We start from the raw sequence: 57,671 nt of genomic DNA, 5'->3' as shown, positions 1-57,671 counted from the left end.
GCCGCGGCCAAACGCGCGGCCGGTCGCCTTGTCCTGCCCGTCGCCGGCCGGATCAGCCGGCGGGAAGATGCTGTCGTAGATGGCGCGTGCCTCCTGAATGAGGCGCGCGCGCTCGCGCTCGGACTTCGAGACAAATCGAATAACTTCGCCCATGGCGGCTCCGAATCTCAGTTGGCCAATCCGCCATCAGATGATGACGATCATTCCATCCGAATGTATGGCGCCGTCTTCGGCTTTGAAGCGGCGCGGCCGATCACGAAGGAATAAAAAACGCGTGAGCACGTCCCGCATCTCCAGCGCCTTCAATGCGCTGGGTTGAGAAACCGCTCACCACTTCATATTCGTTGCAAGACTCGACGAGCCAAACGAGCGAACTCGTGTCGATTCAGCCTTGCTGTCATCAACTAGGACAGTCTCGCGAAGCAAATGCTGTTGGATCGAATATGTTTCACGTCGCTCGGCAGGCAAGTTTTTGGAACCATCCCGAAGTTCGGCGATCCGGTGCCGCAAGCGTTCACGCCGCCGGCGCGCGTTCCTTGCGTCCCGGCACCGCCGCAAGCAGCTCGCGCGTATAGGCATGCTCGGGCGCGGCGAAGAGCTGCGCGGTCTGCTTCAGCTCGACGATGGCGCCGCGCTGCATCACCGCGATGCGGTCGCAGATCTGGGCGGCGACGCGCAAGTCGTGGGTGATGAACAGCATCGAGAGGCCGAGGCGTTCCTTGAGGTCTTCGAGCAGCCTCAACACCTGCGCCTGTACGGAGACGTCGAGCGCGGAGACGGCTTCATCCGCGACGATGATCTCGGGCTCTAGCGCCAGCGCGCGCGCAATGCCGATGCGCTGGCGCTGGCCGCCCGAGAATTCATGCGGATAGCGTTCGAGTGCGCCGGCATCCAGGCCCACCATCCTGAGGAGATCGCGGGCGCGGTCGATGGCGACCTTCGGATCAAGGCCGGCCGCGATCGGGCCGTCGGCGATGATGTGGCCGATCTTGCGCCGCGGATTGAGCGAGGCGAATGGATCCTGGAAGATCATCTGGATGCGATGGCGCTCGGCGCGCAGCGCCTTGCCCGAAAGTGAGGTGAGATCGGTCTCGCCGATTCGCACCGTGCCGCGGTCGGCCTCGATCAGCCGCATCACCAGCCGCGCCACCGACGATTTTCCGGAGCCGGATTCGCCGACGAGGCCGAGCGTCTCGCCCTTGAGGATGCTGAAATTGACCGCGCGCGCCGCATCGACGCGGCGGTCTTCGCGAAACCAGCCGCTTGATGTCACATAGGTCTTGTCCAGCCCGATCACCTCGACCGCCCTGGCCTGATCGTCCAGCGGTGCGCGCGCCGGCGGATCCATCGACGGCACGGCTGCGAGCAGCGCCTTGGTATAGTCGTGCTGCGGCTCGTTGAAGACGGTCGCGGCCGGGCCTTCCTCGACGACCTTGCCATGGCGGAGCACCACGACCTGGTCGGCGATGTCGGCGACCACGCCGAAATCGTGGGTGATGAACATCACCGCCATGTTGCGGTTGCGCTGGAGGTTGCGGATCAGCTTGAGGATCTGCGCCTGCGTGGTGACGTCGAGCGCGGTGGTCGGCTCGTCCGCGACCAGCACCGCCGGCTCGAGTGCCAGCGCCATCGCGATCATGGCGCGCTGGCGCTGGCCGCCGGAAAGCTGGTGCGGATAGGCGCGCACGATGCGCTCGGGGTCGGGCAGGCCGACCTCGCGCGCCAGCGCCAGCGCTCTCGCGCGCCGGTCCTTCGGCGTCAGCAGGCCGTGCGCCTCGAACATCTCCGCCATCTGGTCGCCGATCCGCATCAACGGATTGAGCGCGGTCATCGGCTCCTGAAAAATCATCGCCAGCCTGCGGCCGCGCAGATCGCGCCAGCCGTCGTCATCGAGCTTGAGCAGGTCGCGGCCTTCAAACTGGATCTCGCCGGAGGCGATAGACACCGTGTCAGGCAACAGGCCCATCAGCGCATGCGCGCACATCGATTTGCCGGAGCCGGATTCGCCGACCACGCAGACGATCTTGCCGGGCCGCAGCTCCAGCGAGACGCCGTCGACGGCGAAAGCACGCTCGGCGCCTTTGGGCAGCGCGATCCGCAAGTTTTTGATGGAGACGGCGGGTGGGGCGGTCATCGTCAGCGTCCCTCCCGCGACAGGCGCGGATTGAGCGCGTCGTTGAGGCCTTCGCCGATCAGGTTCAGTCCGAGCACGGAGATCAGGATCGCGACGCCGGGAAACACGGTGATCCACCAGGCCTGGCGGATCACGGTGCGGCCGGCGCCGACCATGTAGCCCCAGGAGATCAGATTGGGATCGCCGAGGCCGAGGAAGGACAGCGAGGATTCCAGGAGGATCGCGGTCGCCACCATCAGCGAGGCCAGCACGATCACCGGCGACAGCGCGTTGGGCAGGATCTCGCGCAGGATGATCCAGCTGTTGCTCTGTCCGGTGACCACGGCGGCCTGGACATATTCGCGCGTGCGCAGCGACAGCACCTCGCCGCGCACGAGCCGGGCCACCGGCGGCCAGCTCACCAGCGCGATCGAGGCCACGATCGAATAGATCGAGGGCTGCAGGATCGCGACCAGCACGATCGCAAGCGCGAAGCTCGGAATGGTCTGGAAGAACTCGGTGAAGCGCATCAGAGCGTCGTCGACCTTGCCGCCGAAATAGCCGGCCATGGCGCCGATCGGTACGCCGACGACCAGCGCCACCAGCGTGGAGACGAGGCCCACCAGCAGCGACACCCGCGCGCCAAAGATCATGCCGGCGAACACGTCGCGGCCGAGCGCATCAGTGCCGAGCGGCACGGTCGACAGGGTGAACGGCGGCAGGAACGGCCGCTGCACCATGCGCCAGGGCGAGTTCGGGAACAGCATCGGCCCGAACAATGCGACCGAGATCGCGAGCAGAAGGATGATGAGCCCGATGACCCCGCTCGGACTCTTCAACATCGATTTCCAGAACTGTTTCATGCGGCGAATTCGATGCGTGGGTCGACCAGGCGGTAGACCAGGTCGGTGATCAGGTTGAAGACCAGCACCATGGCGGAGCAGATCACGAAGACGCCGAGCAGCAGATTGTAGTCGCGCTGGAGCAGGGCGTCGTACATCAGGCGCCCGATGCCGGGCCAGGCGAACACGGTCTCGGTGATGACGGCACCGCCGATCAGCGTGCCGGAATGGACGCCGGCCAGCGTCACCACCGGCAGCAGCGCGTTGCGCAGCACGTGGCGGCGCTGGATCACGGCGTCGGAGAGGCCTTTCGCGCGCGCGGTCTTGACGAAGTCGAGCCGCTTCACCTCCAGCATCGAAGCGCGCGTCATGCGGGTGTAGGTCGCCATGAAGAACAGGCCGAGCGTCATCGCCGGCATGATCAGGTGCTTTGCGACGTCGACCGCATGGGCGAGGCCGGTGAGGTTGGCACCGACCGTCTCGTAACCAAAGCTCGGCAGCCAATCCATGGTGACCGAGAACAGCAGGATGCCCATCAGCGCCACCCAGAAAAGCGGCATGGCGTAGAAGATCAGCGCGAACACGGTAATGGCCGTGTCGAGGAAGGTTCCGGCAAAGCGCGCGGCGAAGGTGCCGAACAGGATGCCGAGCGCGAGCGAGATCGCGAATGCCGTCAGCGTCAACAGCAGCGTCGCCGGCAGCCGTTCCCCGATCAGCTTTGCGACCGGCGCCTGCTGGCGGAAGGAGAAGCCGAGGTCGAGGGTCACGACGCCCTTGACGTAGATGAAGAGCTGTTCCGGCAGCGGCTTGTCGAGGCCGAACTTTTCCCGGAGCTGCTTGACGAAGACCTGATCGCTGGCGCCGGCCTCGCCCGCCATCACGACCGCGGGATCGCCGGGCGCGAGTCGGATCAGGAAGAAATTGAGGACGACGATCGCAAGCAGGACGATCACGCCCTTGAGGACACGCTGAGCAACGAAGGAGAGCATCTAGATGGCGATCAGATCGGGTTGAACGCAGCGACAATCACGGTGCGCTCCCTCTCCCGCTTGCGGAAGAGGGCAGGGGAGAGGGTGTTTCCGCAGAGAGGACGCCGAGAGGAGAAAGCCCTCTCCCGCCGCGCTCTGCGAACGCGTCGACCTCCCCCGCAAGCGGGGGAGGTGCAGCGAGATTGCGGCTCGATCGGAGGTCATGTAGCGAGAGCCTTAGCAGAAAGGTCAGGCCGTCACTACTTGTCGAGCCATGCATCCTTGAAGCCGTCATTGACGCCGATCGCCGTGGTGATCAGGTTCTTGACCTTGCAGCGGGTGATGGTCGGGAATTGCAGCTCGAGCATCCAGGCCACCGGCACGTCCTCGACCAGGATCTTCTGCGCCTTCTCGTAGATCTCCTTGCGCTTGGAGTCGGGGGTCGCGACCGCGCCGTCGGCAAACAGCTTGTCGATCTCCGGGTTGGAATAACCCTCGACGTTGTTGAAGACCTGTCCCTTCACGATATTGCTGGAGATGTAATTGCGGCCGACCCCGAGCGCTGGATCGCCATACTGGTAGAGATAGGTGAAGGCGATGTCATAGTCCCAGTCGCCGATCTTCTGGTTGCCGCCGGCAACGTCGGTGGCGATCGTCTCGATGGTCATGCCGACGTCCTGGAGGTTCTGCTTCACGGCTTCACCCCAGCGTTGCCAGGTCTCGCCATAGGCGAGCGGCAGCATCCGGATCTTCTCGCCCTTGTAGCCGGCTTCCTTCAGCAGCGCCTTGGCCTTGGCCGGATCGTAAGGGTACTTCGGCACGTCGGCGGTGTAGTACTTGATGGTCGAGGCGGACGGGCCGGTGGCGACCTTGCCGAGCCCGTTCCAGATCACGTCCTTGGCGAAGTCGCGGTCGATCGCATACATGATCGCCTGCCGCACCCGCTTGTCGGCGAGCGGGCCCTGGCGGTTGTTGAGCCACAACCAGGACAGCGGCGAGAAGAACTCCCAGCCGGCGCCGGTGACGCAAGTGTCCTTCAGCTTGGACAGCCGCGGCACGTCGAAATTCTCAACCGAGCCGCCGGGCAGCACGTCGACCTTGCCGGTCTCAAACGCCACCGAACGCGCCGCGGCGTCGGGAATGATCTGCCAGTAGATCTCGTCCAGATAGGGCTTGCCCTTCTCGTGGTAGTTCGGGTTCTTGACCAGGCGGATAAACGAGCCCTTCTGCCACTCCTTGAACATGAACGGGCCGGTGCCGATCGGCGCATTGTTGTAAGCGTTGGTCTTCCAGTCGGTGCCTTCATAAAGATGTTTCGGCACCATCGGCATCGAGCCGACCTCGAAGATGCCGAGGAACGGGCCGAACGGCTGTTTCAGCGTGAAGACCACCGTATGGTCGTCCGGTGCCTCGATCTTGTCGACCTGTGCCAGGTTGGTGCGGGCGCGCGCGTGGGTCTGCTTCAGCATCTCGATGGAGAACAACACGTCCGCGGCGGTGAAGGGCTTGCCGTCGTGCCAGGTCACGCCCTTCCTGAGCTTGAAAGTATAGGTTTTGGCGTCCTCGCTGACGCTCCAGCTCTCGGCGAGCTCCGGCTGCGGTTCGAGCTTGGGGTTGTAGCGCAAGAGGCCCTCGAAGACGTTGCCCGACACCATCTGGGTCGGGCCGTTCTGGACGATCGCGAGCATCAGGCCGGGCGGCTCGGGCTGGATCACGGCGTTGACCACGCCCCCCGTTTTCGGCTCTTGCGCCAGTGCCGGGGCCGCAAGCCCGCAAGCGAGGAGGAGGCCAAGCAACACTCGTTTTGGCATGTCGTATCTTTCTCATGCGAGACCAGCCGTACACGCTTCGCAGGCGTCTTCGCGCGCAAAGCTACGGCCGGCTCATCCCAGTCCCCATCCGGGTACCGAGGCTCACACAGTCTCGTTCGGCGCCGCAAGATGAAAGTCTCGACAGGGTCAGCACAAAAAATGTACAGCGCGTCCTGTTTTGATGGATCGGCCTTTTATTGCCGGGGAGCCGTGATGTCGGCCGTTGGCCGACATGGCCGGTGGACTAGCGACACAGCGTCGCGGGAGGGCGGTCAGACCCCCTGCGCCACTCGGAATACACCGGACCGCCGCGCAAGCGGACGTAGCGACGGCATGGCGATCGCCTAGCGCAACCCCGCGCGCCGGAATCCCTCCAGATAGTGCTCGCAATCGGCCTCATTGGCCCATGGCAGCTGCGTCGCGATCCAGTGCAGCGAGATGTCCGGCTGGGTGCGGCGGAGCTCGGCCAGCGCCGTCTCCGCAAGCATGTCGTCGCCCGTCATGCCGGCGGAGACCGCGAGCACGCGGTAGGCGCCGGTGAGATCGCCGCGATGGCGGATCGCCTCGCGCGCGGGCGCGATGGCCTCGCTATATTGGCGTTCGGTGAAGCGCGCATAGCCGGCGATGCCCTGATAGATCGCCAGCGACGGATCGCGCGGTGACAGCCGGATCGCCCTTTGGGCGGCCTCGAACGACTCCTTCGGCCGTCCGGCATAGGACAGCGCCAGCGCGTAATAGCCTTGCGCCAGCGAGAAGTTCGGATTGAGCGCGAGCGCCTGCTCGAACTCGGACAGCGCGTCCGCAAGCCTGCGTGTCGAGAAGCAGACGCTACCGAGCGCGACGTGGGCCCAGGCATCCTCATGGTCGCAGCGTACCGCGGCCAGTGCGGCGGCTTCCGCCACTGGGGCCACCGCGGCGAGCTCGGCCCAGCCGAGATGCACGCCGACCATGTGGTTTGCCGCCAGCACCGACAGCGCCCGGCCGTAGTTCGGATCAATCCCGATCGCGCGTTCGAGCAGCGTCGTTGCGGCCGCGTGATCGCGCCTCGTCACCCGCCAATAATGCGACAATGCCCGCATCAACAGATCCCATGCGTCCAGGCTCGCAGGCCCCTTGCCGCGGGCGCGAAAACTCTCGGCCGCATGAATCTGCGGTTCGATCGCCGCGGCAATCGCGTTGGTGATCTCGTCCTGGACGGCGAAGACGTCGACCAGCTCGCGATCGTAGCGCTCGGCCCAGAGATGGCTGCCGGACGAAGCATCGTTGAGCTGCGCGGTGATGCGCACCCGGTTGTCCGCCTTGCGCACGCTGCCTTCGACGACGTAGCGGACGCCGAGCTCCTCGGCGATCTGCCTGATGTGGACCGCCCGTCCCTTATAGGTGAAGGACGAGTTGCGGGCGATCACCATGAACCAGCGTTGTTTCGACAGCGCGGTCAGGATGTCTTCGCTGATCCCGTCGGCGAAATAATCCTGTGCAGGATCGCCGCTCATGTTCTCGAAGGCGAGCACGGCGACCGCCCGACGGTCCGCGCGCGGGAGAGCGGGCCCGGCTTCGACTGGTGCGACCGAAATTGCCATCTCTTCCCGGACTTCGCCGACGAAGCGAAAGCCCTTGCGCGGGATGGTCTTGATCAGCCGCTGTGTCGCGCCGTCGTCACCAAGCGCCTTGCGCGCGGCATTGATCCGGCTGTTCAGCGCGAAATCCGAGATGATCCGGTCGCTCCAGATCTGGCTGATCAGGTCATCCTTGCTGACCACACGCGCGCGTTGCGCGACGAGAAACAGCAGGAGATCGAACACTTGCGGCTGCAACGGCACGGGGACCCCGCCGCAGGTGAGTTCCCGCAGGTCGCCGTCAAGCACGTTGTTTTCAAAGCGAAATCGCACGTTTTCGTCGTCTCAAGCAAAAATCAAAGTCGTCTCAGGCGAAAATCAATCGTCCGCGAAAGTCGCGAGCCCGTCCGCGATGCATGGTGCAAAGACCAAACAGTGTCGATGCCTCGGCACAACGGAGCGTTTCATGACCCAACTTGATCATCAGGTTCATTCCATCGGCCCGGAGGTTGCGGGCTCACGCATTTTCAAGGTCGTCGCCTTTCTGTACGGAATTGCGGCATATCTCGTGTTTTTCGTCACCATTCTCTATGCCATCGGCTTCGTCATGGGGGTCATGGTGCCCAAGACCATCGATTCGGGAACCGAGACTTCGACGGCCGAAGCCGTCATCGTCAATCTGCTCCTGATGTCGTTGTTCGCGGTCCAGCACAGCGTGATGGCGCGCCAGCAGTTCAAGGCCTGGTGGACCCAGTTCGTCCCCAAACCGGTCGAGCGAAGCACGTACGTGCTGCTGGCGAGCCTGTCACTGCTTCTCCTGTTCTGGCAGTGGCGTCCGCTGCCCTCCGTCATATGGAACGTCGAGACTCCGGATCTGGCCGTGACACTGGTCACGCTGTCCTTCGCCGGCTGGGTGCTGGTGTTCACCTCGACCTTCATCATCAACCATTTCGAATTGTTCGGATTGCATCAGGTGACCAACCATCTGGTCGGGAAGGAGATGACGCCGCCGCGCTTCAAGACGCCGCTGCTCTACAATTTCGTCCGCCATCCGATCTATCTCGGTTTCATCATTGCGTTCTGGGCGGCGCCGACCATGACCGCGGGCCATCTGCTGTTCGCGGCCGTCACCACGCTCTACATCTTCGTCGGCATCGCGCTGGAGGAGCACGACCTCGTCGCTCTCTTCGGTGACGAGTACCGGCAGTACAAACAACGGGTGTCGATGCTTATTCCCTGGCGCAGATCAGTATAGTCTCGTCCTCGTCCCGTGCGTCCACCGAACGGAGGACGCGCGGGACGCCGACGCGCGATAACGATTCTTCCATCAACCGGAGACGATAAAAATGAAACATGTCGGAAACTGCTTCTGTGGCGCGGTGACGATCGAAGTCACGGGCGCACCGGAGGCGATGGGCTATTGCCATTGCCGCTCCTGCCGCTCCTGGTCGGGCGGCCCCGTCAACGCCTTCAGCCTGTGGAAGCCTGATTCCGTGCGCGTGACGAAAGGCGCGGAGAATGTCGAGACGTTTGCCAAGACGCCGCTCAGCGAGCGCAAATTCTGCAGGAAGTGCGGCGGCCATCTCATGACCAACCATCCGCCGCTCAGCCTGGTCGACGTCTTCACCGCCACCATCCCGACGCTCGCATTCGCGCCCGGCGTTCACGTCAACTATGCCGAGACCGTGCTGCCGATGCGCGACGGCCTGCCGAAGCTGAAGGATTTCCCGGCCGAGTTCGGCGGCAGCGGCGAGATGGTGCAGGAGTAGCGGCGCGTTCGGGAGGGCGGCAGAGCGCCGCCCTCTCTGCCTTCTCACAAGGAAGAAGGACTAGCCGCCGCGCGATTCGACGACCTTGCGGCAGGAGTCCGAGAGCTTCGACTTGTTCTCGCGCAGGCAGGCATTCATCTGCGGCGGCTTGCCGATATGTTCGGCGCAGAATTTGCCGGCATCGCCGCGGCAGGCCATTTGCTCCTGGACCGATGGACCGGATTGCGCGGCAGCGGGCAGGGCGGCAGCCGCGAGCAGCAGCGCGGCAAGAACCGAAATCTTCATGAAGCACCTCTTTGGAATCTGCGTTGGTCCCGACCGGGATCAATCGGGCCGGACCATCTCGCGAAGTCCTGGCGCGGGTCCATGCCATGTTCATGGCACCGGCCAGACCTTGCGGCCGCGGTACCCCCATCTTCATGGCATGTATCCGCGCGCCGTCTTTTGCCATTCAGGCTGCACCTCGGCTGCGAGACCCGGTGATTGCATCGGGACGCCGAACGGAAGCAGGAGAGCGAAGGATGTCGAAGAGAGCTGGAGCGCTGAGCGCAGGGCTGACGGTCATGTCACTGACGGTCATGGCGCTGGCCGGCGCGGCGATGGTGTCGCTGGGCACGAGCCCGGCGCAGGCGGTGGTCTATTGCAAGACGGTCGGCGTGCCCAAGGGCTGCGTGGTGCGGCCGACTGCGGTGGTGGTGGGAGCCCCGGTCGCACGGGCGGCGGTCGCAACCCCGGGCGTCGGCGCGCCCGGTGTCGGCGTCCGCGCGGGAACGCCGATGAATCGCGGCGGTCCGGTCAATCGCGTCGGCGTGCGCTGATATTTCCGTTCGATTGAATTGATTGCATCGCTTCGGGCCCAGGGCGCCGTGCGGACGAACCCCCCGTCCTCCGCCGGCAAATCACCCGGCCCGTTCCCTCTCTCCGCGCGTCCCACACGTCCGGAGAGGGGGCTTTTCAGCCCGCGGCCGCGTCGCTGTCGGGAAAGCGCTGCGGCAATTGCAGCCGCACGCGCGTCCCGGAGGCATCGGAGTTCAGATCGAGCACCGCGCCGCAGCGCGCGGCGCGGCTTCTCATGTTGCGCAGGCCGCGCGCGGTCTGGCCGTTGCGTCCAGCCTCGCCGTTGCCGCTCACCGCAAAGCCATGGCCGTCGTCGGTCACGCTGATCACGCCGTACGGCCCTTGGGTTCCGTCGAGCGTGTCGATGGTGACCGCGATGCGGCGGGCCTCGGCGTGCTTCACCGCGTTGGTCACGGCCTCGTCGAGGATGCGCACGATCTGGATGACGTGCCATGGCCTGAGCTCGGGATGCAGCGGCAGGCCCTGCGGCGTCGCCACGCGCCAGTCGAGCGTGATGTCGTGCGGCCGCAATTGCGCGCTGGCGCGCTCGCGCCAGGAGCCGAGGGCGAGCATCAGGTCGCCGCCGATGTCGTCCATGGAATCGATGACGAGACGCAGATCCTTCAGCGCGGCACGCGCGGCATCGGTGATGGTCGCGCCCTCATGGCCGCGCTCGGACAGCGCGACGATGCTGACGAGCTGGCCGCCGAGGCCGTCATGCAGGTCACGCATCAGGCGCGTGCGCTCGTTGGCGAGCGCGGCGGCGCGCGCGCGCTCCTCCTCGCTGGCAAAGCTCGCCTTCAGCCGCTCCTCGGCCTCGCGCACGCGCGTCACGAGCTGGCCGGCAAAGCTGTCGACCTGGTTCAGCGCGCGGGCAAAGCGCCAGGTCAGCCCGGCGCCGATCGCGACCAGCATCGCCGAATAGGACAGGCGCGAGACGAAGATGCGATCGTTGCTCACGATCTCGAGCACGTTAAGCATGTCCTGGACCCAGCAGACCAGCACGATGGTCACCGCGCAGCCGATCGTGAAGCTCGCGGCATCCTGCCGGCGGACCACCGCAGTCGTCGTGATGCAGGCCATCAGGACCAGGCAGAGCCCGACGGTGGGAATGCCGAGCACCAGAAAAAGGATGCGCGGCAGCGGCGGGCCCCCGATCAGCCCGACCACGAACACGACGATTCCAGGCACGAACAGCAGCGTGGCGTAGCGCGGCCAGCGCCAGCCGAAGAAGAGCACGGCGAAGACGACGATCAGCGCGCTCTCGATCGGCGCGGACGCCAGCAGCACGGCGGCGAGCCGCGACGTGGCGGCCGGCGGCACCGGAGGCGGCGCGAACGCCTGCACCACGCCGAGCACCATCGCCGCCGCCAGCACGCCGTAGACCGGCTCATGACGCCGCATCAGCCACATGATCGCGAGGATGACGGCCAGGATCGACTGCCAGGCCGAGAACACCACCGGCAGCGTGACGAACAGCAGCGTGCGCGTCTCATAGGCCGGACGCAAGGCGACATCCGGCCCGACATACACCGTGTCGAGAAAGCCTTTCAACGGTCCCCACACGAACAGCCGCACCGTGATGTCGTTGCTGCCTTCGCGCAGCAGCGAGGCGGGGATGGCTGCGATCTGCGGCGTGTTGCGGTCGGGCCGGTTGGCATTGGCATCGCGCCGGGAGTCGAGCACGACGACGCCGTCGACGGCGACCTCCACCGCGTTGCTGAAGCGCGGCAGGTAGACCGACCATCCCGACGCCGCTTCGCCGCGACGGAACGTGAAGGCGCCGGTGTAGAGCGGCGGATCGGCCAGCGAATAGCGCGAAGCTGTGAAATCCGGCAGCGTCACCGGACGCGTCACGCCGTCCTCCCGCAGCGAAAACCCGCTCAACGCAAAATCGTCGGGATCGCTCGGCTGCAGCAGCCGCAGCCCGAGGACGGTGGCGATCACGATCAGGGCCTGCAGCAGCAGATAGGGCACGAGGCGCGAGGCGATCAGCCGGCGCCGCGGGCGCGCGGGTGCCTTTATAGCTGTCTTGGCCGCAATCTCGCTCACAGCTTGATCAGGCCCTGCTGCACCGCCTCGAACACGGCTTCGCTGCGCGTGTGCACTTCGAGCTTGCGATAGATGTTCTTGATATGGCCGGGCACGGTCTGCTTGGACAGGCCGAGATGGCTGGCGATCTCGGCATAGCTGAAGCCTTTGGCGATGCCCCAGAGGATGTCGATCTCGCGCGGGGTTAGCCTGGCCGTGTTGAGCGCGGGGCCGGGCGGCGGCTCTGCCGAATTTGGCGCGGCAACTTGCGTTCTGCGCACGATGAAGCGGGCGATCGAGGCCGAGATCGGCGAATGGCCGGCGACAAGATCGCGCACGGTGGTGGCGATGTCGGTGGGGAAGGCATCCTTGAGCAGGTAACCGGTGGCGCCGACCGTGATCGCGGAGATCACGCTTTCCTCGTCCCCGAGTGCCGAGATCACCATGATCTCGGTGTCGGGAAAGCGCTGCCTCATCTCGCGGATCAGCTCGACGCCGTGGCCGTCGGGCAGCCGCAGATCGGTCAGCAGCACGCGCGGCGCGCCGCCGGCAAGCGCGGAACGGGCTTCACCGAGCGTGCCGGCGCTGCGCACCTCGTAGCCGGCCTTGACCAGCGCATCCTGGAGCCGCCAGCAGGTCGGCGCGTCGTCCTCGACGAGGAGGATGGTGATGGCTTCACCCGTCTCGCCCTGTTCGGTCATGATCATGGTCCCGCGACCCGCGTGTCCCCCGCGGCGCACGGGCAAGTCTAGCCGCAGTGCGGATGCGGTGACACCCATAATCATGGGGGCAACAGGTCTTTCGTAGCGCGCCGGATCGCGCCGGGTCGCGCTATTTGCTCGCAGGCGAGGATACCGGCTTGTCCGGTGCCGGCAGCCGCTGCACCGTAATCCGCGCCCTGCCACTGTTGTTCTTGTAGTACTGATCGTTCGGTCCAAAAAAGGCGGCAATATGCGATGGCAAAAGCCATCCGAGGAAGCCCGGGTAGATCTGCACGGCATCATTGACGTAGAAGAACAGCTCGCCGGAGTCGGGCGCCACGAATTCGGCGACCATTCCGTTTGCCAGCTTCTGCGCGTCCCAGACCTTGCGGGCCGTTTCGTTTTTTGGAAGCGCGTCGAATGTGCTCATCCTGGCCACGTCGTCCTTCAGCGCCTTCAGCTTCTCCGCGTCGGCTGGATCCGACAGCTCCGTCGCATCTTCGAGATGCACGGGATATCTGTTCTTCGACTTGTCATTGTCCTTTTCCGCGGGGAGGGTCGGATTCATACGGCGGGGCAGCTCATCGGCGGATATCGCGTTCACGGCTTGCAGCGGTTGATCGTTCAAGCCCTTCTCGCCGACGCGCACCAGCGGCTGAAACCAGTTTGCGCCGAACAGCCGCCGAAGCGGCAAGGCGAAGTAGTGATGCGTTTCGTAGGTCTGGAAGCCGTTGACACCGGTCATGATCGTGCGGTCGAACCAGGGGTCTTCCACGTCGATCCAGACCCGGTACTTGCGGTCCTTCTCGACCGCGAGCCTGCTCGCCCAGCAGAACTGATCGACCTTGAATAGCTCGGCGGCCTGCACGGCGTCGTCATCTACAGGTCTTGCCGGTGCGATATTGGCGCGCACCCCTGCGCCCGTTGCCTTTTCCCTGTCCGCCTTCGTTTCCGGGCTCTCGCAGACCTGTCCCGTCGCAACGCGCCAGGTGAAGAAGCTGCTGGAGCCAATCAGAAGGCCCAAGCCATAGATCGCGATGATGGAGACGAGCGGAAAGACGATCTTGGCGAACGGGAAGTGTATCCAGCCGGCCTTTTTCTGCATGAAGCTGCCGAATCGGATCAAAAAGTTCAGTCTGCTGAGATTCTTCGCGCTTGCCTTGCGATCCGGCCGGTACCATGCGAGCCGCGCGCGTTCCTGAATGCCGTCGCGCAGCAGGGAGTTCACATTCCAGATGCCCCGCGTCAGCAGCACGACGAGCAAGGTCAATGAGGGATAGTAGAGCGCGATGTCGAGCCATGGTCCGGCATAGGACGGCAACACGTTCTTGAGCATGTTGGCGATCGGCCCGATCACGGCGCCGAGGCCCCAGTCGATGTCGGTGATGATCCGCAGCACGAGGGTATCGCGCAGGCCGTTATCCACCGACAGGTCCACGATCTTGTGCGCGATCCACGGCCAGGCGACGATCACGCCCGCCATGACGAGGAGTGAGAAATAGGCGATGCGCCGCCACCACACGGCGCCGTGAGCGAGATTGACCATCTCGGCGTTGGGCGCTGCCATCGCGGTGAAGGCGCCGGCTTCCCCCTTGCTTACCGGGCCCTTCGTCTTTTCGCGATAGGCGTCCTGCATCGCCTTGTGCGTGCCGCCGTCGGTGAGTTCCCGGATGCTCCCGTCCGGCATCCGCACGCGTGCGTTGGCAGGGAGCATGATCGGCGCGTAGTCATCGCAGCCGAACAGCATTCGCTCGACCACGGCGAAGTGCACCACAGGCGGGCCGCCATTCTCCTCACCACCGAGGATCGGACGAGGATCGTATCGGTACAGCACCGCCGCGCCGCTGCGTGAATCATGGCGTGGTCCGATCGCCGACTGATAGGCCTGGAAATGCTCGATTGATCCGTCCTGGAAGCGGAGCTGCCCTCCCAACTGCTCGATCATCCAGACCAGCGGGACGAAGGACAGGGTGGATTCCGGATAACCGCCGCCGATATCGGAATGCACGCCGGCGAACCACACCTCGTTGACGATCTGGCGCGTCTCTTTCAGCTTTCGCTGGTCGATGCGCAAGGGGTGGAAGCTGGTGCGCTCGTCATCGAGAGCCAGCGCGTGGCAGGCGCGTTTCACCGCGCGTGAGAGCTCGTGGTTACGGAATGAGATCGGCCAGATCGACCAGTCGATCGCCGCGCGCAGTTCCTCGATCGGGACGCCGAACGCCTCGACCGTGTCGAATAACCCGAGAAATTCGATCTTGACGTTCGTCCGGCCGGCCATGGCCTTGCAGACCGTGCCATAGGAGCGGTGCCTGAAGACGAAATGATAGACGAGGAGCAGCAGGTCGCGAATCCAGCGTGCAATCCAGATCGTTGGAAGGCTCCAATAGCCGACCGACGCCTTGCGGTATGCCCGCCACGCCGCCATGGCATTGCGCTCCATCTCGGCATGCGAGACCGGTTCGCCCTCGATCTCCGCCGGCACAAGTCCCTGGCTCGCGATCAGCGCCGCCAGCGTGCGCGCGGTGAACGCGCCGCGGCTGAAGCCGAAGATGTAGATCTCGTCGCCGGGCCGCCAGTTCCAGCACAGGAAGCGGTAGAGCTTGCGGACGTTGGAAGGCACGCCCAAACCAGTGGCGCCGTCGAGCGCGGCGAGCGGGGCCCAGCCGGCCGTGCCGACGCCCTTGATGTAGTACGCGATCTGATCCGGCTGGGTGTGGTCGAGCGCCTCATAGAGGCGCCAGACGCTGGATTCCTGGCTGGTGAAGGCATTGCCGGTGCCGTCGGCGAACAGCACCAGCTTGCGTTTCGACGGAACGGCGTCCGCACCGCCGCCGGCGTTCGAAGCGCTGGGAATGCGTTCCGGCCCGGGAGACTCGGTGTTTTGCCCGACATCATGATGCGTCATGAGCCCCTCCGGCAATTCGACCGCGAAAGCGTCAGGCCCAAACCGGGCAGCACTTTCCGGAATCTATCAATGGTTGCGTCATAAAATGCGGGTGTATTCTGCACACAATCCCGTTGAGGTAGCAAGCGGGATCATGCCGCCTCGTCCGGATGATGTGTTGGGTCACATGCGGGCGTCGCGGCCGTGTTCGACATAGGGTCTGTTCGTACCCCGCAAGCCGACGTCAGGACGCAGAAAAAGAGCGGCAGCTAAGGCCAAATCCAGACACAAGCTCGGCTTGACCCCCATCCGATTAATTCAGTGTGAATAGACCCAGCGCGGCGCGAACATCGCGCAAAGTGGCATCAGTTATCTCCCGCGCTCGCGCAGTGCCATGTTTAACGACTTGCAGCACATAGCCGGGATCACGAGCGAGTGCGCGGCGACGGTCTCGGATTGGCGCGAGAAGTGCCTGCAGCACGTCATCCAGACGTTTCTTGACAATGCTGTCGCCCAGACCGCCGCGGATATAGCGTGCCGTCAAGTCCTCAACCGTGATGCGATCTTCATCGAACGCATCCAAGTAAGTAAAGACCACGTTGCCTTCGACGCAACCCGGATCGGACGCCTTTAGATGGTTTGGATCGGTGAACATGCGCCGGACAGCCTCGCGTATTTCATCGGCCGTTGCTGATAGCTGAATAGTATTGCCCTGCGACTTGCTCATTTTGGCTTTGCCGTCGATGCCGGGAAGACGTCCGACCCGAGGAATAAGCGCGTGGGCCTCTGGCAACACGTCAACACCCGCTTGGCGATTGATGCGGCGAACGACCTCATTGGTTTGCTCAATCAATGGAGCTTGATCCTCTCCAACAGGGACAATCGTCGCTTTGAAGCCGGTTATGTCTGCGGCCTGGGCGACGGGATAGCAGAGAAACCCCGCAGGAATATCTCTGCCGAAACCTCGCGCCTGAATTTCGTCCTTGATGGTTGGGTTGCGCTCAAGCCGCGCCACCGTGACAAAGTTCATGTACAGCAGGGTCAAATCGGCCAATGCCGGAAGATGCGATTGAAGACAGATCGTGCTCTGGTTCGGGTCGATGCCGACAGCGAGGTAGTCTGTCGCGATCTCAATGACATTGTCACGCACGCGACCGGGATTGTGCGCGTTGTCAGTGAGTGCCTGGGTATCCGCCAGCAGCAGGTACTGCCGATGCGTTGTCTGTAGGGCGACGCGGTTCTTCAACGAACCGACGTAGTGCCCAAGGTGCAACGGTCCGGTTGTCCTGTCGCCGGTCAAGATAACAGGGAGGATGGCTGACGAATCTTGCATCGCGGTTCTCCAGATTAGGAGCCGCCGTTCAATCAGACTTTTGATGAAAGCAACCTCGCAAGCCGATGAACGGCGGCGACGGTTGGGTGAATGACAAAGCCGTGCCGCTCCTAAGTGGAGCGCCACCACAAGTTCGCGAGCGTGATCACGACGACAGTCATGCGGCCGATAATGACGAAACTTCCGAGGAAAGCAAGCCGACTTGATATCTCAAACGGGTCAAGAGCCGCCGGTCACGATCGCCCGGAGTGACTTCTGCATCGTCTTTGCGGACCCGACGTCCTCGGAGTGCACGCCTCGCCGGCTTCACGAAAGATCAACCCGCGGCGGCGGATAGCGCCGGGCCAGCATTGACAACGTCAGACGCCGTTCGTCTTCCGGCAGCTCCAGATAGGCCAGCACGAGCGGCCGCTTCCAGTCGCCGACGCCGAAATCCATCGCCGCCCATTTCTGCGGCTCCGGGCCTTCGAGGCCCCGCACCCAGACGAAATAGCGGGGGAGGTCGTCGCTGTCGGCTTCTGTCGTGCGTCTCCTGGCCATCAAAGCTGTCCGCTGCATCACATCGGTTGCCACAGGATATAGGTATTGGCGCGGGGAAGTCGAATGCGTGGCAACGGTGCGGGAGCCCTCTCGATAGTTCGACACTCGAACAGCAGGTGCCACGTGGCTCCTGGGGCTCCGCGCCGTCACGGCAGTCGGACGCGCGATCTCACCTCCTCGTCATGCGAGGAGCTCATGCGACGAAGCAATCCAGACTATCTCCGGGGATGCATTCCTGGATTGCTTCGCTGCGCTCGCAATGACGACGTGGATACACGCGGGCCAGAATGAAGCTATTGAATGAAGCTATTGTCGGTTCGTGATTCCCAAAAATTCTTCTTGACCGAAATTCGGAAATGTCGTATAGGATCGTCATCCCGGCCCAAGGATAAGGGGCGTTTCGCGATCGTCACGATACGCGGGCGGGGTGGCAGTGGACGTGGGCGCATCGGCGCGCGGCAATTGCAGGGCGGGCTTGCCCGTGAGCAGTTGACTGGCGCGCACACGACCGGTGCGGTCCGCGTACGGCAAAAGCGTGTCGTCCTGACGCCCGGGGTCTGTGCGTCAAGGCTTGCGGTGATGTAGCTGCCCGACCGGGCGTGCGCATCAGCCATCTGCAAGGCGACGGGGGCAATAGTGCATCGCTCCCCGGGGAGAGCACGCCATAAGCCGTCAAACCACTGCGCAGGGAAAGGCCGGGATGTCCAGGCTGCCCTGTATGCCGCTGTGCATTTGTTTTCGCGCAATTTGCGCGCAGCGGACCGCGGGTGCCAGCCGGCGCCCGGCCTTCCCTGCGCCCTTTCCCTGGGAAGGGGCGTCAAGAGAAGCACAGGACTCGGGCGTCATGCGCCGCGAGGCCATAGAAGCGTGTCTTGCTATTTGAAAATTGAGTTGCGCGCGCGTCGTGCCGATCAGCGCCACAACTCGCAGGTCGCCACGCGGTTGATGTCAGTGAGACGGCGGGCGGCGTCGCCGTGCAGATCGAGGCTTTCGACCAGCGTCAGCAGGCGATGATAGGCGCCGTCGGCGACCTCGACCGGCAGCGGAGCCTCGTCAAAGGCCTCGACATAGCTGCCGACGACGTCGCTGAGCAGGCGGCACAGGCCGCGCTGGGCGGGATCGTGCTGGCCAAGCGTCTCGAGCTTTTGCTGAAAGGTCCGGAAGGTCCGCAAACCGTGGTGCTGTTGCGAAAGCCACGTGTGCAGGTCGTTCATATGAGCTCCTTCGAGTGACGGAAGAAGCTACCGGTTTATACGGGGGGGATGGGCGGATGGCTAGGGGAGGGGGAGCGGAGTGCGTTGAGACAGTCCGTCTTCGCCAAGAGGCTCCGCCGGGCACGCTTCGCCTTTCGGCTTCGCCGACCCGCTTCGTCCTTCGGGCCCGAAGCGTGGCGCGCCACTCCGAGCAAAACCGTGAACTCATATGTCATTGAATGTATTTACGATTTCTCATGACGCCGACGACCCGGCGATCGTAGGGCTTTTGGCCACGACTCTGCGCGCCTTGGCCGCTCGGAGTGGTAAGATCAGGTGCCGAGGACAGATTTCGCGGCGCCGGATCGCGGTCACGATAACGGCGCTCGAATCGATGAACTCCAGAAGCAAGCTGATGATCGCGATTGCGACCGGGCGATGCGAGAAATGGAGAGCGTTATGGAAGCGTGGCGTGACGACAAAGCCCGGTCGACCCTGATTCGCGATGCAGCGGGAAGCGTGCAGCTAGGCAACACGCCCCGGACTTTTGCCGAACTCCTGTTCGGTCACACCAATAGCGAGGATCTCGCCAATTACGACGCCGCTTCGCTGGCCTTTCTGGCCGAGCAGGCCTGGGAACATGTACAGCGGCGCACGGCAGGTCGCGCCGATATCCGCATCGTCAATCCGATCATGCCGGATGGCCGCGAGATCTCCGTGCTCGAAATTCTCAACGACAACATGCCCTTCCTGTTCGATTCCACGCTGGCAGAGCTCGCCGAGCAGGGCATCGAGGTCACCCTGGTCGCTCATCCGATCATCGCGGTGGAGCGCGACGAGCAAGGCAAGCTGATGCGCTTCCATGGCGAAGCCCTGCCGGAGGGAGCAAGGGGTGAGCGCGAAAGCCTCATCCATCTCCACATCACCCGCATAGACGTCGACGCCGACCGCCAAAAGCTGGTCGATGGGTTGACCATGACCTTGAATGACGCACGCGCCTGCGTCACCGACTGGAAGCCCATGCGTGCCCGCATCGAGGAAGCGATCAAGATCTTCTCGACCAATCCGCCGCCGCTGCCGATCGACGAGATCGCCGAAGCCAGCCAGTTCCTGCATTGGCTGTGCTTGGACAATTTCACCTTTCTGGGAGTACGCGAATATCGCTTTTCGCCCGACAGCGATGCCTCAGACGACATCACGACCGGTGAGGGCCTCGGCATCCTGCGTGATCCCGAAGTGAAGGTCCTGCGCCGCGGTCACGAAATGGTGGTGATGACGTCGGAAATACGCGAGTTCATGCGGGAGCCGAGCCTCCTCATCGTCATCAAGGCCAACGTCTCCAGCCGCGTTCATCGCCGCATCCGGATGGATTATGTGGGCATCAAGCTCTATACCCCTGACGGCCGGCTCGAAGGGGAATTGCGCCTCGTCGGCCTGTTCACGTCCGGCGCCTATACCCGCTCGGTCAAGCAAATCCCTTATGCCCGCCACAAGGTGGCGCAGGTGCTGCAGCGCGCCGGCTTCGACCCGAACAGCCACTCAGGCAAGGCGCTGACGCATATTCTCGAAGATTATCCGCGCGACGATCTGTTCCAGATCGACGTCGACACGCTCTACAATTTCGTCATGGAAATCCTGATCCTCTATGAGCGCCCCCGTGTCCGGGCGCTGGCACGCGTGGACAAGTTCGACCGCTTCGTCTCCATTCTCTGCTTCATTCCGCGCGACAAATACGACACCGACGTGCGCACGCGCGTCGGCGCCTTCCTCTCGCAAGTCTACAAGGGGATTCTGTCGGCCTCCTACGCGTCCTTCCCGGAAGGATCACTGGCGCGCGTCCACTACATCATCGGGCGATATGAAGGTAAGACCCCGGTGGTCGAGCGCGAGACACTCGAAGCCGGAATCAGCGCCATTGCCGAGACCTGGGGCGACAAGTTGAAGGTCGCGCTCGCTGCGTCCGTCGACGGCATGCGGGCGCGCATGCTCGCAAGCCGCTATGCCCAGGCCTTTTCCGGCGGCTACACCGAGATATTCAGCGCCGAACAGGCGATCGCCGACATCACCACCATCGAAAAGCTAACCTCAGCCCGACCGGTGACGATTTCGGTTTACCGTCTCGAGGGGAGCGACGATCCCAGACGATTCGGCCTGAAGGTTTTCTCGGATGCCGCACCGCTGTCGCTATCCTATCGCGTGCCGGTGATTGAACATCACGGCTTGAACGTGGTCAACGAACGCACTTATCAGGTCGTGCCGCGCACCAGGCAGGCGCCGGTATGGCTCCACGATATGACGATCGAGACCAGCGACGGCAAGCCGATCGCAATCAGTCAGGAATTCAACCGTCGTCTGGAAGCCTCGATCATGGCGGTGGTCCGCGACCGCGCCGAATCCGACGGGTTCAACGCACTGATCCTGCGCACAGCCCTGAGCTGGCGGGAAGTATCGACGATCCGCGCGCTGTCGCGCTACCTCCATCAGATCCGCGCTCCGTTCACCCAGGACTATATGTGGGAGACCCTGCGCAAGAACGCCGCGATTACCGCCAACATCGTCGCCCTGTTCCAGGGCCGCCTCGATCCGCGCCTTGGACTCACGACGGCGGAGCGCTCGGCGCGCGAGATGGCCCTCGCCACCGAAATCGAGGAGCAGCTCAAATCCGTCGCCTCGCTCGATGAAGACCGCATTCTGCGCCGCTTCACCAATCTGGTGCAGGCAACCATCCGTACCAATCTGTGGCAGGTCGGTCAGGATGGGCATCCGCATCCGGTGATCTCCTTCAAGTTCGACGCGCGCAAGATCGAGGCGCTGCCGGCTCCGCGACCACTATACGAGATCTTCGTCTACTCTCCCCGCGTCGAAGGCATTCATCTGCGCTTCGGCAAGGTCGCGCGTGGTGGTCTGCGCTGGTCCGACCGGCCGCAGGATTTCCGTACCGAGATCCTGGGCCTCGTGAAGGCACAACAGGTGAAGAACGCCGTGATCGTGCCGGTCGGGGCGAAGGGCGGCTTCGTGCCCAAGCGCCTGCCGTCGCCATCGAGTCGCGACCACTTCATGGCAGAAGGCACCGAAGCCTATCGCATCTTCGTTCGTACACTGCTCGAACTCACCGACAATCTTGACGGCGACGACATCGTGCCGCCCGACTCGACCGTGCGGCACGACGCCGACGACCCCTACCTGGTTGTCGCCGCCGACAAGGGTACCGCCACCTTCTCCGATATCGCCAATGCGATCTCGATCGAGAAGCACCATTGGCTCGGCGATGCCTTCGCCTCCGGCGGCAGCCAGGGCTATGATCACAAGAAAATGGGGATCACGGCTCGAGGCGCGTGGGAGGCGGTCAAGCGTCACTTCCGCGAGCTTGGCACCGACATCCAGACCAAGCCGTTCACGGCTGCCGGCGTCGGCGACATGTCGGGCGATGTCTTCGGCAATGGCATGCTGCTCTCGCCGGCGACGAGGCTCGTCGCGGCGTTCGATCACCGCGACATCTTCATCGATCCTTCGCCCGATCCTACGGTCAGCCTCGCCGAACGCAAGCGCCTGTTCGACCTGCCACGATCGAGCTGGCAGGACTACGACAAGTCGCTGATCTCGCAAGGCGGCGGCGTGTTCTCGCGCTCGCTCAAGGCGATCCCGCTTGCACCGGAAGTGCGCACGCTGCTTGATCTCGACAAGCCGCAGGCCACGCCTTTCGAGGTGATGACTGCGATCCTGAAGGCTCGCGTGGACCTGCTGTGGTTTGGCGGCATCGGCACGTATATTCGCTCGTCCTCGGAAAGCGATGATCAGGCCGGCGACCGCGCCAATGATCCGATCCGCATCGCGGGCGCCGATGTCCGCGCCCGGGTGATCGGCGAAGGCGCCAATCTCGGCGTCACCCAGCGCGGCCGTATCGAGGCGGCACAGAAGGGCGTAAAGCTCAACACCGACGCCATCGACAATTCGGCCGGCGTGAACACGTCCGACGTCGAGGTCAACATCAAGATCGCGCTGGCGCGTCCCGAGCGCGAGGGACGGCTCAGCCCTGGCGACCGCAACAGCCTGCTCGCCGCGATGACCGACGAGGTCGGCGCACTGGTGCTGCGCAACAATTATCTTCAGACGCTGGCGCTCTCGCTGGTTGAACGGAAGGGCGTGGCCGAGATCGGCTTCCTTGCCCGCCTGATGCAATCGCTCGAGCGGCGCGGCCTGCTCAGCCGCGCCGTGGAGTTCTTGCCCGACGATGCGGCGATCACTGAGCGCACGAGACGCAGCCAGCTCCTGACGCGGCCCGAGCTTGCCGTGTTGCTCGCGTACGCCAAGCTGACGCTCTACGACGACCTGCTCGCGACTGGCGTACCTGACGATCCCTATCTCGCCCGCGAACTGTCGCAGTATTTTCCGCGCCAGATGCAGGAGAAATTCCCGACAGCGGTGCAATCGCATCGGCTCCGGCGGGAGATCATCGCCACCAGTCTCGCCAATGCCGTGATCAACCGGGGCGGCCCGGCCTGTGTCGTGCGTCTGACCGACGAGACCGATGCCGATATCGCCACCATCGTGATGGCCTTCGTGGCGGTGGATGAATCCTACGGCCTCAAGCGGCTCAATGCCGCGATCGATGCACTCGACACCCGCATCGACGGGCAATTGCAGCTCGGCCTCTATGCGTCGCTTCAGGATCTCCTGCTCTCACGCATGGTCTGGTATGTGCGCAATGCTGATCTCAAGGCCGGTCTGGACGCCGTGATCGCGCGCTTTGGTCCCGGAATCCGGGAGGTCGCCGCCGGACTCGACAAGACCCTGCCGCAGGACTTGCAGGCTGGGCGCACCAGGCGGCGGCAGGATCTGATCGACGCCGGCGTCCCGGCAGACCTTGCCTCAGAGCTCGCCGATCTCGACGCGCTCCTCTCCGCACCCGATATCGTCACCATCTCGGAGCGCACCGGCCGGGCCATCGGTGACGCCGCCACGACCTTCTTCGCCGCCGAGGCCGATTTCAGACTCGACCGCATCATCGCCGCCGCGCGCAGCGTGCCGGTCAACGATAATTACGAACGTCTCGCCATCGATCGTGCCGTTGACCAGATCGCGGCCGCGGAAAGAGCGCTGGTCGCCAACATGCTGGCAAACGGCGAATCCGGTCAACAGGCCGCCAGCGACTGGCTTGCGGCTCATCCTGAGGCGACCCGCGTCCGCCGCTCGGTCGAGGAGATAGCGGCCAGCGGCCTGACGCTCGCCAAGCTGACGGTGGCAGCCAATTTGCTGGGAGACCTTGTCAAGGCCTGAGGCGCGACGGAAGGGACTGCGAGGCCGGTCTGGCGCAGGAGGAGCCGGCCTGATCTGATGGTGCACTCATATATAATTGAAATTACTATATAAATTCAAGTCGCGTGGGAGCATCGGCGACCAACGTCGTCCCAACGGTTTCCGCCGAGTTTATGATGGGCACGGCTTAGCGACCCGCACCACGGCAGCGCTGAGCTGCCTGGCACCAGAACTAAGCAGGGTTGGAGACCAGACTTGAGATTGGCCCATGCCCGGAGGGCGGCCGTTGGCCGGCCGCATCGATTGGGATAATGATCATTGCCGGTCGCCTTGGCTTCTTCGGCGACCACGCCCATCTCGCCAAATCCCCCATGCTTCGCAGCCTTTCTGGCACAACTGCTGGTTTACCGTGGGTAAGCTTTGTGCCATGAACGATGTCACCGCTCGAACGAACGCCTGATGCCTTGACCGAGAGACGCCTCGCTCAGACAAAGACTCGAGAAAGTCCGCCACGCACCGATGTCGGGACGATCATCCTTCATTGGGCGATCGCGATCGCGTTCGTCATATGCCTCGTTACCGGCATACGCATCGCAGCAGACGCGCTGCACGCCCCCTTCTCGAAATGGCTCGCTCCGGTCCTGCCGCAGGGCGAGATCTTTTCCTGGCATTTCCTCGCGGGGCTCGCCGTCTTCTTCTGCGGGTCGGCCTACGTCGCCTACCTCGCGCGCAGCGGCCTCGTCGAGCGCAACAGCCCCAAGAAGACGCGGATCCTCGCGATGCGCGCCCCGGCTCGCCTCAAGTGGGGGGCCGTCAACGTCTTCCTGCACTGGTTCGTCTATGCGCTCGTGATCTTCCTCACGGGGACGGGCGTCATGATGTATCTCGGCTATGGCGGCTGGTGGGCTTATCTCCACTCGACCGCCGCCTTCATCGCGCTCGTCTATATCTTCGCGCATGTCGCGGCGCATTATCTCTATGGCGGTTGGCAGCAGATTCTCCGCGTGTTTCGGCCGACGCCGCTCGCGATCACGAAGGCCGTGCGGCCGAGGCCTCTTCTCGTTGCGGCTGCAATCGGGATAGCAGTCGCCTGCGGCGTTGCCGGGCTCGACTGGGCGACGCGCGATACGCTCGTCATCGCGCGGGTGAGCGCCGCGCCCAAGCTCGACGGCGCCATGGGAGATCCCGCCTGGTCTCGCGCGCTCCCCGTCTTCATTCGCACGCAGCAAGGTGCCAATCTCGGCGGATCGGGCGAATCGCTCGTGGAGGTGCGCGCCCTGCACGACGGGCAGAAAATCTATTTTGCCTTCCGCTGGGAGGATCGGACGCGCTCCCTCCGCCGCATTCCGATCATCAAGCAAGAGGATGGCTGGCACGCCCTCGACGAGCGTGCGGGTCTGCAGGACGCCTCCGACTTCTACGAGGATAAACTGGCGGTCATTTTCTCGGATAATCCATCGCTCGGCGGCGCAGGCGCGACGGATCTCGGCGCCAACCCGCTGCCCGGCAAACCGATGCCAATCAACGGCCGGGGTTTCCACTTCACGACGGATGGCAGCTACATAGACATGTGGCAGTGGAAGGCGTCGCGCGGGGGCATGCTCGGGCGCGTCGACAGCCAATATATCGGCCCGCCCTACGCCCCGACCCTGGACGAGCAGAATTACCATGCCCGCTATCAGGGCGGCTATTGGAACAAGCCTGGCCGTTCTCTTTATTCGTATAACTTCAAGTTCATCCACCGGGACGACAAAGGACCCGTCACGGTTCTGCGGCTGCCCAAGGACTTGAAGGCGCAAGTCGCAGCCCTCGGCAAATTCGATCTTGATCCCAACAGCAGCGACGACGAGAACGGCCGCTGGTACATGTTCGACTGGGAGAGCGAACCCTACACGCCAGAGGCCGACGCGAGGATTCCCGTTGGCACGATCCTGCCCGGCGTGATTATTGCCGGCGACAACGAAGGAGAGCGAGCCAATGTCTCGGGGGTTTCAAAATGGAGCAACGGACATTGGACGCTCGAGCTGACGCGCAACATGAAAAGCGATGGCAGATATGACAAAGCCTTCGTGCCAGGCAAAGATCTCTACATGTGGGTCGCTGTCTTCGACCATGCACAGACGCGGCATGCGAGCCATAACCGTCCGGTGCGTGTCGTGTCGCAGAAATAGGCGTCTCATGACGGGCGACGGGCTCGACCGGAGACGACTACGGTGCGGGTCTGCTGAAGCATGGCTTCGCCTCACCTCTGGCTCGGTGAGCAGTGGCCTGCTCGCCGACATTCGCAGCGCCTAGAGGCCTCGCGATGAAGAGGCATTGTCGGCTCGTCATCAACGGCAAGCTCGTCGAAGCCCGCGCCGGCGAAAGCCTGATCGATGCGGCGCTCGGCGGCTCGATTCTCGTTCCGCACGACTGCAGATCGGGACAATGTCAGAGCTGCCGGGTGACGGTCGTTTCGGGCTCGGTCGATGACGGCGGCTCGGGCCATGGCCGCACTGTGCTCGCCTGCCAGGCAGCGGTGGCAGGCGATGCCGAGATCGAATTCGAAGAATTGCCGCTACCGGCGAAGCGGGCGGGCGCCGTCACCGAGATCAACCAGCTCTCGTCGGAGATCGCCGAAGTCGTGCTGACGACCTCAGCGCCACTCGAGTTTCGGCCGGGACAATATGTGCGCGTCAAGTTTTCCGGCTATCCTGCGCGCGAGTTCAGCCCGACCTTCAGGCTCGATGGTTCCTTCAAGCAAGTCGAACTCGTCTTCCACATCCGGTGCCTGCCTGACGGCACCGTGTCGGGGCAGCTCGGCAAAGCCATCAAGCGAGGCCATGCGGCGCATGTGCAAGGCCCGTTCGGACAAGCCTATCTGCGACCGGGCGAGGGGCCGCTGGTGCTGGTCGCCGGCGGCGCAGGCTGGGCCCCGATCTGGGCGCTCGCCCGTTCGGCGCGCTCGACCCAGCGCAACCGCGAGATGGCGGTCGTCGCCGGCAGCCGGGATGTCGATAATCTCTATATGCTTCCCTCGTTGCAGTGGCTGATCGACGACGGTGTCCGCGACGTCATTGCGACGACGGAGCTCGGGTCTACCCTGCCGATCAGGCCCGGGCGCCCATCGCACTACCTGCCCCTGCTTGGGCTGGAGGATACGGTCTACGTCGCCGGCCCCGTTGGCCTCGTCGAGATCGTGAAGAACAAGGCGCGCTCGGCCAATGCGCAATGCTACGCCGATCCTTTCCTGCCGAGCTCTCAAACCCCATCGCTGATGGACAAAGTCACCCGTCTATGGCGAAGCCGGGAGCAGCCTCATCGCCCCGGTCTGTGAGCCGATGCCGAGTTCAGCAGCGCCGACGGCCGCCGAGCCCCGGCGCCTCACGGCTTGACGGGCAGACTACCGAGGCTGGTGATGACGTCGGCTGCCTTCTGCGCATCGGCAAAGCGTAGAAAGGCCAGGGCGTCCGGATCCTGCAACGTTTTTAAATAGATCAGCGCCAGCACCGCGCTCGAGGGGTAATCCGCGTCCGTCGGGTAGTGGCCGTCCACGCGAAGCACCGTGAGCCCCTGTTCCAACGGCCGCGAGAATGGCCCGAAGCCGATCGCGCCCTGAACTTCGCGAACCGTCTCGATCGCTTCCTGTGTGGTCGTCGCCATCTTCGATTTCTCGGTGATCTCGAGATCTTGCCAGCCGGGCATGCTGGCACGTAGCACGGTGAGAGTGCTGTCCTGGTCCTCGCGCCGGACGACGCGGATGCGCATATCGGCGCCGCCCAGCTCCTTCCAATTCGCAAGGCGGCCCGAATAGATCGCAACGAGCTGAGCGCTTGTGACGGCACTTACTCCGCAGCCGGGATGGACGATGAAAGCTGAGGGCAGGCGGGCGATCGCCTTGTAGACGATGCCGGAAGCCGCTTCGGCGTCGGTCAGGCGGCGGGCGACGCGCCCTAAGATCGCCTTACCAGACCCCACGGCCGCGATGCCTCCGCCAGAACCGATGCTCGGCGGGACGTCAACCTGTGCCGCTCCTTCCTGCTGCATGAAGCTCGCGGCGATGGCGCGCAGGACATCGATGCCGTCTCCGGTCCCGACGATGTCGAGCTTGCGTGTTTCGGCGCCAGAGGCATTCACCACCGCAAGGCAAAGGCCCAAAAGGGCTGCCATTATCCTCGAAAATGCCATTGCAGACCCCTTCGAACCACGAGGTGCATAATTTGGCAAAGAAACCTAAACCTTCTGTTGTCGCAACGCCGTGCCTTTTGGAATCATCGGTGTGGCGAACAGAAAGTGAAAGCACACAATCTGATGGTTTCGAAAAACCAATTGGTAATTAACTAGCCACAAATAGACGGCAAATTGACGATTTAGAGGGTTTCACTCGCCTAAATTCGGCGCCTGGAAGACAAGTCAGTGGGGGCCTCAGTGAGCGACATTGATCGGTCCCCGCAAGTTCAGGGTGCTGGCAGGTGGTGGCGACTGACACCGATATGGCGAAGGCATCGAGGGCGCCGCCCCGCTGGCGTCGTTGGGCCGTTCCGTCCGGGGTCCCAGGTTTCCCCTCGTCTATTGCCATGCGCCTTGTTGCCGTCGTGCTCGCGACCGGCGTGCTCGGGCTCGGCCTCATCGGTGGCTTGACGGCGCTACGCCTGCAGCAGCAACTGAGGCAGCAGGCTGCGGCACTGGGCGAACTCTCAGAGGACCAGCTCGCTCATCGCCTCGACGGCGAGGCGCAGTTGGCGCGAGCGCGAATCGAGGTCCTCGGCGCGGAAACCGCATCACGCCTGCGTCAGATCACTCAGCGCGCCGATATCGCCAAGGCGGTCGCCTCGAACAACGATGTGACGATCCGCGAGCTGCTCAGCATCGTTGCTTCGACCTCCGGCTTCGAAAGGCTGATCGCCTTCGACGAAACCGGCCGCGTGATCGGCGCCAACACGCCCCTCGACCTCCTCGCTCTGAACGGGGCGATCGAGGGGACCGACCTCTCTGTCAATCTCAGGGCGATCCTCAAGGACAATAGCCGCTCGCACCCGCGGGGTGAGGAAGGCACCTATGAGCTCAAATTGGGTGAATTGTCAGCGCTTCGCCTGCCGGAGCGCCGCACTATAGCGCACACCGCAATCGAGCCCGTGTTCGACGCCTTCGGCGACCTCATCGGCGCGCTTGTCGCCATCCGACCGCTCGGGCGCACGGAGCGGACGCTCGAGAACTTCACTTCGCTAGCTAATGCCGGCGTGGTTATTATCATGGGTGACAACGAGATCGTGTCTTCCGCGGGGCCTGAACGGGTGAAATTCAGCACCGCGGGGGCGCGTTTGGGCGGGCTGCAGCGCTCGGATGACGGCAACTATGTCGCGCGCTGTGTCCAATATGAAGCCACGCTCAAGGTGTGTACGTTCGCGAGCGCATCGCTCGTGACGACGACACGCGATCAGATGTTCCAGATCGGCGCCGCCCATACCCGTTCGCTGATGTGGCAGTTCCTGGCATCCGCGGCGCTGGCGCTCGGTGCCTTGGTTATCGCGTTGTTGGCCGCCGTAAGGCACCTCACGAAAGGACTTTCGGAACTCGCCAAGACCGCCCAGGAAATCGCGGGAGGCAATCTCGACGTTCCGTTCCGCGCAACGGGCATCGGCGAGGTTCGCGGCCTCGGCCTCGCATTCGAGCGAATGCTGACGCATTTGCGGGCAAGCACGCGAAGAATTCGTCAGCTCGCTTTCTACGATACGGTGAGCCGCATTCCCAATCGGGAGAAGATGCGCGTCGATGCGCCGGCGCTCATCGACGCTGAAGAAGGCGGAGCGCTGTTCTTCCTCGACCTCGATGGCTTCAAATCCATCAACGACACTTTCGGGCACAAGGCTGGCGACGAGCTGCTCAAGATGGTGGCCGAGCGCTTGAGCAATTTGCTGACGTCCAACCTCGCTGCCGGCAAAAGTCTGCTCGCCCGGGTCGGGGGAGACGAGTTCGTCGCCATCATCGCCGGGGTGAAGACGGTCGAGGCCGCGAGCCTCTGTGCCCGCGAGATGATCGAGACGCTGCAGGTTTCCTTCAAGCTCCAGAGCAACCATGCGACCATCGGCGCCAGCATCGGCGTTGCGATCTGGCCCACCCACGGCACAACCTATGACGATCTCCTGATCCGCGCCGACCTTGCGATGTACGTCGCGAAGAGCTCGGGACGCAATACCCACGCATTCTTCACTCCGGATCTCGCAGAGGTCGCGCGTGCCCGGCATGCGCTAGAAACCGATCTCGCCTTGGCGATCCGCAATGAAGAGCTCGTCGTCCATTACCAACCCAAGGTGTCCTGCGTGGATGGCCGCATCGTAGGGGTGGAGGCGCTGGCGCGCTGGCATCATCCGAAGGAGGGCAACATTCCTCCTCAGCGCTTCATCAAGATCGCGGAAGAGATCGGCCTCATCATGGAGATCGACCGCTTTGTGCTCAGGCGCGCGCTCGCCGAAATCGGGGGCTTGATCCGGGCCGGCTCAAACCTCGTGCTTGCCGTAAATGTCGCAGCGACGGAAATCGAGGACCCGCTGTTCATCAAGGATATCGTCACGACCGTTCGCAAGGCCGACTTCCCGCCGCCACACCTCGAGATCGAGATCACAGAGTCGGTCGCGATGCGCAATCCTGATGTCGTGCGCGAGAGGATAAGCCTGCTCAGGCAATTGGGCATACGCTTCGCAATGGATGATTTCGGAGCCGGCTACTCGAATCTTTCGACGATGGCGAGGCTCCCCTTCGACGCCGTGAAGCTCGATCGCACGCTCGTCGCGGGTGTCGCGCAAGACCGCGAGAAGCAGACGATCCTTCGCCTGGCGCTCGGACTTGCGGACGAATTGGGGTTCGAAACGGTCGTAGAGGGCATCGAAACCGCCGAAGACCTTCGGTTCGCGGCCGAAAACGGCGCGACCATGGCGCAAGGTTATATTTTCTCTCCGCCGGTATCGCTCGAAGAGTTCATCGTCCTGCTCCAGCCGAGCCTTTTGGCTTCGGCGGTCGAAGTGGCGCCAAGGCGACACGGAGTGGAGCGGCAGGCTGCTATCCGCTGAGGCGTCAGCGACGACAGCGTCGAAGATGCCGATCAGGGACCGAATAGGCCCTATGGAAGCTCTGCAATGGCTCGCGGTTTTGCACTGAATGGTGGGAAATGGTGCGCCATTCCGGATAAAATTGCGAACTGCTATATCATTGAAATATCGATATGATCTCTAGTGTTGGTCAGGCGGTGACGCATGCGCTTACCCAGAGCACCGGCGTCTCCGATCGGCCCTTTCCAAATCCTGCACGTGCGCAAGCGAGACGCATCCGAACCGGAACGCGGCCGGATTCCCCGTGAACGGTCGTGTGTCAGCCGAACTTGTAGGGAAGCAGGCGTTCGCCAAAAGGTTCGCCTCGCCAGATCAATTGCAGGCCCGCGACGATCTCCGCCCCGTAGACGGCGTAGGGAATTTCAATCGACTTCAACCAGGGTGCGACCCACTGGTTAAGAGGCGTGCCGTCGATGCTGACCAGATCGCAATCGCCGGGAATTTTCAGGCCGTGTTCAAGCGCGCGCCGGTTCACCCCGTAGGCGATTTGGTCGCTGACACAGAGAATGGCGTCCGGCGTGTCGCTGCCGCCGAAAATTCGCGCGCCGGCCTCATAGCCGACCTGAAGATGCGATCGTCCTTCCCCGTCGGCCCGGATGATCGCCTCGTCGGACCATCCACGCTCCCGCAGCCCGGCCAGGAAGCCGGACACACGGTCCCGCGATGCGGACGAACCCAGCCGCGGAAAAACAACGGCCGGGGCTCGCCGCCCGAGATCTGCGAAATAGTCGGCGACGCGAGCACCCGCTGCGCGATCATCGATTCCGACGAACGGGCCACTGCCGGTCGGATTGCGGCGAGTCACGAACACCGCCGGGGCGCCCGACGCGGAAAGTTCGCTCAACCCGGGGCTCGGCACCGCCGCGACGAGGACATAGCCGCGCACCATCTGGGCCCGCATCGCGTGGAGATACTCGTCCTGAAGTTCGGGGCGGTCGTGCGTGTCGCAGAGGATCATCACGTAACCGGCCTCGCGTAGCGCCGCCTCGGTGGAACTTGCAATGGTCGCCATCGCCGGATTGTCGAGATTGGCGGCGATCATCGCCACAAGCTGACTTTGACCACGCTGGAGCGCCCGTCCCACCCGATTTGGCCGGTAACCTACCGCCTCAATCGCGTCGAGCACCCGCGCCACCGTGGCGGGGGAGGCGCGGCGCATCTCGCCGTTGACGATCCGCGATACGGTTGAAACCGAAACGCCGGCGCGGGCTGCAACCGTGGCAAGTGAGACGTCTTCCCGCATCGGCCTCCACGGGGTCTGATCCGATTGTCTTTTCATAGTCATCCGGAATGTCTGCTGTCGAGGTTCCTCCGCGACCACCCACGGGAGAGTTTGAAGGAAGATTGACAAATTGGCAAACGTTTGCCAAAGGTGATTTCACCCCTCAATGGGGGGCGCTCATCGACCCGCCTGTCGGTCTGCGTGCGCCCAAACGTGTGAGTAAGGCATCCGGCCTGAACGGATGCCGATGTCGAAGGAAACGCCTGCGCTGGGGATCCGTCTGAGAACGGACCCGTGCGCCTATCCCGCGAGGACCCCGTATCGGGGCCAACCGGCGGAGGAGATACGACCATGCGTGTCGCTACGTCCGTTATAACGTCTTTTCTGCTGTCCCTGCTGGCCGCCACCGTGTTCGGCGGGCCAGTCGCTGCCGAGACCACGACGCTGCGAATGACCTGGTACTCGGACGGCAACGAGGGCGAGGTGATGGCTGACCTACTCAAGCGATTCCACGCGCAGAACAAGGACATCGAAATCGTCCTCGATCAGGTGCCGTACAAGGCGGTCAACGAGACCTTGCCGGTGCAGCTGGCCTCCGGCCAGGGCCCCGATATGGCGCGTATCGTCGACATGGGCGGTCTGTCGCGCTTCGCACTCGATATGCGTCCTTTTCTTAAGGATCCCACCTACTGGGAGACGAACTTCGGTCCTTTCCTCGAATGGATGCGCCCGGCTGGCGATACCAAGGCAATTCCGGGCTTCATGACGCAGCTCACCGTAACCGGCCCCTTCGTCAACAAGACCCTGTTCGAGCAGGCCGGCGTCGCGATGCCGGGCGAGCAGTCGACCTGGGAGGATTGGGCGAAGGCGGTGAAGCAGGTTGCAGACAAGGTCCAGGCGCCGTTCCCGCTCGCACTCGACCGCTCGGGCCACCGATTCTATGCGCTCGCCGTATCGCAAGGCACCCAGGTCTTCGGCGCGAACGGCGAACCTGATGTCGTCGACGACGGGTTCAAACGCGCGGCGCAGCTCGTCTACGACTGGCATAAGTCCGGCGTGATGTCGAAGGAGCTGTGGGGCTCGGTCTCGGGTACCGCCTATCGCGGCGCCAACGACGAATTCAAGAACGCGCAGGTCGTGATGTATCTGTCCGGATCGTGGCAGATCAGCCAGTTCGCCAAGACCATCGGTGACGCCTTCGACTGGGTGGCGGTGCCCAATCCTTGCGGGCCGGGCGGGTGCAGCAGCATGCCGGGCGGCGCCGGTCTCGTGGCCTTCAAGACGACCCAGCATCCCAAGGAAGTCGCGCGGGTGATGGAATATCTCGCGAGCGAACCGGTGCTGGCGGAGTTCTACTCGCGCTCGCTCTTCGTGCCCGGCCACCTTGGGCTCGCGAAGAAGGGCATCGACTACCCGACGGCTGGCCCGGATGCTGCTGCCGCGCTGAAGGTCTTCACCGTGAGCGCCGCCCAGATTTCCCCGATCGCTTATCGAACCCAAGGCTACGGCAACAGCCGGATCGTCCTGAACGCCGTCATCAGCCGGCTCGGGCAGGCGGTCTCCGGCGAGACGACGCTCGAGGACGCCTACAAGCGCATCACGGCCGACGTCGCGCAACAGATCTCCGAGCGCAACAAGAAGTGACGCGAACTGGTTCATCGGCCGGAGGATCACTGCCATGCCGGACATTCCGTCCGCCATTCGACCGGAGCGCGGCATAGCAATTGGCGCGTTCTCACGGCTTGGGCAATCCGCTGTCCTGCCGGTTGGCGTCGCGTTGCGGCTGCTCGATCCGCCGATGCGCTGGATCCAGCGCATGATCGGCGCGAGGCAGATGGCCTACGTGTTCCTGCTGCCTAACTTCGTCTTCTTTGGCCTGTTCGTGTTCCTGCCGATCGGTATCAACATCGTGTTCTCGGTGACCGGCGGCACGGCCCTGTTTCCCTCGCAGCGCCCCTATGTCGGCGGCGACCAGTTCGCCTATCTGTTCGACTGCGGCTCCTATCTCGATCCGGCGAGTTGCCGCGAGGACCATTTCTGGCGCGGCGTCGCCAATACCGCGAAGTTCATCGTATTCCAGGTGACGGCGATGGTGCTGATTTCGCTCGTCACGGCGCTCGTCCTCAACATGAAGATCCGCGGTCGCGGCTTTTTCCGCGCGGTATATTTCTTCCCCGTCCTGCTGTCGCCCGTGGTCGTCGCGCTGATCTGGAAATGGATCCTGCAGCGCGACGGGCTCCTCAACGCCGCCATCACCACGCTCGGTGGGCAGAAGATCCTGTTCTTCGTCGATCCGAGCTGGGCGATGTTCTGGGCGGTGTTCGTCTCGGTGTGGGCGCATATGGGGTTCTATACCCTGATCCTGCTCGCCGGCCTGCAAGCGATCCCGGCCGACCTCTACGAGGCGGCGGAGATGGACGCGACGCCGCGCTGGCGCGTGCTGATACGCATCACGCTGCCGCTGCTATGGCCGAACATGATCGTCGTGATCGTGCTCGCGCTGATCAAGGGAGCGCAGACCTTCGACGAGGTCTTCGTGCTGACCGGCGGCGGTCCCGGCACCGCGACGCTGATGGTCGTCCAATACATCTATGAGACCGCGTTCTCCAGCCAGGTGCAGAATTTCGGCCTCGCCGCCGCCGCCTCCGTCGTGCTCGGCGTCGTCCTTTTCGTCCTGACACTCCTGCAATTCGCCGCCGCGCGGCGCAAAGAGGTCTGATATGGCAACCATGCGCCTTTCAAGCCTGCTTGGTCAGCGTCGCAACGGGCAAGGGCGGCCGCTGCACTGGACCGACGTCGCGGCCTACGTCTATCTCGCGTTCGGTGTCGTCCTGATGTTCGGGCCGGTGCTGTGGCTCGTGCTGTCATCGTTCAAGACCCAGAGCGCATTATTGGAATTTCCTCCATCGCTGCTGCCATTCGCACAGGTCGAGGTGACGGTACCAGATCAGCCACAGAAGCTGCCGCTGTTCCGCGTGACGCTTCCCGACGGCACGACACGCGAACTGGCGCAGATCCGGCGCGTCGGGCTCATGGCCCAGATGGTCGATCCCGCCGATCCCTCGCAACAGTTCCGCGTCGCGATCGACAAGCGCGGGCCGGTGCGCCGCATAGCGCTTGCGACCGAGAATTACAGCGAGCCGCTGCAGCGCTTCGCCTTCCTGCGCTTCCTGTCCAATTCGGTATTCGTGACCGTTGTCGCGACGCTGATCACGCTGCTGATCAATTCCATGGCCTCCTACGGGCTCGCCATCTACCAGTTCCCCGGCAAGCAGGCGGCGACGCTGGCGGTGATCGGAACGCTGATGATCCCGATGACCATCATCCTCGTGCCGGTCTATCTGGTGGTGACCGAACTCGGCCTCACCAACTCGCTGTGGGCTGTGATCCTGCCGGGTGCCGCGACGCCGACGGGCGTGTTCCTGCTCCGGCAGTACATGCTGACCTTGCCAAAGGATCTGATCGAGGCCGCGCGCATGGACAAGGCGTCCGAGTGGCAGATCTATTGGCGCATCGTCATGCCGCTGACCCTGCCGGCGCTGGCGGTTCTGGCGATTTTCTCGATCATGTGGCGCTGGAACGAATTCCTGTGGCCCCTCGCGGTGCTGACCAAGACCGAGGTCTACACGCTGCAGATCGCACTCAATGCGTTCCAGGGCGAACTCCAGACCCAGTGGCATTACCTGCTTGCGATGACAGTCGTGACGCTCATTCCCGTCGCGCTCGTCTTTGTCTTCCTCCAGCGCTTCATCACGACGGGCATCGGCTCGACGGGCATGAAGTGATCGATCGAGGCTATCGACCATGGCTGAACTGAAACTCGCGGGCGCACGCAAATCCTTCGGCACCATCGACGTGCTACACGACATCGATCTCGTCGTGAAGGATGGCGAATTCGTCGTCTTCGTCGGGCCGTCCGGTTGCGGAAAGTCGACGCTGCTGCGCGTCATCGCCGGCCTCGAAAACGTAACCAGCGGCGAGGTCCATATCGACGGGGAGCGCGTCACCCATCTGCCGGCCTCCGAGCGCGGGCTCGCCATGGTATTCCAGTCCTATGCGCTTTATCCGCACATGAGCGTGCGCAAGAACATGGCCTTCGCGCTCGAGAACATGGGGCTGAAGCCTGCGGCGATCGAGGAGCGGGTGGAGCGCGCCGCCGCCATGCTGCGGCTCACGGACTATCTCGACCGCAAACCCAAGGCGCTCTCCGGCGGACAGCGCCAGCGCGTCGCCATCGGCCGGGCCATCGTGCGCGATCCGAAGATCTTTCTGTTCGATGAGCCGTTGTCGAACCTCGACGCGGAGTTGCGCGTCGCGACGCGCAAGGAACTTGCCGCGCTGCATGCCAAGCTGGGCGGCACGATGATCTATGTCACCCACGATCAGGTCGAAGCCATGACGCTTGCCGACCGAATCGTGGTGCTAAAATCTGGCCGGATCGAGCAGATCGGCACACCCCTCGAACTCTACAATCACCCTTCGAATACCTTTGTTGCCGGCTTCATCGGTTCACCCCGGATGAACTTCCTGCCGGCTGTGGTGATTTCCGACGACGGTATGCTCCGCCTCACGGTCGGCGAACGTGAAGTCGCGTTACCCCGTGCGGCTTCCGGTCTCGCGGCCGGCGCGGCCGTGACGATCGGCATCCGCCCCGAGCATATCGACGTCGCGCCCGACACGGGCATGCTCACAGCAACTGTCGACCTCGTCGAGCGGCTTGGCGGTGAGACATTCATCTATGCCTCGGCGCCCGGCCTGCCGCAGATCACGCTGCGACAGGATGGCCAGTCACAGTTCTATCGCGGCGATGCGGTCGCGATCCGCTTCGCCGCCGGCCACCTGCACATTTTCGATGCAACCGGCGCATCCCTCGCCCGGCCCTGATCGACCCGGAGCCTGATTCATGAAAGCCCTGACCCATGGCCGCTTCCGCGGCCTCGACGGCCACGCCGCGCTGTTCGACCTCGCGACCGGACCGGCGGCGGCTCCGCTCGCGACGCTACGCGTCGCGATTCTGGAGAGCGACATCGGCCGCGTCACCTTGCGCCGGCAGGATGGCTATCGCCTCGACCGCGGCTGGGCGATCGCGCCTGATCGCACCGAGCCGCCGTTCGAGGGACGGTCGCGCGACGATGTCTCGGGCTTTGCCAATCCGAAGCCTTCGGTGTCGGAGGAGAGTTCCATCGTCACGATCGCGGCCGGTGGTCTCAGCGCACGGGTAGCGCTCGATCCGTTTGGCATCGCCTGGTACCGCGACGGCGAGCACCAGCCATTCCTGCGTGACCGCCCGACCCAGGCCTATTTGCTGTCGCGCAAGACAGGCGCTTTGCTGCACGCGATGGAACGGCACGAAGGCGAACGCCATTACGGCCTCGGCGACAAGGCCGGTCCGCTCGACCGCACCGGCCGGCGCTTCGCCATCGATGCCGTCGACCCCTGCGGCTACGATGCCGAGCTGTCCGACCCGCTCTACAAGATGCTGCCGTTCTTCATCGTCGACGGCGCGCGCGGCGCGCACGGCGTCTTCTACGATAATCTCGCCCTCGGCTCGGTCGACCTCGGTTGCACGCTCGACAACTACCACAACCTGTTCCGCAGCTATCGCGCCGAGGACGGCGACCTCGACTATTACGTGCTCGCCGGCCCGACGGTATCGGAGGTGACGCGTCGTTTTTCCTGGCTGACCGGCGGACAGGCCTTTGCGCCGCGCTGGACGCTCGGCTTCGCGATGACGACGATGACCATCGCCGACGCACCGGATGCGGACGCGCGGATCACCGCCTTCATCGAGGATTGCCGACGCCACGGCATTCGCTGCGACAGCTTTCATTTCGGCTCGGGCTACACCTCGATCGGCGACCGTCGCTACGTTTTCAACTGGAATCGCGACAAGTTTCCGGATCCGGCCGCGACCATGGCGCGGCTCAAAGCCGCCGGCATGCAGCCGGTCACCAACATCAAGCCCTGCCTGCTCGACGATCATCCGCGGCTTGATCAAGCAAGGGCCAATGGCATCCTGGTCGCCGACGGCGAGACCGGCGAGCCGGCGGTGGCGCAATTCTGGGACGGTCTCGGCTTCCACATCGACTTCACCAATCCGGAAGGACGGCGGTGGTGGGCGGACGGCATCCGCGACGCGCTGCTCGCCTATGGTGTGACGTCGGTCTGGAGCGACAACAACGAATTCGAGATCTGGGACGAAGACGCGGTGTGCGACGGTGACGGCCGTCCGTATCCGCAGGCGCTGGCCCGTCCGGCGCAGGCGCTGTTGATGCACAAGCTTGCCTACGAGACCCAGGCGGCGCAGGCACCGGACAAGCGTCCCTACACGATCACGCGTGCCGGCAGCGCGGGCATCGCCCGTTACGGCCAGACCTGGAGCGGCGACAACGAAACGTCCTGGAAGACGTTGCGCTACAACCTGACCCAGGGCCTCAACATGAGCCTGTCGGGCCTCTACAACATCGGCCATGACGTCGGTGGTTTCCATGGCCCGTCACCGGGTCCGGAACTGCTGTGCCGCTTCGTCGAGTTCTGCGCGCTGTGGCCGCGCATGGTGATGAATTCCTGGAAGACGAGCGGCATCGTCAATACGCCCTGGATGCATGAAAGCGTGCTTCCCGAGGTGCGATCCGTCCTGAAGCTTCGCCACAGCCTCGTGCCCTATCTTTATACCCAGATGTGGCGCGCGGCGCTGGACGACGTGCCGGCGGTGCGCCCGCTGTTGTGGGATTTCGCCTCCGACGGACTCGCAGCAACCGTCGAAGACGCTTTCATGCTTGGTCCCGATCTCCTCGTCGCTCCGGTGCTCGAGGAAGGCGCGACGATGCGAAAAGTCTATCTGCCCGCCCATCGCGGCGGCTGGTACGACTGGTATGACGGGACGCCCTACGAGGGCGGTCGGACCATCATCGTCGCTGCACCTCTGGGCCGGCTGCCCGTCTTCGCACGCGCGGGCGCGATCGTTCCGATCGAAGACGAGAAGGGGCTGACGGCGATCGTGTTCGGGGCGCCCGATCATGGCAGCTCCGGACTTATCTATCTCGACGATGGAGAGACTGCGGATTGGCGCAAGGCAGGCAGGACAATCGAATTCCGCCTGCGCGCCGACAATATCGGCTTCGTTCTCGACATCAGTGGAGGAGAGCTCGCGGCACCACTCCGCGTCCGCGGCGTGGGGGTGTCGAATCTGCGTCTTGCCGACACGACAAAGTGAGCCGCACCGCCGTCAGGGTCGGTCTCGATCGCACCAGGCGCTCAACGCATCGAGCTCGAACAGCGCCCGCCGCCTTAAAGGATTTAGAGATTTGATGTGAATGGTGCCCCTGGCCGGAATCGAACCAGCACTCCTTGCGGAACTCGATTTTGAGTCGAGCGCGTCTACCAGTTCCGCCACAGGGGCCCTCGGTCGGCCCTTGAGGGGAGCGTCGCGAAGCCGGCGGACTATAGCCATGGACAAAGCGGGGTCAACCCGCGCCAAAGTGATCCCGGCCGTTCTCGACAGCCGCATGCACCGGCGTTAGGGCTTAAGGGCGCGACCCACCGGAAAGAGGCTGCCGTGACGACCCAGAGTGCCGCGATACCTGCGTTGAAGCCGGCTGCCGGCGGCGCCGCGCTGACCGCCTCGCTGCTCGTCACGCTGATCGCGGCCGCGACCATCGCGGGCGCCTGGTTCTTCCAGCTGGTGCTGGAGATCCTGCCCTGTCCGCTCTGCCTGGAGCAGCGCTACGCCTACTACCTCGCGATTCCGCTCGGTGCGCTCACGGCGGTTGCGGCTCGAAATGCCGCGCCGCGGCCGCTGCTGCTGGCGGGGCTCGCGATCCTCGCGCTGGCGACGCTCGCCAATGCCGGTCTCGGCGCCTACCATTCCGGCGTCGAATGGGGGTTCTGGAAGGGGCCGACCGATTGCAGCGGCCCCGTCGTCAACCTCGGCAACGCCGGCGATCTTTTCTCGAAGCTCGACACCGTGAAGGTGGTGCGCTGCGACGAGGTGCAGTGGCGCTTCCTCGGCCTCTCGCTCGCCGGCTACAATGTGCTGATCTCGCTCGTGATGGCCGCGATTGCCGCGTGGGGCTTCGCAGGGACCGTGAAGCGTGCGTAGCTGCCGTAGGGTGGGCAAAAGCGCGCTCTTCGCGCGCTGTGCCCACCACCTGTAACGATTGAGAGAGATCGTGGGCACGGCGCAAGTGCGCCTTTGCCCACCCTACGAGAGCGTTCTGCTAGTCATCCACATCGTCCTGCGTGCGTCCGAACAGATGCACGATGCCCGGCGTCGCGATGGTCACGAACACGAAACGCGACAGATGGTGGGCGCCGACGAAGATCGGGTCGATGTGCAGCGTCAGCGCCAGTGCCAGCATGGCGTCCATCGCGCCCGGCGCGAAGGCGACGACGACGTCGGAGAATTTCACCTGCGTGGTGAGCGCGACGATGCCGACGAAGATGGCGGAGACGGCGATCGCCACGGTAAACGAGCCCAGTGCCGCGTTGATGTGGCCGGCGAGCGTCTTGATCCGCATCCGCGCGAAACGGCTGCCGATCAGCGCGCCGATCCCGACCAGCGCCACGCCGCGCCCCCAGTCCGGCAGGCCGCCCTCGATCCAGCCGGCGCCATGCAGCACGCTGGAGGCGATCATGGCGCCGAACATCCAGCTCGCGGGAAACTTGATCAGCCGCAGGAGCAGCGCCATCGCCAGCGAGGCCGCGGCCAGCTCGACGAGGTCGAGCGGCGAGGCGATCGTTGCGGTCGTCAGCGATGGCGCCGCGGAGGGCGCTACGCCTGCTATCGCCAGCACCATCGGCAGCGCCGCGGTGAGGATGATGACGCGCATGGTCTGCACCACCGCGATGCCCGGCAGGTCGGCGCCGCGCTCGACCGCCAGAATCGTGATCTGCGACAGCGCGCCGGGGCTGCCGGCCAGGAAGGCCGAGGTGCGGTCCCAGCCATGGACGCGCTGGAGGTAATAGCTGGAGCCGAAGGTCGAGCAGAAGGTCGCGAGCGCAAGCAGGCCGATGGTGAGGGGATAGGCACTGACCTGCTGCAGCAGATGGCGCGAGACCACCGAGCCCAGCGAAATGCCGAGCAGCACCAGCACGGTCTGCGTCAGGAGCGGCGGCAGCGACAATTGGCGGCCGGCGATGGCGGCGATGGCGACCGCGATCATCGAGCCCGAGATCAGCCCGCCGGGAAGGCCGGCGAAGAGAAACACCAGGCCGCCGGCGGTGCCAATGACGAGCGTCTCCGCCGTGCTCAAGAGCTTGGCACGGCTCGGCCATTCGAACGACAGGGAGGTGGAGATTGGCTTCACGCCGCCTTATCGCAAATCAGCGAGAAGCGCACAATTGCAGGCTCGTCATGCCGCAATGCGTGCGCCTCTCCCTGATGCTCGTGGAGGATCGCTTACTTCTTGTCGGCGGCAGGGGTGGCGGGCGCCGCGGTGCCGGCCCTCGCTTCCCTCTTGCACTCGCGGCGGAATTTCTTGCGCTCCTTGCCCTTCAATCCCTTGGCGTCGGCCTGCTTGGAGCATTCGAGCGATTCCGCCGAGCGCTCCTTCGGCGCCTTCCTCTCGGCAATGGCGGCTGCATCGGGCTTGGTCGCCGGCGCGGCAGTCTGCGCGAAGGCGGCGCCGCTGGCGAACAGGGAGGCGAGGGCGACGGCGGCAAGGCGGGACGTGAAGGTCATGTGTTGCACTCTGCTTGCGAGAATTGCGAAGGGAGGGACCGTCGGCTCGCGTTGCTGAACGCGACATGAATGATGAGAACGACGCGATCACTATATTTTGCCGGCGCAATGCATCGCATCCTTGTCGCAAGCGGCCGGCACGCTAGGATAGCAATGTTCGTTTCACGTCCGTCGAGGAAGACCAAGGAGGAGACCTAGGGATGACCATTCAATCAAGATGGCTGTGCGCGATTGCGTTGTCGGGATTTGCGGCGTTGGCAGCGTCGGTGCCAGCGCAGGCGCTGACGCCGCAGGAGTGCAGCGCGAAATACCAGGCGGCCAAGAAGGACGGCTCGCTCGGCACCATGAAGTGGAATGACTTCCGCAAGGCCCAGTGCGGCGCGGATGCAACGCCCGCCGCTGCGCCGACGGCGGCCGCGCCCGCAGCTCCCGCCGAGCCGAAACAGCCAAAGAAGGAGGCGGCCCCCGCCGCCGCGCCGGCCTTGCCGGCTGGCCCCGCCATCTATCCGAACGCGGTCGATCCGAAATACGCCAAGGAGCCCGCCGGCAAGGCGCGGATGCACACCTGCGTCGACCAGTACAACGCCAACAAGACCACCAACGGCAATGGTGGCTTGAAGTGGATCCAGAAGGGCGGCGGCTATTACAGCGAATGCACCAAGAAGCTGAAGGGCGCTGCCTGAGCTTCGTATCGACGCGAAGGCCGGAGCAGCGCTCCGGCCTTTTCGCCTAATCGAGCAGCTTTTCGGCCGATTTCGCCACCAGCTGCGCCCGCTTGCGCGGGCCGCGCTCGACGAACAAGAGGCTCTGGCCGAAGATGAAGCAGTAGAACAGGAAGGCCCGCGCGTCGGCCTCCTCGGCCGCAAGGCCGGTCGCGCGATAGAGTTCGGCGACGTGCTTGAGCCGTGCGGCGTCCACGCCCGCCACCGCCGCCGCCGCGTTCTCGTCCGAGCGGGCCCATTGCCGGATCGCGAGCTCGATCGCCATGGCTTCCGGATTGAGCCGCTCCGAATAGAGCTGGATCACCGCCTTCAGCCGTTCGCGGGGCTCTTGACCATCGAGGCGCGTCTGCTGCGCGATCGACGCCGCGCGCCCCTCGCGCCAGTGTTGCAGCATGGCGTCGAGCAGCGCAGCACGGTCGGCGAAGCGGCGGTAGAAGCCGCCCTTGGTGACGCCGAGGCTCTTGGCGAGCACCTCGACCCTGACCCCCTCGACCCCCGAGCGGGCGAGCTCGGCAAACGCCGCCTCGACCCAGACATCGCCCTTGCCGTCGCTCATGAAGAAAGCCTCGCCGATTCTTGATACGGTGCCGTATTGCTAGCGCGACGGCGCCCTGATACGCTACCGTATCAAGAAGCCACCAAAGGGCAGAACAGGGCAGGAGGAATTGCGATGGAGCAGGAGGCGACCTATCGCGGCACGGTCTATCCGTGGCAATGCGATCATGTCGGCCACATGAACATCATGTGGTATGTCGGCAAGTTCGACGAGGCCAATTGGAATCTGTTCGCCCGCCTGGGGCTGACGCCGAGTTACTTGCGCAGTTCCGGCCGCGGCATGGCGGCGGTGCAGCAGAACATCACCTACAGGCGCGAGCTGCTCGCCGGCGACATCGTCGAGATCCGCAGTCATCTGCTCGAGATCAGCGACAAGTCGATCCGCTTCCGGCACGACATGAGGAACGCCGAGACCGGCGAGATCGCGGCGACCTGCGAGATTACCGCTGTGCACATGGATCGTGGGCTGCGGAAGTCGGCGCCGTTCGCGGATGCCATCCGCGAAATTGCATTGCGGCAGCTTGCCGAGCCGGTCGAGGTGTAAGCCATGGCCGCATTCGAGCCGAAGAATCCGGGCTATCGCGCGGCGGCCATCGCCATGTTCGAAGCCCAGCCGGCGATGCGCACGCTCGGCATCGTGATCGTCCGCCTCGCGCCGGGCGAGGTCGAGCTGGCGATGCTGCATTCGCCGGCCTTCACGCAACAGAACGGCTTTGTCCATGCCGGCATCATTACGGCAGGCCTGGACAATGCCTGCGGTGTCGCCGCCTTCACTCTGATGCCACCCGAGGCTGGCATCCTCACCGTCGAGTTCAAGACCACGCTGCTTGCGCCCGCCCGCGGCGAACGCTTCGTCTTCAAGGCCGAGGTGGTCAAGCCCGGCCGCACGCTGACGTTCTGCGAGGCCAGGGCCTTTGCCGAGCACGAGGGCAAGACCACGCTGATCGCCACCATGACCGGAACACTGATGGCGATGCTGCCCCGCGCCTAGCACGCGATGACATCGTGCCCGCGACACTCTATATGAGCCGTAACAATTCCCGGTCCCGAGCCGTATTCGGGGAGATGGGACCGAAACGGGACGAGATATGGCTGGATCTGGGAAAAAGGGCCTGGTGCCGACGCGGCGTGCGGCGCTCACGCTGATCGGGGCGGGCGCCCTCGCGGCGGGCCGCATCACCTCGGCGCGGGCAGCTGCCGATGATGGCGAGGTGCTGACCGAAGCCAAGGTGCTGCGCGATCCCGACACGCCCGTCGCCGGCAATCCCAACGGCAACGTCACCATCGTCGAATGGTCCGACTACAATTGCCCCTATTGCCGCAAGCTCGAGCCCGAGCTGCGCCAGGTCGTCCAGGACGACGGCAAGGTGCGGCTGGTGATGAAGGACTGGCCGATCCTCGGACCGGTCTCGGTCACGGCGGCGCGAAGCGCACTCGCGGCGAAATTCCAGGACAAGTACCATCCGGCCCATGACGCCCTGATCGGCGTCAGCTCGCGCCTGACCGAGCCGCGCATCAACGAGCTACTCGCGGCCGCCGGCGTCGACATGGATCGCCTGAAACGCGATCTTGCCGACCATGGCAGCGACATCGATGCCTTGCTCAAGCGCAACAACGAGCAGGCCGAAGCCTTCGGTTTCAGTGGCACCCCATCCTTCATCGTCGGCAAGTACCGCGTGCCCGGCGTGCTCAGCATGACCGAGTTCGAGCAGGTCATCGCCGATGCCCGCAAGGCCAAGATGAACTGACGCGCTGCGCTGATCCTAGCCAGCACAAAGGCGCCGCCGCGGATCCGCGGCGGCGCCTTGTTCATGATAGCCGCGTCGTTACTTCGACGAGATCCGGACCCAGTCCTTATGCGCGCGATCGCGCAGCGCATCCCAGTCCGCCTTCGCCACGTCCCAGTTCACGATGGTGCGATTGGTGATCGCCACCTCGCGATTGGCGACCGATGACGTCTGCATGGAATCATAAACGTAGACGCCGCTCGCAAGCAGCAGCGCGCCCAGGATCATTCCGAAAAAAGTCTTCATGGCGAACCTCCGGTGACCGGCAATAACGTCGGTCCGGACTGATGGTTCCGTGGCCATGCGGCGCATCCAAGGAGAGGTTGTTCACTCTCCATTCAGCCACGCCAGCAGCTCCGCGTTGATCTCGCGCGGATAGGTGTGGCTGAGGTCGTCGATCTCGCGATAAGCGACATCAGCGCCGGCCGCTGCGAGCGCTGCCTGCGTCTGCCGCGCGGTCTGCACCGGAAACATCCAGTCGAGCTTGCCGTGGGTGATGAAGACAGGCAGCCGCTGCAGGCGCGTGGCGTCGGCCATCTCCGCCATCAGCGGATGAAAGGTTGCTGACACCGGCGCCAGATGGGTGAAGGGCGAGGCGCCGTCGAGCCCGCTCACGTAACAGAAGGTGCCGCCGTCGCTCATGCCGGTCAGCAGCATGCGCGAGGCATCGATGCTCCAGCGGCTGCGCACGGTGTCGAGGATGCGCATGAGATTGGGCGTATCGGCATCATCGCCCATCAGCGCCCAGGTCGGGCCGGTCGCGGTCGGCGCCACCAGGATCGTGCCAAGGCTGCGGGCGTCGCGCACCCAGCTCCACAGAAAGCCGCGTCCGTTGCCACTGCCGCCATGCAGCGCCATCACCAGCGGCATGGCGCGATCGGGCGTGTAATATTCCGGCACATAGACCGAGAAGCCGCCGCGGCTGCCGGGTTCGTTGTGATCGTGGAAGATGCCGGTATTTTCGCTCGCTCCGACTTCGAACCGCGACAACAGGTCGGCATTTTCGCGATTGGCGGCGTTGAGAAAGAAGCTGCTCACTGGCGGAAATTGCAGCGCCAGCGGATAGAGCGCCTCCTGCGCGCGCGGCAGGTGGCGCAGCGCGCGGAAGACCGCGACGAGATCGCCATTGCCGCGCTCGACCTCGCGGATGCCGGCAAAGGCGGCGAGCGTCTCGTCGCAGGCGCGATCCAGTCGCTCGCGCAAGCCGGCGAACTGGTCCGGCCAATCCCCGATCGCAGTGCGTGCCGTCCGCAGTGCCTCCTCCGGCGTGCCGATCGCGTTCATGACGGAAGCAAAGGCCGGCGGATGCAGATGCCGGGCGAAAAATCCGAGCGCTTCCAGCGCATTGAGCAGCGGCGGGAGCACGGCCACGATGTCGTCCACAACGGCCTCGGTCATTGCGGATCCCTTCGGCGTGGATTCAATGCAGCTTCGGCGCCTTCAGGAGCTTGAAGCGGTCGGTCGAGGTCACCGTGACGTCGAAGGTGACGCCTTGGTGATGCACGGTCAGCGGTACGTCGACGCCGGCGGCGCCGAGCGACCACATCTTCTTGTAGAAGGCGGTCTGGCTCGTGACCTTGTCGCCGTCGACGGCGAGGATGATGTCGTCGGTCTTGAGCTCGGCGCGGGCCGCCGGACCGTTGGCGGAGATCCCGATCACCACGATGCGGTTGTCGATCTCGGTCGAGTAGAGCCCGAGCCATGGCCGCGCCGGCTTGTTGACGCGACCGAACTTGCGCAGATCGTCAAGGATCGGCTTCAACAGGTCGATCGGCACGACCATGTTGACGTGCTCGGCCTTGCCATCGCGTTCGCGCTCGAGCTGAAGCGAGCCGATGCCGATCAACTCGCCGCGCTCGTTGAGCAGCGCGGTGCCGCCCCAGTTCGGATGCGCGGGATAGGTGAAGACGGCTTCGTCCAGCAGATATTCCCAGTAACCGGCGAACTCCTGCTTGGCCACGATCTGGCTCGCGACCGAGCGCGTGCGGCCGCCGGCGCCGCCGACCACGACGCGGTCGCCGATCCGGGTTGCCGCCGACGAGCCGAGCGGCAGCGGCTCGACGTCGAGCTGGCCGAGCGCCTGCACCAGCCCGAACCCGGTCTCGGAATCGAAGCCGAGCGCATGACCCTCCACCACGCGTCCGTCGGCGCGGTGCAGCCAGACCGACTCTGCCTCAGTGATGAGATAACCGATCGTGAGCACCAGGCCGTCATCGATCACGACGCCGTTGCCGGCGCGTTCGGTGCCCAGCGTCTCGGCGCTGAAGGCGTCCGGCGGGATGATGGCGTGCAGGCCGACGACGGATGCGAGCGCGCGGTCGAGATCGAAACCGTAGTCGCCCGCACGCGGCTGATTGGCCGGCGGCACTCTCCATTCGGTCAGGGCGGGCATGGAGTTCTCCTGGTCTTTCTCTTGGCGCTTTGACCTGTCTCTAGCGCGAGAAGCGCCGAGTGAAATCAGAGACAATCTATGCCGCAAACGCCCCTCTTTAAAGACTGCCATGCGTGCACCGGCCGCGAAATGCAGAAATTCTGGAGCGGCCGCGCCTTGCAGGCCTCGGCGTTCGCCCGAAAAGACATTGTCGGTCACATGTGGCAGGCGTATCGTTCACCATCTGTGGAACAAGCCATGAGCGATGATAAGAATTTCGATCGATTGACTCTGGAAAATGCGCTGACCGAGCTTGGCCGCCGGGCCTTCGCCGCAGGCCGCACCGTCGAAATCGTGATCTACGGCGGATCGGCACTCCTGTTGACCATGAACCGGCAGATCAACACCGGGGACGTCGATGCGGTGTTTGAAGGAAACAAGGATTTCATCAAAAAGCTGGCGGCCGAGATAGCTGAGGAGTTCGGCTGGGATGAAAACTGGTTGAACGACGGAGTGAAAGGGTGGCTGAGCAAAAGAGACGCCGATCCGGACGTGAAGGCTCTATTCAAGACCTACCCTACAGAGGACCAGCCGGGCCTCCGTGTCTACACTGCAAGGCCGGAATATCTATTTGCCATGAAGTGTCGGGCGATGCGTGTCGGCGGTGTCGAAACGAACTCGGACATTGACGACATCAAGCTCCTCGCCCGTGCCATAGGCATCAAGAACAGCCAGGACGCACTCACGTTGGTCGAAAAATTCTATCCGCAGAATATGCTTCAACCCAAGACCCGGTTGGGGCTCGAGGAGATTTTTTCAAACCTCGAAGCCGCGCCCGAAACTGATCACGTGCCTTTGTCGAGCCAACCATGAGCCTGTTTGGCAAGAAGCCCGCAACGCTGAGTGACGTGATTCGCCGTGTACGAGCTGGCGAGCAGAAATTCGACCCGTCGCTCCGCGAATTTCTCGATTGGTTTTACATGAACCCGCACGCGCGTCAGCAGGCCATCGAAGAACGGCCCGATTCCACCGACGCTGTGCACGACGCCTACGTGGCAGCAGTGGCGGAGCACCTTGCGCGCGTGTACGGATTACAGATACCGGAATGGACCGAGGTTCACGGCAATGGGCTTCGGGAGCCTTTCTTTGCAGGCGGCCTACAATCCTTGAAGGGGGTGCTGGTCGCCGAGAGCCCGACCGCCTTCCGGCGACGCCTCTTGTTCGTGAGCAAAGACGCGCTGTCGAGGCCGAGAATGTAATCGTGCCGTGGTTCGTGCGGCCAGTCGCCTTGGGCCGTGCCGTGAGACCCTGCCGAGCCGCATGGCTGGTGTCCTTGCCGCTGCTAGGCGCGGTGCGGCGAAACTGCTAACCATTGCCGCTTCGTTTGACCAAGGGATCACGGATCGAAGCATGGATAACCGCAGCGACATCTGGCGTGGCGTCGACACGATCAAGGCGCGTTTCATCGACCTCAGCGACAAGGTCTGGGGCATGCCCGAGGTGTGCTACACCGAGGCGCGGTCTGCCGCCGAGCATCTCGCCGAGCTGCGTCATCAGGGTTTCCGCATCACGGAGAACGTCGCCGGCATTCCGACCGCGGTGATGGGCGAGTGGGGCGAGGGCGGTCCGGTCATCGCCTTCATGGGGGAATATGACGCGCTGCCCGGGCTCAGCCAGGAAGCGGGTGTCGCCGAGCATCGTCCGGTGGAGTCCGGCGGGCACGGCCACGGCTGCGGTCACAATCTGCTCGGTTCCGCGGCGCTGCTCGCCGCGACCGCGATGAAGGACTGGCTCGCCGAAAACAAGGTGCCCGGTCGCGTGCGCTATTATGGCTGCCCGGCCGAAGAAGGCGGCGCGGCAAAGGCCTTCATGGTGCGCTCCGGTGCATTCGGAGACGCCGACATCGCCATCACCTGGCATCCGCACAGCTTCTGGGAGGTCGCGGTGACGCCGTCGCTCGCCAACACGCGCGCGGACTTCATCTTCACCGGCCGCACCTCGCATGCGGCGGCCTCGCCGCATCTCGGCCGTTCCGCACTCGATGCGGTGGAATTGATGAATGTCGGCGTGAACTACATGCGTGAGCACATGCCGAGCGACGCGCGCGTGCATTATGCGCTGCTCGACACCGGCGGCATCGCCCCCAACGTGGTCCAGGCCCATGCGCGGGTGCGCTATTCGATCCGCGCCCGGGATCTTCCCGGCATGAACGAACTGGTCGGACGCGTGAGCAAGATCGCCGAGGGCGCGGCGCTGATGACCGAGACCAAGGTGGAGATGAAGATCATTTCCGCGGTCTCCAACATCCTGCCGAACGCGCCGCTGGAGCAGGCGCTGCACCGGGTCATGGAAGAGCTCGGACCGCCGCATTTCGACGACGCGGACAAGAGCTTTGCCGGCCAGATCCGCGCGACGTTGAGCGACAAGGACATCGCGTCCGTCTACTACGCGATCGGCATGGAGCCGACCGATCGGCCGCTGGCCGACTTCCTGGTGCCGCTCGATGCCAAGCGCAACCCGCTGGTCGGCTCGACCGACGTCGGCGACGTCAGCTGGGTGGTGCCGACCGTGCAGGTTCACGCCCCCACGGTTGCAATCGGCACGCCCTTCCACACCTGGCAGGTGGTGGCGCAGGGCAAGAGCCCGCATGCGCACAAGGCCATGGTGCAGGCCGCCAAGGCGATGGCCGGTCTCGGCATCAAGGCGCTGACGGATCCGGAACTGATCAAGGCCGCCAAGGCCGACCTGAAAAAGCGGACGGCCAAGACACCCTATATCTGTCCGCTGCCGGATCATGTTGAGCCGCCGCTCGACATGTCCGTGGCGTAGAATATCGCCTCGATACTTCGTCTGATCCGGCGAACAAATTTTCCGCACTGCAGCGCGCAATCCAGCATGTTTTGATGCTGGATTGCCGAACAGATGGGCTGACGGAACGCAGTTTTGCCCAACGGACAGCCAGAAGACCGTTTGCATACACACGGTCCCAGTTGACGCGCCCCCCATTCGGTGTGCCATCTACTGCCAGCCAATTGGGCGGCCATCTGCCACGGCCGTCCTCATCACTATGGGAACCAGACGGGGACAACCATGCTGGATAAAGAACTGCGTTCGATGATCGGCCAGGTGAAGGACGGGCGGATGGATCGCCGCGCCTTCATCAAGCGCATGGCCGCAGTCGGTCTCACCGCTCCCCTCGCCAACCAGATCCTCGCGCTTGGCGGCGTCGCCATGGCGCAGAGCCCCGCGGTCTATAAGCCAACTCAGCGCGGGGGCGGCGGCCCTCTCAAGCTGCTGTGGTGGCAGGGGCCGACGCTGCTCAATCCACATTTCGCCACCGGCACCAAGGACCAGGACGGATCGCGCCTGTTCTACGAGCCGCTCGCAAGCTGGGACGCCGACGGCAATCTCAACCCGATTCTCGCCGCAGAGATTCCCTCGGTTGCAAACGGCGGTCTCGCCGCCGATGCCAAATCGGTGGTCTGGAAAATCAAGCCGGGCGTGAAGTGGCACGACGGCAAGCCGCTCACCGCCGACGACTTCGTGTTCACCTGGCAATATGCCAGCGATCCCGCCACCGCCGCCGTCAGCATCAGCACCTATGGTGACATCACGGTCGAGAAGGTGAGCGATCTTTCGATTCGCATCCTGTTCAAGACGCCCACGCCATTCTGGGCAAATGCCTTCGTCGGTGCCTATGGCTGCGTTCTCCCGAAGCATTTGTTCGCGGACTACAAGGGTTCGAAGTCCCGCGAGGCGCCGAACAATCTGGCCCCGGTGGGTACCGGCCCCTACAAATTCGTGGAGTTCAAGCCGGGCGATCTGGTCCGCGGCCAGCTCAATCCCGACTACCATATGCCCAACCGGCCGTATTTCGACACGATCGAGATGAAGGGCGGCGGCGATGCCGTCTCCGCGGCGCGGGCGGTGATCCAGACCGGCGAATTCGATTTCGCCTGGAACATGCAGGTCGAAGACGACGTGCTGCTGCGTCTGGAGAAGGGCGGCAAGGGCAAGACGGTCTACGCCACCGGTGGCGACATCGAGTTCATTGCGATCAACTTCACCGATCCCAACACCGAGGTCGATGGCGAACGGTCCTCGATGAAGACCAAGCATCCGATCTTCTCCGATCCGAACGTGCGCAAGGCGCTGTCCCTGCTGGTCGATCGTGAGTCCGTCAAGAAGGCGATTTACGGGCGCGCCGGCCGCACCACCGCCAACTACCTCAACGGCCCCGAGAAGTTCGTCTCCAAGAACACCTCGTGGGAGTTCAGCGTCGAGAAGGCGTCGAAGATGCTCGACGACGCCGGCTGGAAGGTCGGCGCGGACGGCATTCGCGAGAAGGACGGCAAGAAGCTGAAGCTGCTGTACCAGACCTCGACCAACGGTCCGCGCCAGAAGACCCAGGCGATCGTCAAGCAGGCCTGCCAGAAGGCCGGCATCGACGTCGAGCTGAAGTCGGTCGTGGCCTCGGTGTTCTTCTCGTCGGACGTCGCCAACCCCGATACCTACCCCAAGTTCTATGCTGACATCGAGGAATTCCAGATCCCGATGACGCAGCCGGATCCGGCCTTGCACATGCGCCGCTACATCTCCGCCAACGTCGCCACCAAGGAGAACAAGTGGCAGGGCCAGAATTTCCCGCGCTATGTCAACAAGGACTATGATGCCGCCATTGCGGCGGCCGAGACCGAGACCGATCCGGTCAAGCGCGCCGCGCTCTACATCAAGTGCAACGATCTGCTTTGGACGGACACCGTGTTCATTCCGGTGATGCATCGCCTGCTGGTGGATGCCTCCTCCAACACGTTGCGGCCGGCGCTCTCGGGCTGGGCCAATCGGACCGACAACATCCAGGACTGGTACCGAGAGGCGTGAGGGACGGCCGCTAAGAGGATCCTTCCCTGATGAGTCAGTATGTCCTGCGTCGCTTGCTGATCGCGATTCCGAGCCTGCTCGGCATCTCGGCAGTGCTGTTCTTCGTGCTGGCGCTGGCTCCCGGCGACCCGTTCTCCGAACTGGCGACCAATCCGAACGTGCCGGCCGAAGTGCAAGCTGCACTTCGGGCCAAATTCGGCCTGGATGATCCGATCTATCTTCGTTACCTGCACTGGCTGTCGGCCATGGTGCACGGCGACTGGGGTTTTTCGTTCGTCAGCCGGATGAACGTCGATACGCTCATCCTCCAGCGCCTTCCGACCACACTCTACGTGATCGGCTCGGCGCAGATTCTGGCGCTGCTGGTCGCAATTCCCGTCGGCGTCTATGCGGCGACCAAGCCTTATTCGGTGTTCGACCAGGTTGCCAACACGCTTGCCTTCGTCGGCTTCTCGCTGCCGACCTTCTTCACCGGCATCCTGTTCATCCTGATCTTCTCGGTCACGCTCGATTGGCTGCCCTTCGTCTACTCGGCGGACATCAACGCAACGGGCATCCGCTGGTTGCTGGAGATGATCCGGCAGGCGATCATGCCGGTCGCGGTGCTCGGCCTGTTTCAGGCGGCGTCCATGACCCGCTTCGTGCGCTCGGCGATGCTTGACGTGATCCGGCTCGACTATGTCACCACGGCGCGGGCGAAGGGCCTCGGCCAGGCCAAAGTCATCGTCAAGCACGTCATGCGCAACGCCATGATCCCGGTCGTCACGCTGATCGCGCTGCAGATGCCCGCGGTGTTCGGCGGCGCCATCGTCACCGAGCAGATCTTCCGCATCCCCGGCATCGGCTCGCTGCTGATCTCCTCCATTCTTTCCAACGACACGCCGGTGGTGATGGCCGTCACCTTCGTCTTCGCGTGCCTCGTCGTGCTGTTCAATCTCATCGCGGACGTGCTGTATGGCTGGCTTGACCCTCGCATCTCCCTCCGCTGAGCGGCGCACCTACTCGCCCTGGCGCGAGACGTGGCGACGTTATCGCCGCCACAAGCTCGCCGTGGTCAGCGCGGTCCTGCTCCTCATTCTGATTCTGGCGGTGGTCGTCGGTCCCTTCATCTGGCGCGTCAAGATCAACGACATCGACATCGTGGCGGGCATGCAGGGACCCTCGCTCGCCCATCCCTTCGGTACCGACGATCTCGGTCAGGACATCCTGGCGCGCATGATCTACGGGGGGCGCATTTCGCTCGCGGTTGGACTCGCCGCGATGCTGGTCTCGGTCTTCATCGGTACGCTGATCGGCGCGCTCGCCGGGATGTCGCGCGGAGCGCTCGGGCACGGACTGATGTGGCTGACCGACCTGTTCCTGTCGCTGCCGCAACTGCCGCTGCTGCTGCTGCTGATCTATCTCTTCCGCGAGGGGCTGAAATCGATGTTCGGTCCCGAAGGCGGCATCTTCATCCTGATCGTGCTCGTGATCGGAGGCCTGCGCTGGATGCCGGTGGCGCGGCTCGTGCGCGCGCAGTTCCTGTCGATCCGCGAGAAGGAGTTCGTCGAGGCCGCACGGGCGCTCGGCGCCAGCCCGGTGCGGCAGGTGGTGCGGCATATCCTGCCCAATGCGCTCGGCCCGGTGATTATCGCCGGCACCATCGACGTTGCCGCCGCGATCATCGCGGAATCGACGCTGTCCTTCCTCGGCCTCGGTTTCCCGCCCGACACCCCGACCTGGGGCCGCCTGCTGTACGACGCCAAGGACTTTCTCGACATCGGCCCGCACTGGGCGCTGTTTCCGGGCGGCGCGATCTTCATCGCGGTTGTCGCCATCAACTTCATCGGCGACGGCCTGCGTGACGCGCTCGATGCGCGACGGGTGATCTGATGGCGCCGCTGCTCGAGATCAAGGGACTGAAAACCCACTTCTCCACCGACGACGGCATCCTCCAGGCCGTCGATGGCGTCGACATCTCCATCAACCGGGGCGAGACGCTCTGCGTCGTCGGCGAATCCGGCTGCGGCAAGACCGTGACCGCGATGTCGATCCTGAAGCTGATCGCGATGCCGCCGGGCCGGATCGCGGCGGGGCAGATCATCTTCGAGGGCCGCGATCTGGTGCCGCTGACCAGCGACCAGCTCGACGAGATCCGGGCCAAGGAGATCGGCTTCATCTTCCAGGAGCCGATGACCTCGCTCAACCCGGTGCTCACCATCGGCGAGCAGATTGCCGAGAGCCTGCGCCGCCACGAGGCGGTGTCGAGGAAGCAGGCGCTCGATCGCACCATCGAGATGTTGAAGCTGGTGCAGATTCCGAATGCCGAAGGCCGCGTGCACAATTATCCGCACCAGTTCTCCGGCGGCATGCGTCAGCGCGTGATGATCGCGATGGCGCTGGCCTGCAAGCCGAAGCTGATCATCGCTGACGAGCCCACCACCGCACTCGACGTCACCATCCAGGCGCAGATCCTCGACCTCTTGCAGGACATGAAGGAGCGCTTCGGCATGGCGGTGATGCTGATCACCCATGCCATGGGCGTGGTCGCCGAGACGGCGCAGCGCGTCGTCGTGATGTATGCCGGCAAGGTGGTGGAGGAGGCGTCCGTCGACGAGCTGTTCGGCAATCCGCGCCATCCCTATACCCAAGGGTTGATCCGTTCGATCCCGCGCATCGACCTCGACAGCGAGCACAAGACGCGGCTCGAGGCGATCGGCGGCTCGGTGCCGATCCTGATCAATCCGCCCGTCGGCTGCCGCTTCGCGCCGCGCTGCAAGTTCGCCATGAACGTCTGCACCGAGAAGGAGCCGCTGCTGCGCGAGGTCTCGCCTGGCCATCGCATGGCCTGTCATCTCGGCGATCCGAACCTGGGAGACGCGCCATGAGCGAACCCCTGCTGCGCGTCAGCGGCCTGAAGAAACATTTCCCCGTGCTCGGCGGCCTGTTGTCGCGCCAGGTCGGCACCGTCTATGCGGTCGACGGCGTGTCGTTCTCGGTCAACCGCGGCGAGACGCTCGGTCTCGTCGGCGAATCCGGCTGCGGCAAGTCGACCACGGGACGTTGCGTGCTGCGTCTGATCGAGCCGACCGACGGCGAGGTCACCTTCGACGGCCAGGACGTGCGTAAGCTCGGCGGCAATGATCTGCGTGCGATGCGGCGGAACATGCAGCTGGTATTCCAGGACCCGTTCGCCTCGCTCAATCCGCGCATGACGGTCGGCGCGATCCTCGGCGAGGCCTTCACCATCCATAATCTCGCCTCCTCCGCGAAAGAGCGCGAGGAGCGCGTCGCGGGCCTTCTGGTCAAGGTCGGGCTCAAGGCCGAGCACATGCGGCGCTATCCGCATGAATTCTCCGGCGGCCAGCGCCAGCGCATCGTGATCGCGCGCGCGCTCGCGGTCGAGCCGAAGCTGATCGTCTGCGACGAGCCGGTCTCGGCGCTCGACGTGTCGATCCAGGCCCAGGTCATCAACCTCCTGGAAGACCTCCAGGCCGAGCTGAACCTCACTTATCTCTTCGTCGCGCACGACCTCTCCGTGGTCGAGCACATCTCCGACCGCGTCGCGGTGATGTATCTCGGCCGCATCGTCGAGCTGGCGAAAGCGAGCGATCTCTACCGCAACCCGCAGCATCCCTATACCAGGGCGCTATTGTCGGCGGTGCCGGTGCCCGATCCAAAGCTCAAGCGCGAGCGCATCCGCCTCAAGGGCGACGTGCCGAGCCCGATGAAGCCGCCATCGGGCTGCCACTTCCACACCCGCTGTCCGATCGCCCAGCCGCGCTGCGCGGAAAGCGCGCCGGAGCTGAGGGAAGGAGCGGGCGGACACTTCGTGTCGTGCCATCTGGCTTGAGAGCACCGATCTCGTCACGCGGTCTTCGCGGGCCAGGGTATGACCTGTCCCGACATCACCAGCCGGTCGCGGCCGCCGTCCTTGGCGGCGTAGAGCGCGCGGTCGGCGGCGCCGACCAGCGTGCTGCCGTCCATCGTGGTCTCGGACGGAACAGCCGATGCGCCGCCGAGGCTCGTCGTCACCAGCCGGGACGGCGGATTTTGCCCATGCAGCATGGCGAGCTCCTGCAGCGCCTGGCGAATTCCCTCGCCGACCTCGGCGCAGCCGTCAGGGCCGGTGTTCGGCAACAATACGGCGAATTCCTCGCCGCCGTAACGCGCGGCGAGGTCGGCCGGGCGCCTGGCCTGGGCGGATAGAATCCGGCCCAGCGCGCGCAGGCAGGCGTCGCCCGCCAGATGCCCGTAAAGGTCGTTGAACTTCTTGAAATGGTCGACGTCGATCAGCAGCAGCGAGAGCTGCGTGCCGTCGCGCCGGGCCCGCGCCCATTCGTCGGCAAGGCGCTCGTCGAATGCGCGCCGGTTGGCAAGACCGGTGAGACCGTCGGTCGTTGCCAGCGAGGCGAGCCTGTCCTGAAGATCCTTCTGCTCGGTCATGTCGCGCACGACCGCGACGACGCCGTCGATCGCGCCGCTGTCCGACGCCAGGGTCACGTGCAGCGCCGCCTCGGCCCAGATCTCGCCCTTGTCGCGATGACGCTGGCGATAGACGAACCGCGCTTCCTCGGCCTCACCATTCTTCAGCGCGGCGATGGCCTGCTCGACCCGCTCCATGTCGTCCTCGTGAATGCCGGCCAGGGCCGACGTGCCCAGCAGTTCTTCGGCCGACCAGCCGGTGATGCGTGCGCAGGCGGGAGAGACGTAGAGCAGCCGGTTGTCCAGCCCGATGCGGGTTACCATGTCGCTGGATTGCTCGGCCAGCAGGCGGAAATTGGCTTCCTTGGCGACGAGGGCCTGTGCCGTGCGTTGCCGCTGGACGAGCTGACGAACAAGATAGTAGCCGATCACCGCGATCAGCAGGACGAGGCCGAGGACGAAGGTCATGCGCGCGGTCGCCGCGCGCCGCCAGGGGGCCAGCACGTCGTCCTGTGACTTGCTCGCCAGCACCATCAGGGGGTAGCGGCTGCTGCGCTGGTAATAGCTCAGCCGCTGCACGCCATCGAGCGGCGACTTGAAATAGTAGACCGCCGCGGCGGGGCGACTTGCCCACTCCTTGAACAAGGGCGCATTGGACAGGTCGCGTCCGACGAATGCGCCGCTCTCGTCGCGGCTGCGCGCCAGCATGATGCCATCGTTGTTGACCAGCGATGCGGAGCCGTTCGGGCCGATGTCGAACCGCTCGTAGAACTTGACGAAATAGCTGACGTCGATCGTGAGCAGGGCAACGCCGGCGAAGCCGCCGTCCGAATCGTTGATCCGGCGGGACGCGGTGATGATCCATTGGCCTCCGGCGCGGCTCTTGACCGGAGGTCCGATCAGCGTGCCCGGATCCGGCGAGTCGCGATGGCGCCGGAAATAGTCGCGGTCGCTGTTGTTGAGCTTGGAGAAGTCGAGGCGCTCGGTCGTGGCAAGCCACCGGCCGCTCGCGTCATAGATGAAGATGCCGCGGATGCGGTCCGATGATTTGCGCGTCGGCAGATAGGCCTGGAGCTTTGCGATCGTGTCCGGTCCCGTTCCGTCGAGTTCGAGCCGATGGACCAGCCC

Annotated in this window: 47 protein-coding genes and 1 tRNA gene (2 of these 48 running past the window's edge); 25 read left to right on the top strand and 23 right to left on the bottom strand. The window is 64.2% G+C overall.

The window, feature by feature from the left end; translation table 11 throughout:
• The 6 genes from IVA79_RS02320 to IVA79_RS02295 all read right to left on the bottom strand — a co-directional run.
• Nucleotides 1-153 carry the 5' portion of a hypothetical protein gene (locus IVA79_RS02320; protein WP_247550119.1) on the bottom strand. Its footprint begins 21 nt before the window's first position, so only the first 153 of its 174 coding nucleotides appear in the window; its start codon is at nt 151-153; the stop codon falls past the left edge of the window.
• 361 nt (nt 154-514) lie between these two features.
• Nucleotides 515-2,134 carry an ABC transporter ATP-binding protein gene (locus tag IVA79_RS02315; RefSeq protein WP_247550118.1) on the bottom strand — a complete coding sequence of 540 codons (1,620 nt, stop codon included), beginning with the start codon at nt 2,132-2,134 and terminating at the stop codon, nt 515-517.
• A gap of 2 nt (nt 2,135-2,136) precedes the next feature.
• The gene (locus tag IVA79_RS02310; RefSeq protein WP_247550116.1) at nt 2,137-2,976 is read right to left on the bottom strand and encodes an ABC transporter permease; all 840 of its coding nucleotides are present in this window, start codon (nt 2,974-2,976) and stop codon (nt 2,137-2,139) included.
• On the bottom strand, nt 2,973-3,944 hold the full coding sequence (locus tag IVA79_RS02305) for an ABC transporter permease (RefSeq protein ID WP_247550114.1): 972 nt from the start codon (nt 3,942-3,944) through the stop codon (nt 2,973-2,975). Before IVA79_RS02305 ends, IVA79_RS02310 begins: the two co-directional genes overlap by 4 nt.
• Before the next feature lie 239 nt (nt 3,945-4,183).
• Nucleotides 4,184-5,734, bottom strand: a complete 1,551-nt coding sequence (locus tag IVA79_RS02300; protein ID WP_247550112.1) for an ABC transporter substrate-binding protein — start codon at nt 5,732-5,734, stop codon at nt 4,184-4,186.
• Between the two features lie 344 nt (nt 5,735-6,078).
• The gene (locus tag IVA79_RS02295; RefSeq protein ID WP_247550110.1) at nt 6,079-7,623 is read right to left on the bottom strand and encodes a winged helix-turn-helix domain-containing protein; all 1,545 of its coding nucleotides are present in this window, start codon (nt 7,621-7,623) and stop codon (nt 6,079-6,081) included.
• A 133-nt stretch (nt 7,624-7,756) separates the two neighbouring features.
• Here IVA79_RS02295 and mddA point away from each other — a divergent pair, with 133 nt between their 5' ends.
• Both mddA and IVA79_RS02285 read left to right on the top strand, forming a co-directional pair.
• Nucleotides 7,757-8,545, top strand: a complete 789-nt coding sequence (gene mddA, locus IVA79_RS02290) for a methanethiol S-methyltransferase (protein WP_247550109.1) — start codon at nt 7,757-7,759, stop codon at nt 8,543-8,545.
• A gap of 91 nt (nt 8,546-8,636) precedes the next feature.
• Nucleotides 8,637-9,059, top strand: a complete 423-nt coding sequence (locus IVA79_RS02285) for a GFA family protein (protein ID WP_247550107.1) — start codon at nt 8,637-8,639, stop codon at nt 9,057-9,059.
• Between the two features lie 60 nt (nt 9,060-9,119).
• Here IVA79_RS02285 and IVA79_RS02280 read toward each other — a convergent pair whose 3' ends face one another.
• Nucleotides 9,120-9,344: a hypothetical protein gene (locus IVA79_RS02280; RefSeq protein ID WP_247550105.1), complete on the bottom strand. Its 225-nt coding sequence runs from the start codon at nt 9,342-9,344 to the stop codon at nt 9,120-9,122.
• Between the two features lie 236 nt (nt 9,345-9,580).
• Here IVA79_RS02280 and IVA79_RS02275 point away from each other — a divergent pair, with 236 nt between their 5' ends.
• Entirely contained in the window at nt 9,581-9,877 is a 297-nt protein-coding gene (locus IVA79_RS02275) for a hypothetical protein (protein ID WP_247550103.1), read from the top strand.
• Between the two features lie 136 nt (nt 9,878-10,013).
• Here IVA79_RS02275 and IVA79_RS02270 read toward each other — a convergent pair whose 3' ends face one another.
• The 6 genes from IVA79_RS02270 to IVA79_RS02245 form a co-directional block, all read right to left on the bottom strand.
• Nucleotides 10,014-11,948: an ATP-binding protein gene (locus tag IVA79_RS02270; protein ID WP_247550102.1), complete on the bottom strand. Its 1,935-nt coding sequence runs from the start codon at nt 11,946-11,948 to the stop codon at nt 10,014-10,016.
• A complete protein-coding gene (locus tag IVA79_RS02265) occupies nt 11,945-12,628 on the bottom strand; it encodes a response regulator transcription factor (RefSeq protein ID WP_247550100.1) in 684 nt (227 codons plus the stop codon). The genes IVA79_RS02270 and IVA79_RS02265 overlap by 4 nt, the downstream gene beginning before the upstream one ends.
• 130 nt (nt 12,629-12,758) lie before the next feature.
• The gene (locus IVA79_RS02260) at nt 12,759-15,533 is read right to left on the bottom strand and encodes a DUF2235 domain-containing protein (protein WP_247550099.1); all 2,775 of its coding nucleotides are present in this window, start codon (nt 15,531-15,533) and stop codon (nt 12,759-12,761) included.
• A gap of 292 nt (nt 15,534-15,825) precedes the next feature.
• A complete protein-coding gene (gene trpS / locus IVA79_RS02255) occupies nt 15,826-16,845 on the bottom strand; it encodes a tryptophan--tRNA ligase (RefSeq protein ID WP_247550097.1) in 1,020 nt (339 codons plus the stop codon).
• Nucleotides 16,846-17,151: 306 nt separating this feature from the next.
• Nucleotides 17,152-17,385 (bottom strand): hypothetical protein, encoded by a 234-nt coding sequence (locus IVA79_RS02250; RefSeq protein ID WP_247550095.1) that lies wholly within the window; start codon nt 17,383-17,385, stop codon nt 17,152-17,154.
• Nucleotides 17,386-18,296: 911 nt separating this feature from the next.
• Nucleotides 18,297-18,599, bottom strand: a complete 303-nt coding sequence (locus IVA79_RS02245; protein WP_247550094.1) for a hypothetical protein — start codon at nt 18,597-18,599, stop codon at nt 18,297-18,299.
• A gap of 426 nt (nt 18,600-19,025) precedes the next feature.
• On the opposite strand from IVA79_RS02245, the gene IVA79_RS02240 reads away from it, so the two are divergent.
• The 3 genes from IVA79_RS02240 (at nt 19,026) to IVA79_RS02230 (ending at nt 27,150) form a co-directional block, all read left to right on the top strand.
• On the top strand, nt 19,026-23,855 hold the full coding sequence (locus tag IVA79_RS02240) for an NAD-glutamate dehydrogenase (protein ID WP_247550092.1): 4,830 nt from the start codon (nt 19,026-19,028) through the stop codon (nt 23,853-23,855).
• Nucleotides 23,856-24,268: 413 nt separating this feature from the next.
• A complete protein-coding gene (locus tag IVA79_RS02235; protein ID WP_247550090.1) occupies nt 24,269-26,005 on the top strand; it encodes an ethylbenzene dehydrogenase-related protein in 1,737 nt (578 codons plus the stop codon).
• Between the two features lie 134 nt (nt 26,006-26,139).
• On the top strand, nt 26,140-27,150 hold the full coding sequence (locus IVA79_RS02230; RefSeq protein WP_247550088.1) for a 2Fe-2S iron-sulfur cluster-binding protein: 1,011 nt from the start codon (nt 26,140-26,142) through the stop codon (nt 27,148-27,150).
• 47 nt (nt 27,151-27,197) lie between these two features.
• Here the strand turns inward: IVA79_RS02230 and IVA79_RS02225 are convergent, their stop codons facing one another.
• A complete protein-coding gene (locus tag IVA79_RS02225; RefSeq protein WP_346658141.1) occupies nt 27,198-28,001 on the bottom strand; it encodes a substrate-binding domain-containing protein in 804 nt (267 codons plus the stop codon).
• 389 nt (nt 28,002-28,390) lie between these two features.
• Here IVA79_RS02225 and IVA79_RS02220 point away from each other — a divergent pair, with 389 nt between their 5' ends.
• Nucleotides 28,391-30,880: an EAL domain-containing protein gene (locus IVA79_RS02220; RefSeq protein WP_247550085.1), complete on the top strand. Its 2,490-nt coding sequence runs from the start codon at nt 28,391-28,393 to the stop codon at nt 30,878-30,880.
• Nucleotides 30,881-31,178: 298 nt separating this feature from the next.
• Here IVA79_RS02220 and IVA79_RS02215 read toward each other — a convergent pair whose 3' ends face one another.
• Nucleotides 31,179-32,162: a LacI family DNA-binding transcriptional regulator gene (locus tag IVA79_RS02215; RefSeq protein WP_247550083.1), complete on the bottom strand. Its 984-nt coding sequence runs from the start codon at nt 32,160-32,162 to the stop codon at nt 31,179-31,181.
• Nucleotides 32,163-32,492: 330 nt separating this feature from the next.
• Between IVA79_RS02215 and IVA79_RS02210 the strand changes: the two genes are divergently transcribed.
• From IVA79_RS02210 to IVA79_RS02190, 5 genes are all read left to right on the top strand, one after another.
• Nucleotides 32,493-33,785: an ABC transporter substrate-binding protein gene (locus IVA79_RS02210; protein ID WP_247550081.1), complete on the top strand. Its 1,293-nt coding sequence runs from the start codon at nt 32,493-32,495 to the stop codon at nt 33,783-33,785.
• Nucleotides 33,786-33,939: 154 nt separating this feature from the next.
• Nucleotides 33,940-34,860 carry a sugar ABC transporter permease gene (locus IVA79_RS02205; RefSeq protein ID WP_247550545.1) on the top strand — a complete coding sequence of 307 codons (921 nt, stop codon included), beginning with the start codon at nt 33,940-33,942 and terminating at the stop codon, nt 34,858-34,860.
• 10 nt (nt 34,861-34,870) lie between these two features.
• On the top strand, nt 34,871-35,926 hold the full coding sequence (locus tag IVA79_RS02200) for a carbohydrate ABC transporter permease (protein WP_247550544.1): 1,056 nt from the start codon (nt 34,871-34,873) through the stop codon (nt 35,924-35,926).
• Nucleotides 35,927-35,945: 19 nt separating this feature from the next.
• Nucleotides 35,946-37,025 carry a sn-glycerol-3-phosphate ABC transporter ATP-binding protein UgpC gene (gene ugpC / locus IVA79_RS02195; RefSeq protein ID WP_247550079.1) on the top strand — a complete coding sequence of 360 codons (1,080 nt, stop codon included), beginning with the start codon at nt 35,946-35,948 and terminating at the stop codon, nt 37,023-37,025.
• A 19-nt stretch (nt 37,026-37,044) separates the two neighbouring features.
• Nucleotides 37,045-39,357 carry a glycoside hydrolase family 31 protein gene (locus IVA79_RS02190; protein WP_247550077.1) on the top strand — a complete coding sequence of 771 codons (2,313 nt, stop codon included), beginning with the start codon at nt 37,045-37,047 and terminating at the stop codon, nt 39,355-39,357.
• Nucleotides 39,358-39,458: 101 nt separating this feature from the next.
• Here IVA79_RS02190 and IVA79_RS02185 read toward each other — a convergent pair.
• Nucleotides 39,459-39,543 (bottom strand) — tRNA-Leu (locus IVA79_RS02185).
• A 156-nt stretch (nt 39,544-39,699) separates the two neighbouring features.
• On the opposite strand from IVA79_RS02185, the gene IVA79_RS02180 reads away from it, so the two are divergent.
• The gene (locus IVA79_RS02180; protein WP_247550075.1) at nt 39,700-40,242 is read left to right on the top strand and encodes a disulfide bond formation protein B; all 543 of its coding nucleotides are present in this window, start codon (nt 39,700-39,702) and stop codon (nt 40,240-40,242) included.
• 118 nt (nt 40,243-40,360) lie between these two features.
• Here IVA79_RS02180 and IVA79_RS02175 read toward each other — a convergent pair whose 3' ends face one another.
• Both IVA79_RS02175 and IVA79_RS02170 read right to left on the bottom strand, forming a co-directional pair.
• A complete protein-coding gene (locus IVA79_RS02175) occupies nt 40,361-41,449 on the bottom strand; it encodes an AbrB family transcriptional regulator (protein ID WP_247550073.1) in 1,089 nt (362 codons plus the stop codon).
• A gap of 92 nt (nt 41,450-41,541) precedes the next feature.
• Nucleotides 41,542-41,823: a PsiF family protein gene (locus tag IVA79_RS02170; RefSeq protein WP_247550071.1), complete on the bottom strand. Its 282-nt coding sequence runs from the start codon at nt 41,821-41,823 to the stop codon at nt 41,542-41,544.
• A gap of 200 nt (nt 41,824-42,023) precedes the next feature.
• On the opposite strand from IVA79_RS02170, the gene IVA79_RS02165 reads away from it, so the two are divergent.
• Complete coding sequence (locus IVA79_RS02165) at nt 42,024-42,506, top strand: hypothetical protein (protein WP_247550061.1); 483 nt, start codon at nt 42,024-42,026, stop codon at nt 42,504-42,506.
• Nucleotides 42,507-42,552: 46 nt separating this feature from the next.
• Here the strand turns inward: IVA79_RS02165 and IVA79_RS02160 are convergent, their stop codons facing one another.
• On the bottom strand, nt 42,553-43,101 hold the full coding sequence (locus IVA79_RS02160; RefSeq protein ID WP_247550060.1) for a TetR/AcrR family transcriptional regulator: 549 nt from the start codon (nt 43,099-43,101) through the stop codon (nt 42,553-42,555).
• 114 nt (nt 43,102-43,215) lie between these two features.
• On the opposite strand from IVA79_RS02160, the gene IVA79_RS02155 reads away from it, so the two are divergent.
• The 3 genes from IVA79_RS02155 (at nt 43,216) to IVA79_RS02145 (ending at nt 44,848) form a co-directional block, all read left to right on the top strand.
• Entirely contained in the window at nt 43,216-43,644 is a 429-nt protein-coding gene (locus tag IVA79_RS02155; protein WP_247550058.1) for an acyl-CoA thioesterase, read from the top strand.
• 3 nt (nt 43,645-43,647) lie between these two features.
• The gene (locus tag IVA79_RS02150; protein WP_247550056.1) at nt 43,648-44,091 is read left to right on the top strand and encodes a PaaI family thioesterase; all 444 of its coding nucleotides are present in this window, start codon (nt 43,648-43,650) and stop codon (nt 44,089-44,091) included.
• Nucleotides 44,092-44,188: 97 nt separating this feature from the next.
• The gene (locus IVA79_RS02145; RefSeq protein ID WP_247550055.1) at nt 44,189-44,848 is read left to right on the top strand and encodes a DsbA family protein; all 660 of its coding nucleotides are present in this window, start codon (nt 44,189-44,191) and stop codon (nt 44,846-44,848) included.
• A 78-nt stretch (nt 44,849-44,926) separates the two neighbouring features.
• Here IVA79_RS02145 and IVA79_RS02140 read toward each other — a convergent pair whose 3' ends face one another.
• From IVA79_RS02140 to IVA79_RS02130, 3 genes are all read right to left on the bottom strand, one after another.
• Complete coding sequence (locus IVA79_RS02140) at nt 44,927-45,133, bottom strand: hypothetical protein (RefSeq protein ID WP_247550053.1); 207 nt, start codon at nt 45,131-45,133, stop codon at nt 44,927-44,929.
• An 81-nt stretch (nt 45,134-45,214) separates the two neighbouring features.
• Nucleotides 45,215-46,285 (bottom strand): phospholipase, encoded by a 1,071-nt coding sequence (locus IVA79_RS02135; RefSeq protein WP_247550051.1) that lies wholly within the window; start codon nt 46,283-46,285, stop codon nt 45,215-45,217.
• A gap of 22 nt (nt 46,286-46,307) precedes the next feature.
• Nucleotides 46,308-47,279, bottom strand: a complete 972-nt coding sequence (locus IVA79_RS02130; protein ID WP_247550049.1) for a S1C family serine protease — start codon at nt 47,277-47,279, stop codon at nt 46,308-46,310.
• A gap of 78 nt (nt 47,280-47,357) precedes the next feature.
• On the opposite strand from IVA79_RS02130, the gene IVA79_RS02125 reads away from it, so the two are divergent.
• From IVA79_RS02125 to IVA79_RS02090, 8 genes are all read left to right on the top strand, one after another.
• The gene (locus IVA79_RS02125; protein WP_247550047.1) at nt 47,358-48,131 is read left to right on the top strand and encodes a hypothetical protein; all 774 of its coding nucleotides are present in this window, start codon (nt 47,358-47,360) and stop codon (nt 48,129-48,131) included.
• Nucleotides 48,128-48,517 (top strand): hypothetical protein, encoded by a 390-nt coding sequence (locus IVA79_RS02120; protein ID WP_247550045.1) that lies wholly within the window; start codon nt 48,128-48,130, stop codon nt 48,515-48,517. Before IVA79_RS02125 ends, IVA79_RS02120 begins: the two co-directional genes overlap by 4 nt.
• Nucleotides 48,518-48,668: 151 nt before the next feature.
• The gene (locus IVA79_RS02115; RefSeq protein ID WP_247550043.1) at nt 48,669-50,087 is read left to right on the top strand and encodes a M20 family metallopeptidase; all 1,419 of its coding nucleotides are present in this window, start codon (nt 48,669-48,671) and stop codon (nt 50,085-50,087) included.
• Nucleotides 50,088-50,348: 261 nt separating this feature from the next.
• Nucleotides 50,349-52,139 (top strand): peptide ABC transporter substrate-binding protein, encoded by a 1,791-nt coding sequence (locus tag IVA79_RS02110; protein ID WP_247550042.1) that lies wholly within the window; start codon nt 50,349-50,351, stop codon nt 52,137-52,139.
• 29 nt (nt 52,140-52,168) lie between these two features.
• Nucleotides 52,169-53,128: an ABC transporter permease gene (locus IVA79_RS02105; protein ID WP_247550040.1), complete on the top strand. Its 960-nt coding sequence runs from the start codon at nt 52,169-52,171 to the stop codon at nt 53,126-53,128.
• Entirely contained in the window at nt 53,094-54,011 is a 918-nt protein-coding gene (locus tag IVA79_RS02100) for an ABC transporter permease (RefSeq protein WP_247550038.1), read from the top strand. Before IVA79_RS02105 ends, IVA79_RS02100 begins: the two co-directional genes overlap by 35 nt.
• Complete coding sequence (locus IVA79_RS02095; RefSeq protein ID WP_247550034.1) at nt 54,011-55,006, top strand: ABC transporter ATP-binding protein; 996 nt, start codon at nt 54,011-54,013, stop codon at nt 55,004-55,006. The genes IVA79_RS02100 and IVA79_RS02095 overlap by 1 nt, the downstream gene beginning before the upstream one ends.
• Nucleotides 55,003-55,971: a dipeptide ABC transporter ATP-binding protein gene (locus tag IVA79_RS02090; RefSeq protein WP_130213299.1), complete on the top strand. Its 969-nt coding sequence runs from the start codon at nt 55,003-55,005 to the stop codon at nt 55,969-55,971. The genes IVA79_RS02095 and IVA79_RS02090 overlap by 4 nt, the downstream gene beginning before the upstream one ends.
• A gap of 14 nt (nt 55,972-55,985) precedes the next feature.
• Here the strand turns inward: IVA79_RS02090 and IVA79_RS02085 are convergent, their stop codons facing one another.
• Nucleotides 55,986-57,671, bottom strand: partial view of a diguanylate cyclase gene (locus IVA79_RS02085; protein WP_247550032.1) — the 3' portion only. It continues 219 nt past the right edge of the window; the window shows 1,686 of its 1,905 coding nt (coding positions 220-1,905); the start codon falls outside the window, past its right edge; it ends in the stop codon at nt 55,986-55,988.

The organism is Bradyrhizobium sp. 138 (assembly GCF_023074075.1).
Lineage (GTDB): Bacteria > Pseudomonadota > Alphaproteobacteria > Rhizobiales > Xanthobacteraceae > Bradyrhizobium.
Note: the sequence above shows the minus strand (reverse complement) of the source record. Positions and strands in the feature narration are given on the sequence as shown.

Bases quoted from the DNA above. Each gene is read 5' to 3' on its own strand.
- IVA79_RS02315 (WP_247550118.1), bottom strand. From the start codon at position 2,134: ATGACCGCCCCACCCGCCGTCTCCATCAAAAACTTGCGGATCGCGCTG.
- IVA79_RS02310 (WP_247550116.1), bottom strand. From the start codon at position 2,976: ATGAAACAGTTCTGGAAATCGATGTTGAAGAGTCCGAGCGGGGTCATC.
- IVA79_RS02305 (WP_247550114.1), bottom strand. From the start codon at position 3,944: ATGCTCTCCTTCGTTGCTCAGCGTGTCCTCAAGGGCGTGATCGTCCTG.
- IVA79_RS02300 (WP_247550112.1), bottom strand. From the start codon at position 5,734: ATGCCAAAACGAGTGTTGCTTGGCCTCCTCCTCGCTTGCGGGCTTGCG.
- mddA (WP_247550109.1), top strand. From the start codon at position 7,757: ATGACCCAACTTGATCATCAGGTTCATTCCATCGGCCCGGAGGTTGCG.
- IVA79_RS02285 (WP_247550107.1), top strand. From the start codon at position 8,637: ATGAAACATGTCGGAAACTGCTTCTGTGGCGCGGTGACGATCGAAGTC.
- IVA79_RS02280 (WP_247550105.1), bottom strand. From the start codon at position 9,344: ATGAAGATTTCGGTTCTTGCCGCGCTGCTGCTCGCGGCTGCCGCCCTG.
- IVA79_RS02275 (WP_247550103.1), top strand. From the start codon at position 9,581: ATGTCGAAGAGAGCTGGAGCGCTGAGCGCAGGGCTGACGGTCATGTCA.
- IVA79_RS02265 (WP_247550100.1), bottom strand. From the start codon at position 12,628: ATGACCGAACAGGGCGAGACGGGTGAAGCCATCACCATCCTCCTCGTC.
- IVA79_RS02260 (WP_247550099.1), bottom strand. From the start codon at position 15,533: ATGACGCATCATGATGTCGGGCAAAACACCGAGTCTCCCGGGCCGGAA.
- trpS (WP_247550097.1), bottom strand. From the start codon at position 16,845: ATGCAAGATTCGTCAGCCATCCTCCCTGTTATCTTGACCGGCGACAGG.
- IVA79_RS02250 (WP_247550095.1), bottom strand. From the start codon at position 17,385: ATGGCCAGGAGACGCACGACAGAAGCCGACAGCGACGACCTCCCCCGC.
- IVA79_RS02245 (WP_247550094.1), bottom strand. From the start codon at position 18,599: ATGAACGACCTGCACACGTGGCTTTCGCAACAGCACCACGGTTTGCGG.
- IVA79_RS02240 (WP_247550092.1), top strand. From the start codon at position 19,026: ATGGAGAGCGTTATGGAAGCGTGGCGTGACGACAAAGCCCGGTCGACC.
- IVA79_RS02235 (WP_247550090.1), top strand. From the start codon at position 24,269: ATGTCACCGCTCGAACGAACGCCTGATGCCTTGACCGAGAGACGCCTC.
- IVA79_RS02230 (WP_247550088.1), top strand. From the start codon at position 26,140: ATGAAGAGGCATTGTCGGCTCGTCATCAACGGCAAGCTCGTCGAAGCC.
- IVA79_RS02225 (WP_346658141.1), bottom strand. From the start codon at position 28,001: ATGGCATTTTCGAGGATAATGGCAGCCCTTTTGGGCCTTTGCCTTGCG.
- IVA79_RS02220 (WP_247550085.1), top strand. From the start codon at position 28,391: ATGCGCCTTGTTGCCGTCGTGCTCGCGACCGGCGTGCTCGGGCTCGGC.
- IVA79_RS02215 (WP_247550083.1), bottom strand. From the start codon at position 32,162: ATGCGGGAAGACGTCTCACTTGCCACGGTTGCAGCCCGCGCCGGCGTT.
- IVA79_RS02210 (WP_247550081.1), top strand. From the start codon at position 32,493: ATGCGTGTCGCTACGTCCGTTATAACGTCTTTTCTGCTGTCCCTGCTG.
- IVA79_RS02205 (WP_247550545.1), top strand. From the start codon at position 33,940: ATGCGCTGGATCCAGCGCATGATCGGCGCGAGGCAGATGGCCTACGTG.
- IVA79_RS02200 (WP_247550544.1), top strand. From the start codon at position 34,871: ATGCGCCTTTCAAGCCTGCTTGGTCAGCGTCGCAACGGGCAAGGGCGG.
- ugpC (WP_247550079.1), top strand. From the start codon at position 35,946: ATGGCTGAACTGAAACTCGCGGGCGCACGCAAATCCTTCGGCACCATC.
- IVA79_RS02190 (WP_247550077.1), top strand. From the start codon at position 37,045: ATGAAAGCCCTGACCCATGGCCGCTTCCGCGGCCTCGACGGCCACGCC.
- IVA79_RS02170 (WP_247550071.1), bottom strand. From the start codon at position 41,823: ATGACCTTCACGTCCCGCCTTGCCGCCGTCGCCCTCGCCTCCCTGTTC.
- IVA79_RS02165 (WP_247550061.1), top strand. From the start codon at position 42,024: ATGACCATTCAATCAAGATGGCTGTGCGCGATTGCGTTGTCGGGATTT.
- IVA79_RS02160 (WP_247550060.1), bottom strand. From the start codon at position 43,101: ATGAGCGACGGCAAGGGCGATGTCTGGGTCGAGGCGGCGTTTGCCGAG.
- IVA79_RS02155 (WP_247550058.1), top strand. From the start codon at position 43,216: ATGGAGCAGGAGGCGACCTATCGCGGCACGGTCTATCCGTGGCAATGC.
- IVA79_RS02150 (WP_247550056.1), top strand. From the start codon at position 43,648: ATGGCCGCATTCGAGCCGAAGAATCCGGGCTATCGCGCGGCGGCCATC.
- IVA79_RS02145 (WP_247550055.1), top strand. From the start codon at position 44,189: ATGGCTGGATCTGGGAAAAAGGGCCTGGTGCCGACGCGGCGTGCGGCG.
- IVA79_RS02140 (WP_247550053.1), bottom strand. From the start codon at position 45,133: ATGAAGACTTTTTTCGGAATGATCCTGGGCGCGCTGCTGCTTGCGAGC.
- IVA79_RS02135 (WP_247550051.1), bottom strand. From the start codon at position 46,285: ATGACCGAGGCCGTTGTGGACGACATCGTGGCCGTGCTCCCGCCGCTG.
- IVA79_RS02130 (WP_247550049.1), bottom strand. From the start codon at position 47,279: ATGCCCGCCCTGACCGAATGGAGAGTGCCGCCGGCCAATCAGCCGCGT.
- IVA79_RS02125 (WP_247550047.1), top strand. From the start codon at position 47,358: ATGCCGCAAACGCCCCTCTTTAAAGACTGCCATGCGTGCACCGGCCGC.
- IVA79_RS02120 (WP_247550045.1), top strand. From the start codon at position 48,128: ATGAGCCTGTTTGGCAAGAAGCCCGCAACGCTGAGTGACGTGATTCGC.
- IVA79_RS02115 (WP_247550043.1), top strand. From the start codon at position 48,669: ATGGATAACCGCAGCGACATCTGGCGTGGCGTCGACACGATCAAGGCG.
- IVA79_RS02110 (WP_247550042.1), top strand. From the start codon at position 50,349: ATGCTGGATAAAGAACTGCGTTCGATGATCGGCCAGGTGAAGGACGGG.
- IVA79_RS02105 (WP_247550040.1), top strand. From the start codon at position 52,169: ATGAGTCAGTATGTCCTGCGTCGCTTGCTGATCGCGATTCCGAGCCTG.
- IVA79_RS02100 (WP_247550038.1), top strand. From the start codon at position 53,094: ATGGCTGGCTTGACCCTCGCATCTCCCTCCGCTGAGCGGCGCACCTAC.
- IVA79_RS02095 (WP_247550034.1), top strand. From the start codon at position 54,011: ATGGCGCCGCTGCTCGAGATCAAGGGACTGAAAACCCACTTCTCCACC.
- IVA79_RS02090 (WP_130213299.1), top strand. From the start codon at position 55,003: ATGAGCGAACCCCTGCTGCGCGTCAGCGGCCTGAAGAAACATTTCCCC.